This window comes from Parabacteroides sp. AF14-59, assembly GCF_003479515.1.
GTDB classification, from domain to species: Bacteria; Bacteroidota; Bacteroidia; order Bacteroidales; family Tannerellaceae; genus Parabacteroides; species Parabacteroides faecis.
Window position 1 is genome coordinate 1 of record NZ_QUHH01000038.1, and the last position, 41,679, is coordinate 41,679.

General features: G+C 44.6%; 30 protein-coding genes and 2 pseudogenes. 16 read left to right on the forward strand and 16 right to left on the reverse strand.

What is annotated here, in order from left to right; genetic code table 11:
* The 7 genes and pseudogenes from DWW23_RS25185 to DWW23_RS25215 form a co-directional block, all read left to right on the forward strand.
* Window positions 1–914: pseudogene (locus tag DWW23_RS25185) on the forward strand (capsule assembly Wzi family protein); the annotation flags it as partial.
* Entirely contained in the window at window positions 914–1,303 is a 390-nt protein-coding gene (locus tag DWW23_RS25190; protein ID WP_122357244.1) for a lipocalin-like domain-containing protein, read from the forward strand. The pseudogene DWW23_RS25185 and the gene DWW23_RS25190, both read left to right, overlap by 1 nt.
* A 71-nt stretch (window positions 1,304–1,374) precedes the next feature.
* Window positions 1,375–2,160: a polysaccharide biosynthesis/export family protein gene (locus DWW23_RS25195; protein WP_122357245.1), complete on the forward strand. Its 786-nt coding sequence runs from the start codon at window positions 1,375–1,377 to the stop codon at window positions 2,158–2,160.
* An 18-nt stretch (window positions 2,161–2,178) separates the two neighbouring features.
* Window positions 2,179–4,572 (forward strand): polysaccharide biosynthesis tyrosine autokinase, encoded by a 2,394-nt coding sequence (locus DWW23_RS25200; protein ID WP_122357220.1) that lies wholly within the window; start codon window positions 2,179–2,181, stop codon window positions 4,570–4,572.
* Window positions 4,569–5,225 (forward strand): hypothetical protein, encoded by a 657-nt coding sequence (locus tag DWW23_RS25205; protein WP_233564455.1) that lies wholly within the window; start codon window positions 4,569–4,571, stop codon window positions 5,223–5,225. Before DWW23_RS25200 ends, DWW23_RS25205 begins: the two co-directional genes overlap by 4 nt.
* A 27-nt stretch (window positions 5,226–5,252) precedes the next feature.
* Window positions 5,253–7,049: a hypothetical protein gene (locus tag DWW23_RS25210; RefSeq protein ID WP_122357246.1), complete on the forward strand. Its 1,797-nt coding sequence runs from the start codon at window positions 5,253–5,255 to the stop codon at window positions 7,047–7,049.
* A gap of 26 nt (window positions 7,050–7,075) precedes the next feature.
* Window positions 7,076–9,328, forward strand: a complete 2,253-nt coding sequence (locus DWW23_RS25215; RefSeq protein ID WP_122357222.1) for a Helicase associated domain protein — start codon at window positions 7,076–7,078, stop codon at window positions 9,326–9,328.
* Here DWW23_RS25215 and creD read toward each other — a convergent pair.
* From creD to DWW23_RS25235, 4 genes are all read right to left on the reverse strand, one after another.
* Window positions 9,323–10,642, reverse strand: coding sequence for a cell envelope integrity protein CreD (gene creD / locus DWW23_RS25220; RefSeq protein WP_122357223.1), 1,320 nt, complete (start codon window positions 10,640–10,642; stop codon window positions 9,323–9,325). The two genes, DWW23_RS25215 and creD, sit on opposite strands and share 6 nt — an antisense overlap.
* A 64-nt stretch (window positions 10,643–10,706) precedes the next feature.
* The gene (locus tag DWW23_RS25225) at window positions 10,707–10,997 is read right to left on the reverse strand and encodes a transcriptional regulator (RefSeq protein ID WP_122357224.1); all 291 of its coding nucleotides are present in this window, start codon (window positions 10,995–10,997) and stop codon (window positions 10,707–10,709) included.
* Entirely contained in the window at window positions 10,994–11,617 is a 624-nt protein-coding gene (locus DWW23_RS25230) for a hypothetical protein (RefSeq protein ID WP_233564456.1), read from the reverse strand. Before DWW23_RS25230 ends, DWW23_RS25225 begins: the two co-directional genes overlap by 4 nt.
* 88 nt (window positions 11,618–11,705) lie before the next feature.
* Window positions 11,706–12,101, reverse strand: coding sequence for a phosphoribosylaminoimidazolesuccinocarboxamide synthase (locus DWW23_RS25235; RefSeq protein WP_122357226.1), 396 nt, complete (start codon window positions 12,099–12,101; stop codon window positions 11,706–11,708).
* A 284-nt stretch (window positions 12,102–12,385) separates the two neighbouring features.
* Between DWW23_RS25235 and DWW23_RS25240 the strand changes: the two genes are divergently transcribed.
* The 4 genes from DWW23_RS25240 to DWW23_RS25255 are packed head-to-tail and all read left to right on the forward strand — an operon-like array spanning window position 12,386 to window position 15,870.
* Complete coding sequence (locus DWW23_RS25240; protein WP_122357227.1) at window positions 12,386–13,414, forward strand: agmatine deiminase family protein; 1,029 nt, start codon at window positions 12,386–12,388, stop codon at window positions 13,412–13,414.
* A 21-nt stretch (window positions 13,415–13,435) separates the two neighbouring features.
* Window positions 13,436–14,311 carry a carbon-nitrogen hydrolase gene (locus DWW23_RS25245; RefSeq protein ID WP_122357228.1) on the forward strand — a complete coding sequence of 292 codons (876 nt, stop codon included), beginning with the start codon at window positions 13,436–13,438 and terminating at the stop codon, window positions 14,309–14,311.
* 1 nt (window position 14,312) lies between these two features.
* Window positions 14,313–15,299, forward strand: coding sequence for an aminodeoxychorismate synthase component I (locus tag DWW23_RS25250; protein WP_122357229.1), 987 nt, complete (start codon window positions 14,313–14,315; stop codon window positions 15,297–15,299).
* Window positions 15,283–15,870, forward strand: coding sequence for an aminotransferase class IV family protein (locus DWW23_RS25255; protein ID WP_122357230.1), 588 nt, complete (start codon window positions 15,283–15,285; stop codon window positions 15,868–15,870). Before DWW23_RS25250 ends, DWW23_RS25255 begins: the two co-directional genes overlap by 17 nt.
* A gap of 45 nt (window positions 15,871–15,915) precedes the next feature.
* Here the strand turns inward: DWW23_RS25255 and DWW23_RS25260 are convergent, their stop codons facing one another.
* On the reverse strand, window positions 15,916–16,122 hold the full coding sequence (locus DWW23_RS25260; protein ID WP_075556936.1) for a winged helix-turn-helix domain-containing protein: 207 nt from the start codon (window positions 16,120–16,122) through the stop codon (window positions 15,916–15,918).
* A gap of 182 nt (window positions 16,123–16,304) precedes the next feature.
* Window positions 16,305–18,137 (reverse strand): DNA helicase RecQ, encoded by a 1,833-nt coding sequence (recQ, locus tag DWW23_RS25265; protein WP_122357247.1) that lies wholly within the window; start codon window positions 18,135–18,137, stop codon window positions 16,305–16,307.
* A gap of 348 nt (window positions 18,138–18,485) precedes the next feature.
* On the opposite strand from recQ, the gene DWW23_RS25270 reads away from it, so the two are divergent.
* The 5 genes and pseudogenes from DWW23_RS25270 to DWW23_RS25290 all read left to right on the forward strand — a co-directional run bounded on the left by DWW23_RS25270 (window position 18,486) and on the right by DWW23_RS25290 (window position 23,785).
* Window positions 18,486–19,769: a DEAD/DEAH box helicase gene (locus DWW23_RS25270; RefSeq protein WP_122357231.1), complete on the forward strand. Its 1,284-nt coding sequence runs from the start codon at window positions 18,486–18,488 to the stop codon at window positions 19,767–19,769.
* Between the two features lie 121 nt (window positions 19,770–19,890).
* Window positions 19,891–21,411, forward strand: a complete 1,521-nt coding sequence (locus tag DWW23_RS25275; RefSeq protein ID WP_122357232.1) for a sulfatase-like hydrolase/transferase — start codon at window positions 19,891–19,893, stop codon at window positions 21,409–21,411.
* A gap of 98 nt (window positions 21,412–21,509) precedes the next feature.
* Window positions 21,510–22,913, forward strand: coding sequence for a Gfo/Idh/MocA family protein (locus DWW23_RS25280; protein WP_122357233.1), 1,404 nt, complete (start codon window positions 21,510–21,512; stop codon window positions 22,911–22,913).
* A 99-nt stretch (window positions 22,914–23,012) separates the two neighbouring features.
* A pseudogene (locus tag DWW23_RS25285) lies at window positions 23,013–23,459 on the forward strand (helix-turn-helix domain-containing protein); the annotation flags it as partial.
* Between the two features lie 65 nt (window positions 23,460–23,524).
* Window positions 23,525–23,785, forward strand: coding sequence for an alpha/beta hydrolase (locus tag DWW23_RS25290; protein ID WP_147382650.1), 261 nt, complete (start codon window positions 23,525–23,527; stop codon window positions 23,783–23,785).
* A gap of 108 nt (window positions 23,786–23,893) precedes the next feature.
* Here the strand turns inward: DWW23_RS25290 and DWW23_RS25295 are convergent, their stop codons facing one another.
* The 10 genes from DWW23_RS25295 to DWW23_RS25340 all read right to left on the reverse strand — a co-directional run bounded on the left by DWW23_RS25295 (window position 23,894) and on the right by DWW23_RS25340 (window position 41,391).
* Window positions 23,894–25,825: an NAD(+) synthase gene (locus tag DWW23_RS25295; protein ID WP_122357235.1), complete on the reverse strand. Its 1,932-nt coding sequence runs from the start codon at window positions 25,823–25,825 to the stop codon at window positions 23,894–23,896.
* A gap of 79 nt (window positions 25,826–25,904) precedes the next feature.
* Window positions 25,905–26,162 (reverse strand): hypothetical protein, encoded by a 258-nt coding sequence (locus DWW23_RS25300; RefSeq protein WP_122357236.1) that lies wholly within the window; start codon window positions 26,160–26,162, stop codon window positions 25,905–25,907.
* Between the two features lie 134 nt (window positions 26,163–26,296).
* The gene (locus tag DWW23_RS25305) at window positions 26,297–28,483 is read right to left on the reverse strand and encodes a glutamine synthetase III (RefSeq protein WP_122357237.1); all 2,187 of its coding nucleotides are present in this window, start codon (window positions 28,481–28,483) and stop codon (window positions 26,297–26,299) included.
* A 302-nt stretch (window positions 28,484–28,785) separates the two neighbouring features.
* Window positions 28,786–30,012: an LL-diaminopimelate aminotransferase gene (locus DWW23_RS25310; RefSeq protein WP_122357238.1), complete on the reverse strand. Its 1,227-nt coding sequence runs from the start codon at window positions 30,010–30,012 to the stop codon at window positions 28,786–28,788.
* A 58-nt stretch (window positions 30,013–30,070) separates the two neighbouring features.
* Complete coding sequence (gene dapF / locus DWW23_RS25315) at window positions 30,071–30,880, reverse strand: diaminopimelate epimerase (RefSeq protein WP_122357248.1); 810 nt, start codon at window positions 30,878–30,880, stop codon at window positions 30,071–30,073.
* Between the two features lie 387 nt (window positions 30,881–31,267).
* Entirely contained in the window at window positions 31,268–34,441 is a 3,174-nt protein-coding gene (locus DWW23_RS25320) for a glycosyl hydrolase (protein ID WP_158583244.1), read from the reverse strand.
* Between the two features lie 89 nt (window positions 34,442–34,530).
* A complete protein-coding gene (locus tag DWW23_RS25325) occupies window positions 34,531–36,066 on the reverse strand; it encodes a RagB/SusD family nutrient uptake outer membrane protein (protein WP_122357240.1) in 1,536 nt (511 codons plus the stop codon).
* A gap of 26 nt (window positions 36,067–36,092) precedes the next feature.
* Window positions 36,093–39,476 (reverse strand): TonB-dependent receptor, encoded by a 3,384-nt coding sequence (locus DWW23_RS25330; RefSeq protein ID WP_233564457.1) that lies wholly within the window; start codon window positions 39,474–39,476, stop codon window positions 36,093–36,095.
* A gap of 250 nt (window positions 39,477–39,726) precedes the next feature.
* Window positions 39,727–40,749, reverse strand: coding sequence for a FecR family protein (locus DWW23_RS25335; protein WP_122357241.1), 1,023 nt, complete (start codon window positions 40,747–40,749; stop codon window positions 39,727–39,729).
* Window positions 40,750–40,806: 57 nt separating this feature from the next.
* The gene (locus DWW23_RS25340) at window positions 40,807–41,391 is read right to left on the reverse strand and encodes an RNA polymerase sigma-70 factor (RefSeq protein WP_122357242.1); all 585 of its coding nucleotides are present in this window, start codon (window positions 41,389–41,391) and stop codon (window positions 40,807–40,809) included.
* Window positions 41,392–41,679 lie beyond the last annotated feature (288 nt).

Here is a 41,679-nt window from a genome sequence, read left to right on the forward strand (position 1 = left end):
TTGTAGCTCCGGGAAATAAATATACGGAACATGTGCTTTATCATTCCAAAGATTTATACGTGAAAATCGGTAATCAGGAAAAGTTTCCACTGATCTTTGAAGGAGGGCTGGAAATGGCTGCTCAGTTCGGAGGGAATGCATTTATTGGGAATGAAAAGATCGATATGCCGAATGGGATAAAGGATTTCTTTAAAGTGTTTATTCCGAGTGGAGGTGGTAGTGATACGCCAATGGGGGAACAACTTAATGTATATGGCAACCATTTAGGTAGCTGGAACTTTTCATTCACCTGGTATGCTCCGCAGGACTGGACGGTTCGCCCTTATTATGAACATTATTTTGAGGATCACTCACAAATGTTCGGGGAATATGGCTGGAAAGATTGTCTGGCAGGAATAGAAATAACGTTTCCTGAAAATCCTATCGTTAGCAGTTTTGTTTACGAATATATTTCAACAAAGGATCAGACAGGTCCTGTTTATTGGGATCATACGCCGGAGATACCGGAGCAAGTAAGTGGAGCTGATAATTATTATAATCATAGTATTTATACCGGTTGGCAGCATTGGGGAATGGGTATTGGAAATCCTTTAGTGATGTCTCCTGTTTATAATAAGGATGGAGACATCAGTTTTAAGAGTTCACGTATGCAAGGACATCATTTGGGGATCATGGGGAATCCAGCAAGCGATTTGCAGTATCGTATTCTATTGTCGTTTACCCGCAACTGGGGAACGTATGGTTTACCTTTTTATGAGATCAAAAAGAATGGAAATGCGTTGGTCGAATTAACTTATACGCCCCATCAGCTGAAAGGCTGGGACTTTACAGCATCTCTTGGTGTTGATAGAGGCGGAATGCTTGGTAAAAGTGCCGGAGGAATGCTGACAATCAGAAAAACGGGATGGATATGATGAATTCAATGAAAAGGTCTATAATAGCAGTACTGTTAGTTTTGATAGTCAGTGCTTGCGGAAAAACACCGATCAACGGAGACTTGGATGGCCGTTGGCAGATCCTAAAAATCGAATATGCTTCCGGAGAAGAAGAAACACCGGAACGAGCATATTATAGTGTGGCTTTACATACGATCAACTTGATGCAAGTAGGTGTTACGAGCCAGACAGGGAATATGGAATATACCGGGGATTCATTGTTTGTCGAAATGCCCATCAGTAAAATTGAAGATCTATTGCCTTTCGGCATGAATGGGACAGAGCAACGTTTCGGTGTAAAAGGATTAACGTCGAAACACCTGATCTTACAATCGGACTTTGCTCGGTTGGAGTTCAGAAAGTTCTGATTTGAAATTTGTCAGAAATGTCCCACCTTTTTCTGAATCGAAATATCAATAAAAACAAATAAAATATGAAAATGAACTTGTACAAACAGTCCTTCTGGGCTTTGCTTGTGGTGATACTGAGCTCTTGTGCGTCACCTAAAAACATTATTTACATGCAGGATGTGGAACCTTTTCGTCAGGGAAATATCGAACAGATATACGAACCGATCATCCATGAGGATGATTTGCTGGCAATCATGGTGAACAGTCGTGACCCGGAACTGGCATTACCCTTTAATATGCCGATGGTAACTTATCAGTTAGGGACAAATAATGGTACGACCGGTCAGCAGCGTGTGCTGGGATATCTGGTGGACCGCTATGGGGATGTCGATTTCCCGATCCTGGGCAAGATACATGCTTCGGGTCTTAGCCGTATGCAGCTGACAGAATTGATCAAGAAACGATTGATAGACGAGGACTTGATCAAGGACCCGATTGTAACGGTGCAGTTCCTGAACTTTAAAGTCTCTGTAATCGGAGAAGTAAGTCGTCCGGGGAGTTTTACCGTATCGGGTGACCGTATCACGCTACTGGAGGCTTTGAGTATGGCTGGCGACCTTACGATTTACGGTCGTCGCGATCGTGTGGCTGTGATCCGTGAGAATAACGGCAAACGTACAATCCTGTTTCATGACCTCCGTTCGGCGGATATCTTCGATTCGCCTTGCTATTATCTCCAGCAGAACGACATCGTGTATGTGGAACCGAACAAGGCAAAAGCGGGGCAAAGCGGCATCAACCAGAACAATACGGTAGGTGTGTGGGTATCGGTTGTATCCCTGCTGACTACAGTTGCAGTATTAATATTCAAATAACAAAGGAGTATAAGAACGATGAATCCCGAACAAGAAACAAATATGCTTCGTGCAGAGGAAAATGAGTTGAATCTGATTGATATCTACCGGGTTGTACGTGCGAACTGGTATTGGTATCTATTGTCGGTAGTGGTCTGTTGTGCGATAGCGGTACTTTACCTGGGGTGGGCACCGAAAATTTATCAGCGTACGGCAACGGTACTGATCAAGGACGATACGAAGGGAGGAGGCGCAGCCAGTGAGGCCGCCGTCTTTGAAGATTTGAATATGTTCAATATGAAAAGAAGTGTGGATAATGAACTGCTGGTCTTCAAGTCGAAACAGCTGATGAAATCAGTTGTTAAACGTTTGGATCTGGATATCAGTTACAGTATCCGTGAAGGGTTGCGTACAGTGGAGTTGTACAGCCATTCACCGGTGGTGGTTCGTTTTCCGGAGATAAATGAAAATCTGGAAATCGGATTGACGGTAGTACCTGTATCGGATAAGGAGGTAAGCTTGTCTGGTTTTACCTCCGAAGAACTGGAGGAAGAGGGGCAAACCCTGGAAGACCAGACGCAGACAGTGGCGTTGAACGATACGGTATCGACACCTATCGGGAAAGTGGTGGTAACTCCGAGCTTGTATTACACAGATCTTTATTACGGAAGTGAGATAACGGTCACCAAAAGTAGTCGGGACCGGGTTGCACTAAATTATAATGAAGCCTTGCAGGTAGCGTTGGCCAGTAAGACCGCTACTATCTTGAATCTTTCTCTGCAGGATGCCTCCGTTTCCCGTGCGGAAGATGTTCTTAATACTCTGATCGCAATTTATAACGAGGATGCGATAAGCGATAAGAACCAGGTGATGGTCAACACATCGAATTTTATTAACGACCGCTTGATCATCATCGAAAAAGAACTGGGAAGTGTGGATGCAGAGATCGAAGTCTTCAAAAGGGAGAACCAGTTGACCGATATTCATTCGGAAGCAGGGCTGTACCTGCAGGAAGGTAGCCAGTACAGCCAGGAAGGACTAGGTTTGGAGAACCAACTAACGTTGGCAAAATATATCCGGGAATATCTGACAGACCCACATAAAGGGGCTGATCTGATCCCTGCTAATACGGGTATCTCGGATGCAAATGTAGAAAGTCAGATATCGGAATATAACGCCTTACTTCTGAAACGGGATAAGCTGATCGGTAATAGCAGTAATAAGAATCCGGTTGTGATGGACCTGAACAATTCGCTGGGGGCGATGAAACAGACAATTATCAGGGCGGTAGATAACCTGATCGTGGGGTTGAATATAAAAATAAAGAATATACGTGAACGTGAAGCACAGACGACCCGTCGTATTGCCGCTGTCCCGACTCAGCAAAAGTATGTGCTATCGGTGGAACGCCAGCAGAAGATCAAGGAGGAACTTTACCTTTACCTATTGAATAAGCGGGAGGAAAATGCATTGTCGCAGGCGATTACGGAGAGTAATGCCCGCATCATTGACCCGGCACAGGGAAGTGAGAAGCCGGTGGCTCCCAAATCGATGCTGGTTCTTTTAGCCGCTTGTGTGTTGGGCATGGCGATTCCTTCCGGTATTCTTTGGATACAGTTGACGATGAACACTACAGTATGTTCAAGGAAAGATGTGGAAGATAACCTCTCCATCCCCTTCCTTGGTGAGATACCTTCGCGTAGCAGGAAAGACAAGAGTGAGATATTAGTGCATGAAAATGGTCGCGACGGTGTCTCTGAGGCATTCCGTATTGTCCGGACGAACATGGAATTTATGCGTGTAAAAGCAAAGGATCTGAAAGTAGTGATGTTTACCTCTTCGAATCCGGGTGCAGGAAAGACATTCGTGTCGATGAATCTGGCTATGAGTCTCGTTCTTACGAATAAGAAGGTAATCTTGGTCGATACCGATATTCGTAAGGGTACCCTTAGCGCCCGCATTAGTCACGCTAATGCGGGACTGACGCATTATTTGTCGGGAAGGGTGGAAGATGTGGATAAAATTATCGCTTCTTCGGGTCTCAACGATCGTTTGGATGTGATTCATGCAGGACCTGTACCGCCTAACCCTTCGGAGTTACTTTTAAGCAACCGTCTGGAAGAGTTGGTAAAGGCTTTGCGTGACCGTTATGATTATGTGATCCTGGACAATGTGCCTGCCGGTATGGTAGCGGATGCTACGATTGTGAATCGTGTGGCCGATCTGACGATCTATGTGATTCGTGCCGGCCTGATGGACCGTCGCCAGCTGCCTGAAGTAGAAAAACTGTATAAACAGGAAAAATTCCACAATATGGCGGTAATCCTGAACGGTATCAATATGAAACGTGCCGGTTATGGTTACGGCTATGGTTATGGCTACGGGTACGGTTATGGTTACGGAAACGAAAAATCTCAAAAAGGTAAAAAATGAAGAAAATAATTCGACAAATGTTGATCTGCCTGTTGTGGGTGGCCTGTGTGTCTGCAGCTTACGGACAGCATGCGGAGAATGTGTCCGCCGATACATTACAACAGTTTTCCCGGGAGCAACAGATGCAGGCACGTCTGGAAAACTATGTGCAGTTATTGTCCACGCACAAAAAGCCAGACAGACCTCGCGTGATGGTGATGCCTGTGATGGGATTCCGCTCTTCTCAGATGTCATATGGTTTGATGGTTGCGGCGATGAAGCGTACGGGCGGATATATAAAGGCTAAATATAGTTTCAGCAACACTCATTCAGGAGATTTCGACTGCGATGACGGAGGTGTGTCGGATGAGGATGGGCAGGTTCAGTGGTACACAGGAAAGACGGAGAAAAGCCGCTGGGCTGTTACGGGGGGGATCGTGCAACGCCTTTGGAAACCATTTTACCTGTATGCCGGAGTTGGATATGGAAGCCGTACGCTGGTTTGGGAAACTGTTGGAGGCAAGTGGGGGAAGAACAAGGATCATTCGGTTGAAGGTATGGAAGCAGAAGCCGGGTGTATTCTGTCAGTCGGTCCGATGGTGTTTTCACTCGGTTTACAGACGAACAGTTTTAAGTACCTGGAAGGGAATCTGGGAATAGGAGTTATTTTTTAATCGATGAACGGAAAAACAGAAGAATCCATGAATCTATTGAAGTATATATTGTTTTTTCTTCCTGTCGTATTGATGTTGGGAAGTTGTGAAAAGGATGCTGAGCCTGCAGCTGTATCGATAGGGATGCAGCTGGAAGAACCACTGCATATAGGACGAACGTATGTCCGCTTGAAAGGTCGTGTGACGAGTCAGGCTGCGTTGAAAGAGACGGGGTTCCTGTGGTGGAAGACTGGTGACCGGGAGCATGCTTCGGAGGTTGCTTGCCAGGATTCTTTGTCGTATGGTTTGCAGGTATTGTTGGAGGGGCTCGAGCCGGATGCGTCGTACGAATATTGTTTGTATGCAGGTAATGGGACAGACCGTCTAATGGGTGAGCCGGGTAGTTTTAATACGTTGTTGTATGGTGATCCGTTGCTTTCAGATTTGCAGGCAGACGGGGAGGTGGCTAATCTTTTCACTTTCAGGGTGAAAGATGATGGAATAGATGGAACGGGTCATAACTTACTCTCGAAAGGTGTTTGCTGGAATACGGAAGGCAGTCCGACGATAGATGACCGGAAGCAGGAAGCGGAAGGGGAGGCGACTGCGTTTACAGTTTCCATCCCGGACCTGCAGGAGAACACAACCTATTATCTTCGTGCTTTTGCATTGAACGACAGCTCATATTTAGCTTACAGCCCAGAGATAACGATTCACACGGGTAAAACGCTACCCAGAATCAGCGGTATTCAGTTATTGGATTCGTTGAAGAAGGAATTCTGTGCTACGCTGGAGGATATCGGAGGTGCTGAAATTATTTCGAGGGGGTTTTGTTGGAATACAACCGGCATGCCGACAGTGGAGGATGAAAAGGAAATAGCGAGCGATGATTTTACGGGCATGCTGACGAATTTGAATTCCAATACGCTTTATTATGTGCGTGCATTTGCAGAGAATGCGTATGGGATAGGTTATAGTGAGGAACTGGCGGTCAGTATCGTATCGCTGCCGATTGTGGGTACCGTAGAACGTATCGATCCGGAGAACAATGTCTTCCGTTCTGTACTGGTGACCGACGGTGGAAGTGAGATAACGGAAAAAGGTTTCTGTTGGAACATGACAGGAAATCCATCGGTCGGAGATCATGTTGTAGTGGCTGACGAAGATTTTACGGCCATGATATCTGAAATGGAATCGGGTACCTATTATATCCGTGCCTATGCCGTTAATAAGGCGGGGGTTGGTTATGGTGAAGAGTTGAGCGTTTCGATTCATGTCCTGACGATTCCTGTTCTGGATAGAGTCCGTATCATTGATTGGGAAACCAACCGGATACAATGTTCGATACTTAATGTGGGTGGCAGTAAAATAACAGCCAATGGTTTTTGCTGGAGTACACATGACTATCCGGATGTTTCGGATTACCTGCTGGATGCAGATGAAGATTTTACGGCCGTTATGGGGACAATGTATCCAGGGGTTTATTACATAAGGGCTTATGCGAGTAATAAAGTCGGTACGGGATATAGTCGTACGCTGGTACTGGATACACGTAAGGTTCCGGAAGTAGGGGAGATCGAAGTCTTGAATGCTGCAACATATACATATCGTTCGAGGTTATTGGATAACGGCGGAGGGAATATAAGCAAGTGGGGATTTTGTTGGAATACAGTCGGTGAACCAGATATCTGGGATGATAGTGTGCAGGCGGATAATGACTTTACGGCAACGCTCGGAGAATTGTCTCCGGGGATATATTATATCCGTGCCTATGCGATCAATGAAAAGGGTGCTGGTTACGGTCCTGAATATTCAATCGTTGTATCTCCATCGGAAAGTTACTGATTTGGAAATAAAGTATAGGGAAACCGATGTCCCTTCGCGATCTTTACCTTTCTTATAATTATTTTGTAACCGAAGAATCCGGCTGTCTGCTGGTTGGGTTCAGGGAGGATTCTGTAACTTTCATTGTAAAAGAGTTATGGAATAAAGATGCTCTTTGCCTGGCGGAGGTGGATGATCTGTATACAGAATTACAGAGGATCGGGGAGATGTGTAACTGTAAGCAATACCGTATCCTGGCACATGGCGGATATCTGCCGGAGGCTCTTTCTTTTGAGTTGCATGGTTTGACAGTATCCGACGAAAGCTATCTGAAAAGCCTGGAAAGCGGAAAACACATCGAACTCTTTTCCCATAATGAAGCCGCTTACCGCGCTATTGAGGAAGGCTTCCAAAAGAACCGTATCGGGGCTGTCGTACAGGCTACCGGAACGGGTAAATCATATCTTATAGCCCGTTATATTGTGAACCACCGGAAAGAACGAATTTTGGTTGTGGCCCCGAATGTTACCATTATAGCAGAGATAAAGAAAGCGGTAGGATGGAAAATGCGGCATGTTACTTTTATGACTTTCCAGGCACTATCACGCCAACGTGACAAGATTCCTCCCATGCAGGCAGACCATATCATTATCGATGAGTTCCACCATTTCGGTGCGGAGGTATGGGGAAAAGCCGTACAGGATGTGATCGATGCCAATCCGGAAGCCCGCGTATTGGGTATGTCGGCTACCCCGATCCGTCCGGAAGAGATGATGGATACGGTAGAGGTCTATTTCAAAGGGAACCTGTTTTATGAACTCTCCCTTTCGATGGCCTGGTATTATAAGATTCTGCCGGTACCGGTGTTGGTGCAGAGCGTATTCGATTTGAATAACCAGCTGAATAAGGTTCAACACCTGCTGAACAGAAGTGGCTGTACGGATGAACGACGGCAGCGTATTCAGGAGAAGATTGATTTTGCCCGGTTGGATTTCCGGGGTTCATGGAGTGCTTCGGAACTGATACGGCGTTACCTGCCGAAGGATGTGAAGAAGATTCTCGTTTTCTGTAAAGATAAGGAAGACCTTCAACATATGATGCCGGAAGTATCGCGCTGGTTGATACATGGCGGATTTGTATTTGAAATGTTTGAAATACATAATGGGTATAGTAACCGTGTAAATGAACGGACCCTCCGTGATTTTTGTACTGATACAGGTAAATTGCATGTGCTGTTCTCTATCAATATGCTGATCGAAGGATTGCATGTGGAAGGGGTGGATGCAGCCATGTTTCTGCGCCGGACAGAGTCGTATGTGGTTGCTTTGCAGCAGCTTGGGCGTTGCCTGAAAGCCGGTTCAGATGCCCGTCCTGTTGTGTTGGATTTTGTGAATAATCTTTCCGGACGTTCTGTTTATGAAGCGATGTCATATGACTTGTCTTACCATCCAGCTATCCGTGCGCCGAAGACATTCAAAGGATTCACCGAGTTTCAGGTAACAGGTTTCTTGTCGGATATCCGTGCCCGGGTGGATGATATGCTGGCAGAACTGGATGCGTGGCCGGTGATGTATGAACGGCTGATAGAATATAAAGAACGGGAGGGATGTTGGCCATGTGCAGCCGAGGGCCGATTGGGTAGTTGGTGTAACACCCAGCGGATCGCACGGAAAAAAGGGACATTGTCTGACGAATATATCTCTCGCCTGGAAGATATCGGTTTTGAGTGGGAGGTACAGGATAGCCGCTGGATGCAATATTATGAAGAGTTGAAATGTTTTATAGACCGGATGCACCGTCTTCCTAAAAAAGGAGAGAACAGTCTGAGTACATGGTGTAATACACAGCGGCAGAGCCGTAAAAAAGGTCTGTTGTCCGAAGAACGGGTGCGATTGCTGGATCACATCGGCTTTGTTTGGGAGCAGGACTTGGATGTCCAGTGGATGAAGAACTGGAAACAAGTGGTGCTCTTTTATCAGCAAAAGGGATATTGGCCCAAAAGTAACGATGGAAAACTGGGTGCCTGGTGTAGTACCCAGCGTAAGTACCGTAAGCAAGGAGTACTTGTATCCGACCGCGTCAGGATGATGGACGAAGCCGGTTTTATCTGGAATACCGATGATATCTGGCTGGAAAACTATGAAAAATTGAAACTGTTTTACCAGGAGAAACGCCGCTGGCCCACTGTCCGTGAAAATAAGCTCGGTAGTTGGTGCTTCGTTCAACGGCGTTTATCCAAAAACGGAAAACTTCTCTCCTGGCGAAAACAGATGTTGGAGTCGATCTCTTTTCCTTTATAATGTATGTGGCTTATACCAGTTTATTTTCCGGGAGAAATACATAATAGTTCCCAGTATAACGAATAAACCGATACTTCCTATAAGCAAGGCAACATCTTCGAGTTGCAGGACGACATACAGGAAAATATACAATAAACATAACATGCCGGTGAGTGCCCCGGTCTGTATCCTGTTCCTGAAAATACTATAGGTATAGGAGGTGATCAGTCCGATGGTGGCTATACTGGCAATCAGGTAGGCGATGCCGAAGTTGATTTGTTCGGATATGGACAGGAGCAGGCTGTAGAACAGTATCAGAGCCAGGCCGACCAGGAGATACTGGATCGGGTGGATCCGTTTTCCGGTCAGTATTTCGACAAAGAAAAAGACAACGAATGTCAGGGCAATGAACATGATAGCGTATTTGGCGGAACGCATGTTCTGCTGGTAATGGTTTACCGGATCGACCAGGTTTACACCGAAAGAGGAGTCTTCGAACGAGTAGGTTTGTCCGTCGGTCCACATTTCCGGGATACTCCGGTTAAAGCTGAGGATACTCCAGTTGGCTTCAAAGCCATTTTCAGTGATGGTATGGTCGGGGGTAAAGTTGCCGATGAAGCCGGGAGATTTCCAGTTGCCTGCCACGTGGACTTTAGTCGTTTTGCCGATTGGGATGAAATTTATGTTGCTGCTTCCGTTCAGTTTTAACTGGCATTTGAAGGTAAGCGGCTGTTCGGATTGAAGCACTTCGGGATCGTTTAACGGGATGGCGAGCATTTTGCCTATCTGTGTATCCAGATTGCCGGTGGTTTCTACTGTGTATTGTTTGTTCTCCAGCTTGAAATCGATGTTGTCGGTGATGCCCCGGAGGTCGGAAACACCGACTGCCATATAAGCCTGGTCCCAGTGGATAGTGCCGTTTTCTATCTTGGGGAAATTGATTTTGTCGAAGTTTCCGGAAATGTCTGTTTCACTTTTGTAAAGGATCGTTTTGTATATCCCGTAATATCTTTCTTCCGGGAATAGCCGGGTATCGATTGTCAGGTTTCCGGGAGTGATGGTCAGGACATGTTCCTGAAAATAGGTTTTATTGTTCGAATCGACATGCGTTGTTGTATAGGGGATGGAGAGGACCGGGCCGCAGAAGGTCTGGGCGTTGCTCCATTTGGCATTGATCTTTTCGATCGTTTCGATACTTCTGTCCTGTCTTTCCCGGATCAGATCCTGAATCATTAACCCCGGTATCAGTAAAATGAGGGTCAGAACTCCGATAACCATAGCCTTGAATGTAATGGACTGGTTGATTTTGCTTGCTTTTCTGATTGTTGTTTCCATAAATTTAACTTGTTTGTATGGGTTGAAAAGTACTTTGTGTTTCAAAGTGAATAGGTAAAAAAAATTATTTGATAAGCTCTTCCAATGCATCCAGGTGTTCCCGAAAGCATTTTCTTCCTTCTTCGGTGATTGTATACTGGGTATTAGGTTTCCGGCCGATGAACTGCTTGGTGGACCGGATATATCCGATGGTCTCCAGGGCTTTCAGATGGCTTGCCAGGTTTCCGTCGGTCAACTCCATCAACTGCTTCATGGTATTGAAGTCGGCTGATTCGTTTACCGACAGGATAGACATGATACCCAGTCGTATCCGGCTTTCGAAGGCTTTATTTAATTTGGACAGTATGTTTTTCATTCTTTCTTCAAATCATATTTGATGTACATAGCTGTGCCGTAAATGATATGGCAGACTCCGAATCCGATAGTCCAGAGCAAGAGGCTCCAGTCGGGGAACAAAGCGGAGATGATACCCAAAACGACTTCTGTCAGGCCCAGGTAATGGACTTCGTCGAGGGTATATTTGGATACATTGATCAAGGCGAGGCCATAAAAAGTAAGTGTCATGGTGATTGCCATTGCCAGGTCGCCGCGCAACAGAAAAATAAGCGCAAAGACACCTCCGGCAACCAATGGAATACCGAGGTGATAAAGTGTCCTTTTTATCAGGCTTTTGGAGGGCATCAGGTTCTTCTTCACTGACTTTTTCCAGGAAAAATAGATACCGAAGCAAATAGAGAAGAGCAGGACGGCAGCAGCATCCGTGATCAGCAGAGTGATTTCGCGGAACATCGCTTCGTGTGTCGTATTGAAGTCTGTGTTTGCCGGTTCCCTCAGAATATGGAAGTAGGCGAGTGCTGCCCCGATAATCGCTATAACTCCGGCTGATATGCCGGATAAACCGCTTAACGAAAGGAATTTGGATGATCTTTCCATCATCTCGCGAATGGCTTTTATGTCTTCTACTTGCTTGTTCATATACTTGCGATAAAAAGTACTTTGTGGCGCAAAGTTAAGAAGGATTCTGAAGAATCCAAATAAATGGGGTAAAGTTTTTAGGGTAATGTTATGGATCTAAATTAAAATTTAGTAGATTATTGTCGTTAAAGCTATCAAAATCAGATTTAAACAGTTGATCTTGTATAATTCTATATTTTTTGAATTCAGTTTCAGCAAAAGCTTTCGCAACTTGTGCTGAAATTGTACTTGAATTTTTTCCATCGGAAGCAGTTACCGAGAATTCCTCGGTAACTGAGTCGGGGTCCAATTCTCCATCATTAAATATATTTTTGAGGTGAAGTGAAATATTATCGGTCGAACAGTTAAATAAAACGGCCATTAGTTTTTGACTTAACCAAATGGTCTCATTTTGTACTCTGACTTCTATGCCATTTTCTTTAGCTTGATTTGTAAATATCAGAAATTCAGCTGTACTATTCTTAATTTGGAATTTTTTGCTCATTTTTTTATAGTCATTTGATTGGCTTTTAATTAATTCAGTTACATGTTTACTGATTAACGAATATTTATTTACAAAGATAGTGTCTTTATGTGTATAATTGATGAATTAGGCTTTAAAAGTGAGTACAAATTTATTACTTAAATCTCGGACTTACTCCTCTTACGTAACTCTTTGCTGGATTGAGAGGTTCGTTTTGTGGTAATGGGAAGCACAAGTTTACTGGATGTGATAGCTTTCATATAATAAATATTTATCTTTGTCTTCTGAAAATAAAGCTAGCAAATATGGAAAATAAAACGATATTACCGGCGGAGTGGTATCCGCAAAGTGCGGTTCAGCTTACCTGGCCGCATGAAGGGACGGATTGGGCGCCGATACTCGACGAGGTGGTACCTTGCTTTGTGGAGATTGCCAGAGAGGTGATCAAGCGGGAGAAGTTACTGATTGTTTGTCCGGATGAATCGGTGGTACGCTCTCAGTTGGGAGAAGTGGATTATAGCCGTATTATTTTCCGGGAGATGGAGACAAACGATACCTGGGCACGCGATCACGGCGGTATTTCCGTGTTCGAAGAAGGTGCTCCGGTCGTATATGATTTTGTATTCAACGGCTGGGGAATGAAGTACGCAGCCAACCATGATAATCTGATCACACGGAAACTGTTCCATGGCAAAACATTTGCAGAGGTGGTGATCCCTGTCAATATGCAGCCGTTCGTGTTGGAAGGCGGAAGTATCGAGTCGGATGGAAAAGGCACTTTACTGACTACGGTCGAATGTCTTTCTTCCGTGAACAGGAACGAATATCTTCAGCAGGAGGAACTGGAAAATTATCTGAAACAGGTATTCGGCCTGAACCGTATTTTGTGGTTGGAGAGCGGTTACCTGGCTGGTGACGATACCGATAGCCATGTCGATACGCTGGCCCGTTTTTGTAGTGAGGATACGATTGCTTATGTGCAGTGCACGGATGAAGAAGATGAGCATTATGCCGAATTGCAGGAGATGGAAGAAGAGCTGAGAGAGTTTACGCAGGAGAATGGCGAACCTTACCGTTTGATCGCTTTGCCTATGGCTGATAAAGTGGAATGGGAGGGCGAGCGTTTACCGGCTACTTATGCGAATTTCCTTATTATAAATGGGGCGGTGCTTCTGCCGTTCTACGATTCACCGAAAGATGAGATTGCGAAAGAGGCTTTGCAGACAGCATTTCCGGACAGAGAAATTGTAGGTATTAATTGCTTACCATTAATTAAACAACATGGTTCACTGCATTGCGTGACGATGCAGTACCCGGAAGAATTTGTTAATTGAGAATTGAAAATTGAAAATCAGATGAAGATAGGATTGATCCAACAGGCGAACACCTGTGACCGGTTAGATAATATAAAGAAACTGAAAAATAATATCCGGTTTTGCGCTGAAGAAGGGGCGGAGCTGGTTGTTTTGCAGGAATTACATAATGGCTTGTATTTCTGCCAGACGGAAGATACTGGGCTATTCGATCTGGCAGAAACGATTCCGGGCCCCTCCACGGAAGAGTTCGGTGCGTTGGCTAAAGAACTGGGAATCGTGCTGGTGCTTTCCCTCTTTGAGAAACGTGCTCCGGGATTGTATCATAACACGGCTGTCGTGCTTGAGAAAGACGGAACGATTGCCGGAAAGTACCGGAAGATGCATATACCGGATGATCCGGCTTATTATGAGAAGTTTTATTTTACTCCCGGCGACCTGGGATTCGAGCCTGTCGAAACTTCCGTCGGCAAACTGGGCGTATTGGTTTGCTGGGACCAGTGGTATCCGGAGGCAGCCCGCCTGATGGCGATGAAAGGAGCCGAACTGTTGATCTATCCGACAGCTATCGGCTGGGAGAGCAGCGATACGGAAGAAGAAAAGAAACGTCAGTTGGATGCCTGGGTAACGATACAGCGCGGACATGCAGTGGCAAACGGTCTTCCGGTGATCACTGTGAACCGTACGGGGCATGAGACGGACCCTTCGGGACAGACAAACGGTATTCAGTTTTGGGGCAACAGCTTTGTTGCCGGTCCGCAGGGAGAACTGTTGGCTGAGTTCCCGAACGATCACGAGGAGGTGCGTGTTGTGGAGATCGATAAAGCACGGAGTGAGAATGTGCGCCGTTGGTGGCCGTTCTTCCGTGATCGCCGTATCGATGCTTTCGGCGGATTGACGGAGCGATTTTTGATCTGATATGAAATTTTGTAGTAAAGATGAAGCCGTCCGGTATATGAATCGATCAGGATTATCCGGACGGCCTTTTATATTTATCGTCGATTATAAGCAGGAGCATGTTTGGGTGGAGGAGCCGGATGCAGTTGATCCGGAAGAGTTGCTGTATGACCTGAACGGTTTTTCCAATGTGACAGGTAATGAGAAGCAGTATCCAAAGAAGCAGGTCGAGTGGGAAACCGAGCCTGTCTCTTTTGAAACGTATTCCCGTTCTTTTCAGACAGTATCCGGTCATATCCGTGCCGGTAATTCTTATCTAGTCAACCTGACTTGCGCTACTCCGGTGCGGACGAACCTGACACTGAAAGAGATCTTTTATTCTTCGCAGGCTCCTTACAGGTTGTGGCTGAGAGACCGTTTTGTTATTTTTTCTCCTGAAATATTCGTACGTATGGAGGATGGTTTCATCTATTCGTATCCGATGAAGGGGACGATCGATGCATCTCGGCCTGATGCGCGGGAACGGATTCTGGCAGATAAAAAGGAAGAAGCCGAACATGCCACGATTGTCGATCTGATCCGTAATGATTTGAGTCAGGTGGCATCGGATGTAACGGTATCGAGATATCGGTATATAGATGAACTGGAAACGAACAAAGGCCGGTTATTACAGGTGAGTTCAGAGATCAGGGGAAAGTTACCCGATGACTGGAAAGCTGTTTTAGGGACTGTTTTGTTCAGCCTGTTGCCTGCCGGTTCCATTACCGGTGCACCAAAGAAAAAGACGATGGAGATCATCGATGAGGCTGAAACATACCGGCGGGGATTCTATACGGGAGTAATGGGATATTTCGACGGTAACCGTCTGGACAGTGCCGTTATGATCCGTTTCCTGGAGCAGGAAGGAGAACGGCTGCTGTTTAAGAGTGGGGGTGGCATTACCTCCCAAAGTGATTTGCAAAGTGAGTATAATGAAATGAAACAGAAAGTATATGTGCCCATTTATTGAAACAATCAGAATCGAGAATGGAAAGGCTGTGAATATGGCTTTCCATAATTACCGCTTCAACCGGACGCGGAGAGATATTTTTGAATGTAATTTACCTGTAAATCTGGCTGATTTTATCCAGCCGGGAGAATATACCGAACGGACCCGCTGCCGGGTGGAGTATCAGGAAGAGGTGGAGAAGGTTGAATATCTGCCGTATACCATCCGTCCGGTAAATAGTTTGAAAATAGTCACCTCCGACGGGTTAGATTATACTTATAAAAGTACTGACCGTCAGAAATTGGACGAACTGTTCGGGCAACGGGGAGAGGCCGACGATATCCTGATCGTGCGCGATGGTCTCCTGACGGATACTTCGATCGCTAATATTGCCTTGTGGGATGGTTCCAAATGGGAGACACCCGAAGTCCCTTTGTTGGAAGGAACGATGCGGGCATCTCTATTGGGGAAGGAAATGATTGTTCCGGCTGCAATCCGTCCGCAGGATCTGTCCCGTTATTCGCTGATCCGTTTGTTCAATGCGCTGATCGGGTTCGGTGAGATTGAATTTCCTGTGGCGAATGTCCGTTAGATTATTACGTATGTGATACGCGGAATGAATCTATTTCAGGCCCGGTTATTTAAGAATGTAATAAATGGTATTACTGATACGGGCCTGATATACTTTATTTTCATGCATAAGAGAGCATAGAGCCAGACAAAGTTCGGTGTCCTGAAAATTTGTCGCTCTTTGTAATTCAGCAAATGTACTTCTTCCAACCTGGCACAAAGTCTCATACAATTGGGATATGCTCTGAGACATCTTTAAACTTAGTGTATTCATAAGCTGTTATTTTATAAGTTAATACTATGTTGATCGGGTAGAGTAGGGTGTACTGTCCCCGTATCTTTGTTTCGAAAGCTAAAGTACAAGGAATATTTGTAGGAATCTGCCCTTTTTTGCTGTAACGGTAATTTTTACTCCTAAAACGGAATATTCGGAAACTGAAATAAAATGAGGTGAATTTACCCCTCTTTCGGCAACCGCAACACGAACCGGATCAGTGCCACGAATACCTTTCCGTATTTATCCAGTTTGATTTCACCGACACCCCGTATATCGCTGAATTCATCCAGTGTGACCGGTTTCTTCTGTACCATATCTTCCAGTGAATCATCGGAAAAGATGATATAAGCCGGTGTCTGTTCTTTCTCGGCGATCTGTTTGCGAAGTTGCTGGAGTGAGTCGAGCAACGTCTCTTCGACCGACGCGGATTTGAGTGGTTTGATCGGGCGGTATTTGAATTTGGAATCTTTTCTTCTGAAATAAGTTTTCTCTTCCGGCTCCTTGTAAATAGACATCATCGCCTTCTGCTCTCCGAACAGTATTTTTCGTCCTAACGGAGTAACTTTCAAAATACCGGCGTTGACGTAGTCGATTTCGATATACCCCAGCTGAAGCATCTGGTACAGATATTCTTTCCATTCTTTATAAGAAAGGTCTTTTCCGGCACCGTATGTTTTCAGTTTATCGTATCCTTTCTCGGTAATATCCGCTTTTTCCGATCCGCGGAGAATGTTGATCAGCATATTCATGCCGACAAACTGGCCTGTACGGAAGATGGCGCTGAGTGCTTTTTGTACCAGTATGCTGCCGTCGAACCGTTCGGGAGGGTTCTTGCATACGTCGCAGTTCCCACAATCCTGGTCCGCCTCTTCCCCGAAATAACTCAACAGGATACGGCGGCGGCAGATATCCGCTTCGCAATACCGTCTCATCCGGTTTAGTTTCTGTAGGTTGACGTCTTTCTGCCCACTTCCTTCGGCAAAACGGCGGAGGACGAGTATGTCGCCTACCGAATAGAACAGCAGCGTATCGCTTTTCATTCCGTCGCGTCCGGCACGTCCTATCTCCTGATAATAGTTTTCAATGCTGCCCGGCATATTATAATGGATCACCCAACGCACATTACTCTTATCGATCCCCATCCCGAAAGCTACGGTTGCACAGACCACATTTACCCGGTCATTGATAAAATCATCCTGCGCCTTTTCGCGTTGAGCGGGAGGAAGTCCGGCATGATAGGCGGTAGCTTTGATCCCGTAAGAGGAAAGTTCTTCCGCCAGGAACTCGGTATTATTCCGGCTCATACAATAGACGATGCCGCTTTGCCGACGGTGGGCATTGATGAAGTGGACGATAGCTGCCGTCTTTTCCTTTTTATTCAGTCCTCTCCGGATGGTGAGAGACAGGTTGGGACGGTCGAAGGAAGAAATGAAGATTTCCGGATCACGCAGGTTCAGTTGGTTGACGATATCGGTACGGGTTACTTTATCGGCTGTCGCTGTCAATGCCACGATCGGTATCTTTGGAAAATGTTCTTTCAGGACGGACAACTGGGTATATTCAGGACGGAAATCATGTCCCCAATGCGAGATACAGTGAGCTTCATCGATGGCTATCAGGGAGATATCCATACGGGGAAGCAGCCAATGCAGTTCGCCTACCAATCCTTCGGGGGAGATGTAAAGCAACTTTATTTTTCCCTGGATGCAGAGTTGTTTGATCTGGTGGCGTTCTTCTTCCGGCATCATGCTGTTGAGCGCGGCTGCCGGAATACCGTTGGCTACCAATCCGCCTACCTGGTCTTTCATCAGGGCGATCAATGGGGAGATGACAACTGCTGTTCCGGGCAGGTAAATAGCCGGAAGTTGATAGCAAATAGATTTTCCTCCACCGGTAGGCATCAGCACCAGCGAATCCTCTTTCCTCAAAATGCGTTGTATGATCTCCGCCTGCAACGGGCGGAAAGAAGTATACCCAAAAAACTTCTTTAACAGCAACAGTAACTCTTTCATCATCCAAAAATCAATTTACAAAGATAGTATAATTTCTAAATAACTGCTTGGTCTGCCTGATTATTAGGAATGCTTCGGAATTAACCCTTGGGATATAGTCAGTTACCTGGCAGGCCTATCGGACAAGCTTTGAGACGGATATATTTTATACCGTTTTTCTTTTCATATCACAGCTGTGAAACAAAAGAAATTCAACTGTGAGACAAACGGAATCCATCTGTGATATGAAAGGTGTACGGTTGTGATATGCAATAATCTTCCTATGAAATGAGGAAGTGTGGCTATATTTGACTATCTTTGCGTCCATTATTTATTTAACGAGCCGTGATGGCTCAACATTTTTATTAGATGACATTTGAACAATTACAACTGATCGAGCCGATACGTAAGGCTCTCAGAGAAGAAGGTTATACCATTCCAACCCCTATACAAGCAGAAGCGATTCCCTATGTGTTAGATGGATACGATTTATTAGGTTGCGCACAGACCGGAACGGGTAAAACTGCCGCATTTTCAATCCCTATTTTACAAAATCTGTATAATGAACGTCAGAATGGGTTTGCACGTGGTATCAAGGCTTTGATACTGACACCGACCCGTGAACTGGCTATCCAGATCGGGGAAAGTTTTGCCGCTTATGGGAAATATACCAAACTGAAACATACGGTTATATTCGGTGGAGTAGGACAGAAGCCCCAGACGGATGCGTTGCAGTGGGGCGTGGATATACTGATCGCGACACCGGGACGTTTGCTGGATTTGATCAACCAGGGTTTTATCAATCTGAAGACATTGGATTATTTCGTGTTGGATGAGGCCGACCGTATGCTGGATATGGGATTTATCCATGATATCAAGCGAATCCTGCCTTTATTGCCTAAGAAACGCCAGTCGTTGTTTTTCTCGGCTACCATGCCACCGGAGATAGAACGTCTTGCCGGAACGATCCTGGTGGAACCGAAGAAGGTGGAGGTTACTCCGGCTTCGTCGACGGTCGATAAGATCGACCAGTGGGTTTATTTTGTAGAAAAGGCGGAGAAGGTAAGTCTGCTAACTCATTTGCTGAAAGATTCCGCTTTGGAGTCGGTTCTGGTATTTACTCGTACGAAACATGGAGCGGACAAAGTGGCGCGTGTCCTGGCAAAAGCAAATATCGGAGCGGAGGCTATTCATGGCAATAAGAGCCAGACGGCCCGCCAGCGTGCATTGACCAATTTTAAAGATCATACGACCCGTGTACTGATCGCAACGGATATTGCTGCCCGGGGTATCGACGTGGATCATCTTACGCATGTGATTAATTACGAATTGCCAAATGTGCCGGAAACGTATGTACACCGTATCGGACGTACAGGACGTGCCGGACGTAGCGGAGTGGCTTATTCTTTCTGTGATGCGGAAGAAGTACCGTACTTGAAAGATATACAGAAACTGATCGGCAAGCAGATTCCTGTTGCCGGTGGGAATGAGTTTGAAACGGCGGAAGTAAAAGCAGCCGTGGCCGATAAGAAAGAAGCCATCAAACAGGAGTCCAAACGCCGGAATATGTTCGGTAGCAAACGCGACGGCAGCTACTGGAGGAATAAGAAACGGGCGTCTAACGAAAATCAAAAAACAGCTAAAAAGAAATAATGGCATTGTGTTTGATGGAATAAAATTCGAGAACTACATGCTTTGAAATCCGTATGATTAATTATATTTGCAGGCGTTGGTTGTAATAATCAACGCCTTTTTATTCATGAAAAACATAAATATGAGAAATCTACTGTGTATAGCTGTCGGAATAGGAACTTTATCCGGAGCAAATGTTTATGCTCAAAGCGAAAAACAGCCTAATGTTGTAATTATTGTAGCCGATGATCTGGGGTACGGCGATCTGAGTTGTTATGGTGCGACCCGTATTCATACACCGGGTATGGACCGGATAGCCAATGAAGGACTGCGTTTTACACAGGGGTATTGTACGGCAGCAACTTCTACACCCAGCCGTTATTCCCTGCTGACAGGATTGTATCCCTGGACTAACAAAGACGCCAAAATACTTCCGGGGAATGCTGCTTTGATCATTAATACCCAGCAAATCACTTTGCCGAAAGTGATGAAGCAGGCGGGATATGTGACAGGTTCTGTCGGTAAATGGCATCTGGGATTGGGGGACGGTGCCGTCGATTGGAACGAAACTGTTTATCCCGGGGCGAAAGAAGTTGGATATGATTATTCTTTTATCCAGGCAGCGACCAACGACCGGGTTCCTTGTATCTTTATTGAAAACGGAAAGGGTGTCGGACTGGAACCGAATGATCCGTTATATGTCAGTTATAAGCATAATTTCCCGGGTGAACCTACCGGTAAGGATAACCCGGAATTGCTTCGGATGCATCCGAGTGTGGGGCATGCCGGATCGATCGTGAATGGTGTACCCCGTATCGGATTCCAGAAAGGCGGAAAGGCGGCCCAGTGGAAAGACGAGGATATGGCTGAATTGTTCCTGGAGAAGGCGAAAGGATTTCTTAAAGACAATAAGGATAAACCGTTCTTCCTGTATTACGGATTGCACCAGCCTCATGTGCCTCGTGTGCCGAATCAGAAATTTGTCGGAAAGTCGGGCATGGGACCTCGCGGGGATGTTATTCTGGAGGCTGACTGGTGTGTGACGGAGTTTTTGAACGAGTTGGATAAGTTGGGATTGACAGAGAATACATTGGTGATCTTTACCAGCGATAATGGTCCCGTGCTGGATGACGGTTATCAGGATCAGGCGGTGGAACTGGTTGGTGATCATAAAATGGCAGGTCCTTACCGCGGTGGAAAAACCAGTTTATACGATGGGGGTACTTGTATTCCGTTCCTGTTGCGCTGGCCGGCTGTCGTTAGCCCCGGAGTGTCGGATGCTTTGATTTGTCAAATGGATTTGCTGGCCTCTCTGGCGGCATTGACAGGGCAGACCTATTCGGATAAGACTGATAGCCAGAATACCTTGCCCGTGTTTTTGGGAAAAAGCGATCAGGGACGTAAAGAGCTGGTTACTGAAGGTTATTTCAATTATGCCCTGCATCAGGGTGATTGGGTGATGATCCCGCCTTACCCTGCTTATTATGACGATCCTGACGGCGTCGGTTTTTCAGGACTGGGAAACTGTTATCAATTGTATAATATAAAGGAAGATATCGGACAGGAACATAACCTGGCGGAAAAGGAACCAAGGCGTTTGAGGCAAATGATTATGACGTTTGAAAAGCTTAAAAGAGAGACCGGAAAGATTACAAATTATTAATTGGTGATTTTGATTGATTCTTTTTTTCTAAACATATTTGAGAAGTTGATTAAATATTATAAATTTGCCCACTTAACATAAAATACTAAATAAAGAACATGGAAAACACTCGTCGTTCCTTTCTTAAAAAAATGACTGCAGCCGGAGTTGGTGCAGCAGGTTTGGCTATGGCTGGTACCGCCTCTGCCACTACAGTAGCAGGTTCTCCGGAACCTCAGAAGAAGAAAACAGCCGGAAAAGATGATGGCAAACTGCGTTTCGGATTTATCGGAACAGGTTCACGTTGCCATGAACACATCAATAATGTGTTGGCTATTCCGGGAAACAAGATCGTTGCTATCTGTGATATTCAACAGGGGCCGATCGACAGAACTCTCAAACACATTGCTAAATTTAACGTAGATGCACCTAAAGTTTATAAGGGCGGTGAACGTGAATTTGAAAAGATGTTGAACAACGAAGAATTCGACTGTGTGATCATTGCCAGCCCTTGGGAATGGCACGTGCCGATGTCGTTAGCAGCTATGAAGGCTGGCGTTCCTTATGTTGGCGTGGAAGTTTCCGCAGCTAATACGGTTGAAGAATGCTGGGATCTGGTCAATGTATCGGAAGCAACAGGCAGCCATTTGAACATCATGGAAAATGTGTGCTATCGTCGTGACTGTATGGCTGCATTGAACATGGTTCGCGAAGGGTTGTTCGGTGAACTGCTGCACGGTGGTTGCGGTTACGAACATGATTTGCGTGATGTAAAATTCAATGACGGTAAGAATTATACTTACCAGAAGGGTGGTGAGTTGCGTATGGGACCGGAGGCTTTTGCTGAAGCTCAGTGGCGTACGAATCACTCCGTACATCGTAATGGTGATATTTACCCGACTCACGGTATCGGACCGGTTGCCAACTGTATGGACATCAACCGCGGTAACCGTTTCCTTTCTCTTTCTGCCATGGCAACTCAGTCTCGCGGATTGCATAAGTTTATCGTAGATAATGGTGGCGAAAACCATCCGTTGGCTAAAGTTCGCTTTAACCTGGGTGACATCGTGACATCTATGATCAAATGTGCGAACGGCCAGACAATCATCGTAACCCACGATACAAACTCTCCTCGTCCTTATTCTTTAGGATTCCGTATTCAGGGAACAGAAGGTTTGTGGATGAACGATGGCGATCATGTATATGTGGAAGGCCAGTCTAAACCTCACCGTTGGGATAATTCTGACGAATGGTTCAAGAAATACGACCACAAATTGTGGGCCCAGTTGGATGCTCAGGCAAAAGAAGCCGGTCACGGTGGTATGGACTTCATTATGATGTACGACCTGATCGACCGCATCAAAAACAAACGTCCGGCTCCTATGGACTGCTATGATGCTGCAGCTTGGAGTGCTATCTCAGGTTTGTCTGAAATGTCTATCGCGCGTGGCGGTGCATTAGTTGATTTCCCTGACTTCACTCGCGGACAGTGGATTCACCGTAAACCGGAATTCGGTTTATAATTAATAAATAAGCGATAAAAAAAGAAGGGGATGTGTCTTTGGATGCATCTCCTTTTCTTTTTATAAGAGCCGGATAGAATAGTGTATTTGAGCCGTTAAGAAAAATCTTATTTGTTTGCAATGGTCCCTTACTTTAATTCGGAGAACAAGCCGAATGATGAGTTGATGCAGTTGAAACTACGTGAGGGATTGATCTCCCTGCTGGCGATGAATAAAGATTTTTATCCTACACTTTTTGATTTTACGGAACCGTGGAAGATCGATATACTTGATTTCCTGAATAAGAATTATATGCACGATCTGTCTATGGAGGAGATCGCTTTATATACAGGGAGGAGCCTGGCGACTTTCAAGAGGGATTTCAGGAAAATAAGCAGTTTGTCGCCTCAGAAATGGATTATGCAGAAGAGGTTGGATGTCGCTTATGAAAAGATCAGGAGCGGGGGAGAGAAAATATCGGACGTGTGTTTTAGTGTCGGTTTTAAAAACAGGTCTCATTTTACTACGGCTTTCAAAAAACAATTTGGGTTTACACCTGCCCGGTAGATATGTATCACTTGACTCCGCGTGGACAACATACGAATTCAACAAATAAATTACGTTTTATAAGTATGGCTTCCGTAATCGCTTTCGATGCTTTTCATATGGTGGACAAACTGCTGACGCAACCTTTACAGATCATTGTCGGTGCTAAAGGCGGTGTGTTCAAGTCTTTCCAGGATGGAAAAGAACTTTACAAACGGGCTGCATCGAAAGAAAAGGATTTGCTTGTTTTTGAGAATGCTTCCCATTATGACCTGTATGATAATCCGGAGTATGTGAATCCGGCTGTTGAGAAACTGACAGGGTTCTATCGTAAATATCTGGGATAACGAAGCAAGATAGATCTCTTCTGATAGACAGGGATAAATAAAGAGCGTATCTGTGTCCCGTAAAGGATTATGGATATGCTCTTTATTTATTTATAAGTTCTGTCTTTTTCAATCTAAAGCTTCTATCTCTTTCAGCCATAACGTTGCCATCGCATCGCTCGGCATACGCCAGTCGCCGCGTGGGGAAAGACTGACGGAACCGACTTTCGGGCCGTCGGGTAAACAACTTCGTTTGAACTGTTGCTGGAAGAAACGGCGGAAGAACGTATAGAGCCATTTTTTGATTGTCTCTTTGTCGTAATTGTCCTTGAAAGCCTGTTGTGCCAGGAAGTAGATCTTGACAGGTGAGGAGCCGAAGCGGAGGAAATGATACAGGAAGAAATCGTGTAGTTCGTAAGGGCCTACCAGGTCTTCCGTTTTCTGTTTGATATTTCCGTTTTCATCTGCCGGGATCAATTCGGGGCTGATAGGGGTATCGACGATATCCAGCAAGGTAGCGCGGGAGGCTTCATCCACCCGGTTGTGGGCAACCCATTCCACCAGGTATTTGACCAATGTTTTAGGGATGCTTCCGTTAACCCCGTACATCGACATATGATCGCCGTTGTAGGTCGCCCAACCCAGTACCAGTTCCGACAGGTCGCCGGTTCCGATCACCATACCGTTTTCCTGATTGGCTACATCCATCAGGATTTGGGTACGTTCGCGTGCCTGGCTGTTCTCGTAAGTAACATCATGGACAGACGGATCGTGGTTGATGTCTTTGAAGTGTTGGAGGCAGGCATCTTTGATCGAAATTTCTTTCAGGGTGACACCCAATGAACGGATCAGGTCGCAAGCATTGGTATAGGTGCGGTCGGTGGTTCCGAAGCCGGGCATGGTGATACCGAGTATCTGGTTGCGGGGGATACCGAGCGCATCGAAGGTCATCACGGTTACCAACAGGGCTAATGTGGAATCCAGTCCACCCGAAATACCGACAACTGCCGTTTTAGAGTGGGTATGGACCATGCGTTTGGCTAGTCCGGCCACCTGAATCTGGAAGATTTCTTCGCAACGCTCTTTTAAAGCATCGTCGGAAGGAGTGAAAGGATGCGGGTCGATCGGGCGCGTCAGTACCGGATCTCCGGAAGTTTCGGACAGGGCGAACGGGACTACGATCGTTTCCTCCGGTAATAAAGTGGAGGCTCCGTGCATGAAGCTGGTGTTCACGCGACGGTCGTTTTGCAGGTTTTCAACGTCGATCTCACTGATGATGAGTTGTTCCTGCATGGTGAAGCGCGGCGATTCTTCCAGGAGATTTCCGTTTTCGGCAATGATGCCGTTACCCGCAAAAACAAGGTCTGTACTGGATTCTCCGAAACCGGCGGAGGTATAGACATATCCTGCCATACAACGGGCAGATTGCTGGCGGATCAGTGAACGGAGGTAATGATGTTTACCGATCAGTTCGTTACTGGCGGATATATTTACCAGGATATTGGCTCCTTCCATCGCCAGTAGGGAACTGGTGGGAACGGGAACCCACAGGTCTTCACATATCTCGATACCGACTTTTACCTGTCCGGAGGTGAATAATAGGTGACTATTCATCGGGTATGTGTTGTTTCCGATCGAGATGGTTTTATCCCATAGCTCGGTGGCGGAAGTAAACCAGCGCTGTTCCTGAAATTCTTTGTAGTTCGGCAGATATGTTTTGGGAACTACGCCTATTATCTTTCCGCTCTGGAAAGCGATAGCGGCATTGATCAATCGGTTGTCCGTTACGAGCGGGGCACCTACGATGGTGAGCAGGTTCAGGTCGGCGGTGTCGTTGACGAGTTTTAATAGGGTCTGTTCTGCATTCTTCAGTAAAGTTTGCTGGGCAAACAAGTCCAGGCAGGTATAGGCCGTCACCGACAATTCGGGAAAAGCGATCAGTTGGACTCCCTTTTCCGATGCCTGACGCATCAGGCTTTCTATCTGCCCTATATTATAAGAACAGTCTGCCACCTGTACGTGAGGGACGGCTGCTGCTACTTTTATAAATCCGTAGTTCATATTCTATTCTTCTTATAGTACTTCGCAATATTTTTCAAGTCGTTTTTGGCTTCGGTTGTCCAATAAAGAACATTTTTCTTTAGAACCATGTTTCTATTTCTTTTTCTAGTTCCTCATTAGATATGATACGTCCGTGTTTTATATCTTCTTCCGATTTTCTGATAGCCGCAATCATTTCTTCTTGCGAATGAACGACGCAAGGACGAGGGTTCTCTTTCTTGGGCATAACGCGTTTCACGTATTTCTTGATTTTTTCCAAAACTTCCAGATCATCTATTTCGTCCAGATAATCTTCAACGAAGTTCTTTTTCCATTGTTGTAATTCCATTGCCGTCATAACGTAAACTCCTTTCTTATATAATGATGCTCCAAAGGTATGTATTTCTCTGGGAATATGAAAGAAGGGAAGTTATACTTCGCAGCATGCTTCCCTTGTAAACACAAAACAATCAACAAAAAACTATTGTGTTTTTATCTGATAAATAATAATTCGCGATATTTTGGTAATGTCCACATCTGGTCGTCTACAACCAGTTCCAGTTTGTCGATGTGGTAGCGGATCTCTTCCAGCATCGGGACGATGGTATCGTGGTAGGCAATGGCCTTTTCGCGTTCGCTCTCGATCTTGTTGGCAACCTTACGGGCTTCGATCATTTCGTCGACCTTTTCCTTGATGAAGTTGGTGCGGCAAGCGATGTCTTCGATGATCTCCAGGTTGCGGGCGGAAAGGACGGATGCCTTGTCTGCCGGGAAAAGATCTTTCATTTTATAAACGTTATCGACCAGCGAAGTCTGATAGCGGGTGGCGATAGGGATGATATGGTTCATCGTCAGGTCGCCTAATACACGGGCTTCAATCTGTATCTTCTTTGTGTATGTTTCCCATTTCACTTCGTTACGGGCTTCCAGCTCTTTGCGGGTCATGACACCTGTCGACTCGAACATCTTGATGCTACTTTCTTTCAGGTAATTGTCGAAAATGACCGGAACACTGGTTTCACAATCCAGGCCGCGGCGTTTGGCCTCTTCTTTCCATTCATCGCTATAACCGTTGCCGTCGAAATGGATGGCTTTGCATTCTTTGATGTCTTTGCGGAGTACTTCCAGAATGGCTGCAAACTTGTCTTTGCCGGTTGCGATCTTTCCGTCTACCTCTGCTTTAAATAACTTCAATTGTTCGGCAACTGCGGCATTCAGAGCCAGCATCGCCGAGGCACAATTGGCTTCGGAACCTACGGCGCGAAATTCGAAACGGTTTCCGGTGAAAGCGAAAGGGGAGGTACGGTTACGGTCGGTGTTATCGATCAGTAATTCGGGGATACGGGCGATATCCAGTTTCATTCCTTGTTTACCGGCCAGCATGAGATCCTCCGGTTCACTCTTTTCCAGATGGTCTAAAACCTGTGATAACTGGGTCCCTAGGAAGCTGGAGATAATTGCGGGAGGTGCTTCGTTGGCTCCCAGGCGGTGGGCGTTGGTTGCACTGGAGATACTCGCTTTCAGTAATCCGTTGTGACGATAAACGGCCATCAAAACATTTACAACGAAAGTGATGAAGCGCAGGTTGTCCTCCGGAGTCTTCCCCGGGCCCATCAAGCCGATGCCTGTGTCGGTACCCAGCGACCAGTTGTTGTGCTTACCTGATCCGTTCACTCCTTTGAATGGCTTTTCATGCAACAGGACACGGAAACCATGCTTGCGGCTGATCTTACGCATCAATGCCATGACGAGCAGGTTATGGTCGTTTGCCAGGTTGCATTCTTCAAAGATAGGAGCCAGTTCGAATTGGTTAGGAGCTACTTCGTTGTGGCGGGTCTTCAATGGGATACCCAATTTGAGGGATTCAATTTCCAACTCTTTCATAAATTCCATGACGCGGGTAGGAATGGCACCGAAATAGTGATCTTCCAGTTGCTGGTTCTTGCTACTTTCGTGGCCCATCAGCGTACGACCGCTAAGCAACAGGTCAGGACGGGCGGCATACAGACCTTCGTCTACCAGGAAATATTCCTGTTCCCATCCTAGATAAGCGTATACTTTCTTTACATCCGGATTGAAATAGTGGCATACGTCGACGGCTGCTTTATTGACGGCTTCCAATGCTTTCAGCAAGGGAGCCTTATAGTCCAGCGATTCGCCGGTATAAGCAATGAAGATGGTCGGTATACACAAGGTATCGCCAACGATGAAAGCTGGGGATGAAGGATCCCAGGCCGAATAGCCGCGTGCCTCGAACGTATTTCGGATACCGCCGTTCGGAAAACTGGAAGCATCCGGTTCCTGTTGGATCAGGAGTTTTCCTGAAAATTCTTCAACCATTCCGCCTTTACCGTCGTGCTCTACGAAAGCATCATGTTTTTCGGCGGTTCCTTCGGTCAGAGGATGAAACCAGTGGGTATAATGGGTTGCTCCCATTTCGATCGCCCATTTTTTCATACCGGCGGCTACGGCATCGGCTGTTTCCCGGTCGAGAGGAGTGCCGTTGTCGATAGAATCGACTAATTTGGCATAAGCCTTTTCCGGAAGATATTTGAACATCTTCTCACGGTTGAATACGTTCTTTCCGAAATATTCCGACGGACGTTCTGCCGGGGTGGCTACTTCGGTGGCTCTTTTCTTGAAGGCCGATTCTACAACTCTGAATCTTAACTTTGACATACTATTTGATTTTAAAGTAAGTGTTTGTTATTATTTATCTTCCGGGAAGGTAGGAGGAACCTTCCTTTCCGTATCCTGATGCAGTAATCACATATGTGGAGGGATTGCTGCCCTATAAAAAGGAGTATAGAGTTACCCGCCATAGTTGGGGCTTGGCATTGCGGTATAACATTCTATAAAATCGAAAAGCAGCGGCCGGCTTCTCTATACGGTCCTTTTCATGAGATAACCTGAATTGATACGTTGTTTACTCTTTTGTTTCATCCTGCTTCCTGTATTTTCAATTCTCAATTTTCAATTATTCAGAGCCACTTCTTCAGCCTGGCCATTGCCTCCAAAGTGTCGTCCCGGTCGCCAAAGGCGGTGAGTCTCAGATAACCTTCGCCACTCGGGCCGAATCCTACGCCCGGTGTCCCAACGATATTGACTTCGTAAAGCAACTTATCAAAGAATTTCCAGGAGGAGAGACCTTTCGGAGCTTTTACCCAGAGATAAGGAGCATTTTCACCACCCCATACCTTCAGACCGCAACCCTGGAGACCTTCTTTCATAATACGTGCGTTAGTCATATAATAGTTGATCGTAGCCTTCACTTGTTCTTTTCCTTCCGGGGAGTAGACCGCTTCGGCACCCCGCTGGGTGATGTAGCTGGTCCCGTTGAATTTGGTCGTTTGACGGCGGTTCCACAGCTTGTTCAATTGTACCTTTTCGCCTCCCAACGTAAAGCCGTTCAGTTCTTTCGGCACAACCGTATATCCGCAACGTACTCCGGTGAAACCGGCGGTCTTCGAGAAGCTACGGAATTCGATGGCAACCTTTTTCGCCCCTTTGATTTCATAGATCGAGTGAGGGATGTTCGGGTCCTGTATGTAAGCTTCGTAAGCTGAATCGTACATGATCAGTACATCGTTTGCCAGCGCGTAGTTTACCCATTTCTTCAACTCGTCTTTTGTCAGGCTTGTGCCTGTCGGGTTGTTGGGGTAGCAGAGATAGAGGATATCTACCCGGCGGCTCGGAAGTTCGGGAATGAAATCGTTTTCTTCCGTGCAGGGAATATAAACGACATCGCTCCATTTTCCGTTTTCCAATACTCCGGTACGTCCGCTCATGACGTTGGAATCTATATAGACGGGGTAGACCGGATCGAGTACCCCGATACTATTATCGTGGCGGAGAATATCGCCTATATTTCCGCAATCGCTTTTGGCACCGTCACTGACGAAAACTTCGCCCGGCTCCAGAAATATCCCTCGGCTGGCATAATCATTCTTGATGATAGCGTCGATCAGGAAAGGATAACCCTGTTCGGGACCATAGCCGTGGAAATTCTCCTGGGTTGCCAGGTCGTCGACGGCTTTGTGCATCGCTTCGATAACGGCTGGTGCCAGCGGTTGTGTTACATCACCGATTCCCATGCGGATTATTTTGTCTTTAGGGTGCGTTATCTTGAAACTGTTTACTTTTTTCGCAATGTCTGAAAATAAGTAACTGTTCTGTAGTTTCAGGAAGTGTTCGTTAATCAGTGCCATATTCGTTCTGTTGTTTTATGTTGTTGTCTTGTGGAGACAGGGGGCGCCTGTCTTTTTGTTATACTTCTATTGTCCCTTCAAATACGGTGACTGCTCCTCCGGTCATATAGACTTTTCCATTGTCTTTATCCCAGTGGATGGTGAGCGGTCCACCGTCCATGATCACTTTTGTTTTACGTTGGGTCTTACCGCATACGACTCCTGCGACGGCGGTTGCACAAGCACCTGTTCCGCAAGCCTGGGTAATCCCTGATCCCCGTTCCCATACCCTCATCCGGACTTCATCGTCTTTCAAAACCTGTACAAACTCAACATTTGTCCGGTCGGGGAAGAGGGGATGACATTCCAGCTTAGGTCCGATAGCCGACAAGTCGATATCGTTTATATTAGTAACAAAAATAACCAGGTGAGGGTTTCCCATCGACAGGATAGTGCCGGTATACGTTTGTCCGTCGGCATCCAGTTCAATGGATGGTTCAATTATTTCCGGGGTTCCCATATCGACCGTTACTTCGGTTACGGTGCCGTTGGAAACTATTAGTTGCAGAATCTTGATGCCTGATAATGTTTCCAGTGTGACTGTCTCTTTGTCGGTTAGTCCTGCTTCGTAAACATATTTACCTATACAACGGGAAGCGTTTCCGCACATCATGGCTTCGGAGCCGTCGGCATTGAATATCCGCATGCTGAAATCGGCTTTTTCCGATGAACCGATTAAAACCAATCCATCTGATCCGATACCTGTATGCAGTGCACTCAACTTAATGGCCAGCTCTTCCGGATTTTCCAGCGGATAAGCCATCGAGTTTATGTATATGTAGTCGTTACCGGCCCCGTGCATCTTTGTGAATCTAATTGGATTTGTCATTTCGATTGTTTTACTCCTTTTGGTATTTCTTTTTGTTTTGTTATAATGCAAATATACGACGTTTTGATATTTTATATGCAGTAAGTGCATCTAAATGTTCTATAAAACTACGTGTGGTGATAAATTGTTTTAATAATCCCCTTTGTTTGTTATGAATTATAACTATATAACAGAAAATAGGAGTATATTGTAAGTTGGTGTAAGTGAAAACTTGCTGAAATATCGTTAAAAGGAGACTTGTTATTCCTGGCAAGTATGACTATTTGTCAATGAAAGGAGATAAAAGAGACGCCATTCTGAACGAAAAGTAAGTGAATCGTTCAAAATGGCGTCTTTTTGTAAAATGAGATTCGGCGATTTATCCGAATCTTTACTGGAAAAGTTTGCTTATTCCTTTTTTATAGTAACGGGACCTACCAATCCAGCCGGCAACAATTTACTTTCAGCATTCCATCTGCAGACTGTTGCAGAAGCATGTTGTTTGCTGTTGGGTTGCTTGTCACCGACAAGACGGTTCCACCATGTGTTTACGATATCCACTTCAATCCTGTTGGTGCCTTTCACAAGAAAATCGGAGATTTCTATGGAGTAAGGATATCTCCAGAGATAAGGCAGTTCATGTCCGTTGATCGTGACCTGTGCCATCGCTTCAACCTTTCCCAGATCAATCCATACAGGAGAAGTCGGCTCTTCGGCATATTCAAATTCATTTGAATAGGTTGCAACTCCCGTGAAATATTTGATGGAAGGATTATCGAAGGTTGTCAGGTCTTTTAATTCCGGCAGGATGATACTTTCGATGGTGTCATTTGCTGCTTCAAATTTGACTTTCCAATCCCCTTTTAGTGTTTGCATAGTCGTTTTTTCAGGGAAGTTCGGTCTGTCTTTCTTCTTTTCTATCCCTTTACGGAATACGATAAACCAGGAGTCTGACTGGTCGAACTCAAGAGGGATATAGGTAAAACCGTTCTCTTCCCTGAATTCGTATAGGTCGTGCTTTTCTCCGGTAACAGCATTCCATAGTTCAGGCTGTTTTCCTGTAACCCTGAAACCGAACTCACCCTTGTTCTTGTCATCTTTCTGATTGGTAATAAAGTAGGCATCCGAATTACCTGTACTTCTGTGCGTGAATAAGAAACCTTCCGGCATGACCATATCCGGTTTCATATCCAATAATTCTGCCGCTTCATTGATATCCATATTGGAAAGAACCATTCCTTTGCCATACTTGTGTGCCTGTTCGCCGTTCCCCCATAATTCGTTTGCCAGGGAAGCAACCCTGTTATCTGTGGAAGGATAATCTTTGCCGCTGGGAGAGGATAGGGGTTTGGGACCTAAGACAACCAATCCGTTTTTAACGAGTTCCGCTATCTTTTCCAACATTTCAGGACGCATGGTCTGTTGGTTGGGTAAAACAAGCAACCTGTAGGACATGCCGGATTTCAGTACCAGTTTGCCATCCTTAACATCCGCATATTTATGTAGAACTTCACTGTTAATGAAGTCATAGTCATAGCCACGAGGCAGAGACGGGTTTTTCTCACCTGTCATTTTGGGGGCATCTTCCCCGATAAAATACGCAACATCCGCCACATGCTTTCCGGTTTGTAAAATGGCAGTCGACCTGCGTACATAATCGAAATAGGAGCCGGAGTGCGGGAACCAGTTGCTGTGCCGGTTGAAGTCCATACCGAACCAGGCATTAATACCCGGCTTTTCTTCATAGGCCTGGTGGATATACACATGTAATACAAAATGGTTTATCCCTTCTGTCCAGGACCAGTCTCCCATCTTCTTCATATCCCGCGGAGTCAGGTTGAACGACCAGGAAGAGGTAAAGGCTTCGGCTGAGGTGAACGGTTTCCCGTATGTATTGGCAGCCGATGAGGCACAACGGCATTCAACGGCTCCCAGGCTTGGATCGCTTATCCAGAACTCTCCGCCGACGTCATGGCTTGCACCGCCATAATTCAGAAACTCGGCAGGGAATCCCCAGTGTCCGTAATTCTCCAGCCAAAGGCGTAATCCGTTCTCTTCACATTTATCATGGAGTCCTCCGACATAATCAATAGCTATGCGATCGGCAACCAACCGTCGCAGATCCCACAAAAAGCGGTCGGAACGTTCGGCGCTCTCTACGATACGCCCGGTTAATACGGGCATCCATGGATATGGACTGTATCCGTATTCTTTCTCAAACAGTTCGCCGAAACCTTCCGTCCATGTTTCTGAACCTTGTTCGTAGCTGTCCGCCACAACGTGCCTGAAACCTTTGCGCTGTTCAGCCGGAATGCGGCGTATGATCTCACCGACATAAGCATCGAAATGTTTGGCCGCTGCAGCTTTACTCATTTTATCTATTTCATAACCTGTACTTTCGGGAGAAGCCGGTGCGTTCTGTGTTCCGGTAAGTGCCATTCCCGTTCTTAAAACGATCCATTCCCCTTCCGGAGCCTCCCATCTTAAAACACCCTTTTCATCCACATTACCGGTGATATCGATGATTGCACCGGCACTTATTTTCAGCTCATCATTTTCCGGTTCGGCCGATTTGTTCCACATATAAGTATCGGCTTTCACCTGCGGGATATCGCTTAACCGCCCTAACTGCTTTTCTACAAAATGGGATAATCTGGCGGCTCCTGATATTTCAATTTCTCCGATATGTCCGCCATAATAGCCGTCTATGATTATCCGGAAATCGGAAGCCGTAACAGCGTCGAAACTTTCTGTAGCAGGTCCGAATGTCATACCGCCCATATTGGCATCCAACCTTGTGCGGGCAACATCGCGGCGGGCAATGGTTTTGTAATCGCCTTCGCCTTGTTTGATCTGCAATTTGAAGTTTGCTCCGATACCGCTTTCCACGGGAACGAATTCGATGCTTCGTGCCGTATAAGGTTCTTTGGTATGGATATCGATGATGACAGGATATTTATCGGCTTTGAATGCCGTTTTCCTGTTTCCGTCGAACATGGCTTTTACTCCTGGCTGGTCAGCATGTATCTCTGCCATGGCGGCAGTTATGTGCCCCTGATCATCCTTGGGAGCCGGAAAAGCCTGTACGGAAACCTGTTGGAAGAAGTCTGCCGGTTGTTCCAATTGAATCTCTATCTTCTTTCCGCCTGTAACCCTGGTTTCAGACGAAGTGAGATAACGCATCGCTTCTTCAGGTTGTACCCAGGGACCTCCGGACATGCTCCATCCGGGTCCGTTGAACATACCGACTTTGATACCGAGCCTGTCTGCTTCTTTGATGGCGTGCTCTACGCAACTCCACCATTCCTCGCTGAGAACTTTCACTTTCCCCCAGGGATTCCCCGGGTCGACAACGTTGCCGATAAGGGCTTCACCGATGCCGACTTTGGCCATCATTTCCAAATCGCGTGTAATGCCCTCTTTCGATATATTATCACTGATCCAGTACCAATAAACCCAGGGTTTCGTTGATTCGGGCGGATTGTCGAATGCTTCTTCAAAGACGGTATCGCTTTCCTCTTTACACGCATTGAACAGGATATTCGTCGATAATATCAGCAAAATAAAAAATACATTCTTCATTCTGATCATTTTAATGTTTGTGATTAAAAATAAATTCCGAAATATAAAGTAGATCTATATTCCGGAATTTAATTGTTTATTAGAAAGAACTACTTCAGATAGCCTTCATTTTGTGTCAGATTCTTATTACGTTCCATTTCCTGGAAAGGAATGGGGTATAACAGATACCCGGGTTTGATATTATAAGTGTTAGCTGGTAAACCAACGTCTTCTTTTTTGATGTATTCACCATACGCTTTCATAACTTCAAGCGCTTTGCCTGTTCTGATCAGGTCAAACCAACGGTGGTTTTCAAAAGCAAGCTCCATTCTTCTCTCATTAGCAACTATATCTGCTGTAACAACACCATTGTATGCTTCTAAACCTGCTCTTTCACGTACACGGTTTAAGTATTTATTGGCTTCATTCGGTTTCCCTTGTTCTACAGCGCATTCTGCTAACAGTAACAATACATCTGAATACCGGTATACTGGCCAGTTATCATCCATATTACGAAGTTTGGCATGTGCATGTTGATATTTCCGGATAAAAGGAAGGGCTAACTTATAGTTTGCTATCTCCGGATCTCCGACATAAAACCAATTATCGATTTTAGTGTACATGTCGTTATCGTTGCAGACAGCTATTCCTATAGACACATCACGACGCTTGTCTTTATCAGAGAAAAGATTGATCGTTTCAGATGTAGGAACATTCCAGCCGGAATTTTCTACTAAGTTACTTCCTTGCACTCCTGTTGCAACATCAGCATTAGCTGTTCTCGGTAAGAAAATGTACAGCCAACTACTTTGTTGTCCCTGATCTCCCTGCTGATATTGGATAGAGAAAATATGTTCTTTTCCGTTTTTCTTACCGGTATCGAATACATCTGCAAATTCAGTTTCAAGATCATATCCCATTTTTGTAACGTCCAGCAATTGTCTTTCTGCTTCAGCATAATCACGATCAGGTTTGGTCATCAAGACATAGGCGTATAACGTCTTGGCGGCTCCCTGAGTTGCAGACCCGTCCTGAGGAAAGCTTACAGGTTTTAAGTAGTCGATAGCCTCTTTGACATCTGTAATTATCTGTGCATATACATCCTCGACAGAAGAACGTGGCAAATCATTATTTTCAGCGCTCGTTACTTCATGTAATTGCAACGGCACACCTCCGAAGTACTGAACTAATTGGAAATAGACGAATGCTCTGATGAATTTAGCTTGCCCCAATGTTTTCTTTGTGAAATCTTCAGAGAAATTCTTTGTTTCAATTCTGTCTATCACTGTATTTGCTTTAGATATGCTTGTGTAGCAAGATTTCCACATGTCACGTACATACGTATTTTCTATAGCAACCAGGAAGTCGGCGATATTCTCTTTATCGGTTGTGGGATATCCTCTTCCTGCTTCATATCTGGTATAATGAGTATTATCGGATCTCATTTCCGACATAGACCAACCTTTATCATTATAAAGTTCACGCAAACTTGCGTAAGTATTATTTATGGCTTGTGTGAAATGATCCTCTGTTTTAAAGAAACTGCCTTCTGTCGAAGAGCTTTGTGGCGGAATATCTAAAAAACTACTGGAACATGCAGTATTTAACAGCGCTGCTGCAAAACATATTATAAATATTTTTTTCATGTCTGATACTTTTTATACGATACAACTTAAAATGTAATATTACAGCCAATAGTAAATGTTCTTGGTATCGGATAGTTTGTTCTGTCTATACCTAATCCTCTCCAACTTAGACTACTGCTACTACTTGCCTCTGGGTTGGTTCCCGGATAGGCTTTTATTATAGCCAGATTCTGTCCGGAAATATAAGGCCGTATTTTTGATATGTATGCATTCTTTTTAATAGGTATATTATATCCGAGTGTTACATTGCGGAGCGATATATAAGATGCGTCATAGACCATTCCCGTATGATAACTACGGAAAAGTTCTGTTGAAGGACCGTAAGTACGGGGGATTTTACCGTTACCCGGATTTTCTTCAGATCTCCAACGATCTTTTACATCTTTCGATACATTGAATACACCATCGAGATTCCAACAGTTTTCATATATACCGGCAACAACATCACCTCCGATTTGTCCTTGTAAGAAAATGCTTAAGTCAAAATCCTTCCATGAAAATTCGTTGGTAATACCAAATAATACACTCGGATTAGGATCTGCAATTTTAACACGGTCATAGATATCGATCACACCATCATTGTTTGTATCTTTCATGCGTGCCGATCCGACAACGGATGTTACGTGTTTGGGCTGCGAATTAAATTCTTCCTGTGTCATATAAACGCCGTCGAAAACATATCCCATGATTATACCGATAGGTTGGCCTACTTCCAGACGGTTCCAGTCTTCAGCAACATCGTATCCACCGATTGGCACGTTGTTGGGGCCGAGGGCTTTCACCTCATTTCTGGGAATGGTCAGATTCAGATTTGTTTTCCATTTGAAATTGCCGATAAGGTTTCTGGACTCGATAGATAGTTCATGACCCCATGCACGGAATTTACCGATATTTGCTTTGATATTGTCAAAGCCGGTAGACCAGGGCATATCTATTTGGTAAAGCATTCCGTCTGTGAATTTGTTATAGAAGTCGTATGTCATAAAGATACGGTCATTCAGGAAACCCAATTCCAAGCCAATATCCCATTGATCCGTTTCTTCCCAGGTCAAACCGCTGTTACCTATAGCTGTAATACCTTTACCGGGTACCAATGTATTTCCTAAAATATAGTTGCCGACTCCTACTGTAGACCAATGGTCATAGTTGCCGATATTGTAGTTACCAGTGACACCGTAGCTAGCTTTGACCTTCGCATAATTCATTACATTATTTACATGACTCATGAAAGATTCATCCGAGAAAACCCAACCTGCGGAAACAGAAGGGAATGTAGCCCACCGGTTGTTTACACCAAAACGGGAACAACCGTCACGACGGATATTGGCCTGTAAGAAATATCTGTCTTTAAAGCTGTAATTGACACGTCCGATTATTGAAGCCAGAGCCCATTCATCGATACCGGCACTTCCTCCTTTAGTAGCAGCGGCACTTATCCAGGGGATATCATCGTCTCCGAAATCAGTTCCGTTCAGATTACCGTACTCGGAAACAAATTTCTGAGCGGAATAACCAGCCATAAGGTCAAACTTATGATCTGCGATCTCTTTAGCATATGTCAGCAGGTTTTCAGCTGTCCATGTATAATATTGTTCCGAGTTATGCTGACTATAAGCTTTATTAGGCGGTGCCTGTACCCACGACCCTTGTGAAGTCGACGGGGTCCATTCTCTGAAGCGGCGGGAACCTAAGTCTGCACTGATCTGGAATTTATATTTTATTCCGGCGTAAATATCCACGTCAGCAAAAGCATTTGCCAGGATTGTATATATCCTGTAATTATTAAGTCTTTCATTTGCATAACGTTTCCAGTTCGGCTGTCCGAACATTCCCGGCGAGTTGATCGCGATAGTAAGGTCTCCGTTTTCATCATAAGGACTTACGCAAGGGTCAGCCGAAAGAGAGGCACTTAATATTTGTCGTTGACCGTCCGTATTCGCATTAGTATAATTCTGAACCATCGGAGATATATTCAATCCTAATCGGATCTTATCATTTACCTGATAGTCATTGTTCGCTCTGAAAGTGAAACGTTCAAAATTGGAATTAACAACCAAACCTTCCTGTTTGAAATAGCCGAGAGATATATTCGTATTGAATTTATCTTTGCTGCCACTTACGTTCAACGTGTAATTTTGTATTGTAGCTGCCGAGCGTGTCACTTCTTCATACCAGTTTGTGCCTTTTCCATATTGTTCGGGATGCTGGTACATTTCCGGAACTCCGTCGGTATAGCCTTCGTATTTGGCTTTATCTTCGTACCATTCTTTCTTATATTGTGCGAATTCTCTGGCATCCATCATATCGAAATTATCAAAATCACTCAGTCCTTTAAGTGTCTGAACTCCGAAATAGGTGTTTAAAGTAACTTCAGTACGTCCTTGTTTGGCTTTTTTGGTCGTAATAAGAACAACACCGTTAGCTGCCCTGGAGCCATAAAGAGAGGAAGCTGCCGCATCCTTCAGGACGGTGAAGCTTTCGATATCATCGGGGTTCAGATTATTCAGACCTGTTGATATAGGCATTCCGTCGACTACAATCAGCGGTTGGCTGGAGTTGTTGATGGATGCTGCACCACGGATTCTGAATGCCATTCCCTGACCAGGAATACCCGATTGCTGAACGACTTGTACGCCAGGGATCTGTCCCTGAACTTTCTGTGAGAGCTGTGCTACCGGTACATCGGCAAAATCATCTGCTTTCATCGTACTTACGGCTCCCGTCAATTCCCTTTTTTTCTGGGTACCATAACTTACGACAACGATTTCGTCCAGTTTCTGGCTGTCTTCTTTTAATGTCACTGAGTATTGATTGGCACTACTTACCTTTGTCTCATACGATAAATATCCGATAAAAGAAACCTCAAGGATATCTCCTTCCGAGACCTGTAAGGAGAATTTACCATCCGCATCGGTAACGGTTCCGTTGGTCGTACCTTTGATCACCACATTGGCTCCGATCACGGGGTAACCGGTGGCGTCGATAACCGTTCCTGTAATGATTTTTCCATGTTGGCCTGTAATAGTATTTGTTGTATCTTCTTTTCGGCTTAATATGATCTGTCTGTTACTTACCTTATAATCGACATCAGTCCCATCGAATAAATAATGTAGGATAGTTTCTATACTATTTCCGTTAACAGAAACAGATACTTTACGGTCAACGTTTACCAGTTTGCTATTGTATAAGAAATAGAAATCAGACTTTTCTTCAATCTTATTCAATACTTCTTCCACTGTTGCATTTTCCATTTTCAGGGATACAAGTGCAGATTGGGAATATAAAGCTTCAGCGTTGGCTTGAAATAAAAAGCCTGCGAGAAAAAGAGAAGCGATCCGCATACGCATTGGAATTTTTGGTAATAAGTCAAAATTAGACTTAAAACCTTTTTGTTTTGACAAATTCTTCATAATTTCACATTGTCTAAATTGATTAGGTTTATAAATAACTTAATTAAACGATTACCATTCGTCAGGTGAGATTTTCGGATAGGTAATGAATTTGGAATAAGCGGGGAAATGTAGTCAGCATTTTCCCGTTTTTGTCTTTACGTTTTCATGTCATAATTTATTTTTTAAGTTAACAAATAATTAATACCAGTTCGCTTTTGTATATTAGACGTACTACCTTTCAAACCCCCTATGAAAAAAGTGATTTTTTTTATTTTAATGATCGTATAATGACTGTTCGCCTTGAATATGAATAGTCATCACTTTGTTCAGGCTCTATGATCCGGCATTTGATAGGTGCTGTCTTTTCTAATAGTTGTAGTATATTGCTTAATGATTCAGTCGTGAAAGTTGCGGAATATTCATAATTGTATATTTCTTTTCCTTCCAGTTTTATATCAACGTTGAAATGGCGGGATAAACGCCGGATGATTTCAGCCATACTAGCCCGGCGGAAAATCATTTTTCCGTCTTTCCATGAAGTGGTGACCAATAGGTTGGCATCAGCAACATCCATCTTGTTGGTTTCTTTATTAAAGGTTACCTGTTGCCCCGGATGCAATGTCCTGAAGGAGGGTTGATCGATTTCCGATACATCGACATGGCCCTTGGCTAAAGTTGTTTCAATATTTTTGTCTTCTTCGTATGCGTTGATATTGAACTCTGTACCGTAGGCACTGACTACCAGGTTGCCCGGGATAGTAACGTTAAACCGGTTTTCTTTATCGGAGGAAACTTTAAAATAGGCTTCTCCGGATAATGAAACATTTCTCTCTTTTCCGGTAAATCTTTCCGGGAAGGAGAGGCGGGAACCGGAGTTCAACCAGACTTCAGATCCGTCAGATAATGTTACTTTTGATACTAATCCGTAGGCAGATGTGACCTCTAATTGTTCTATAGGCTTGTTATTCCATTCATTTAATGTGTTATATAGGATATAACTCGTAATCAATGCAGGGATTAATAAAACAGCAGCACTGGAACGGAGTAGTCTCCAGGCTTTATTTTTATAACTTTCAAAAGCGATCCGTCTGGATACTTTTTTCCAGTGTGCGGTCGGATCGATTTGTCTTTGGAGATTCAGATCATCAGCCCTTTGAAGGATAAAACGTAAATCATCGACTTCTTTTTTTAATTCAGGGGAATCCTGTATTAAATGATCGAAAATCTCCTTTTCTTCTGCTGATAAACGATTTTCCAGATACGCTATAATATGTTCTGTGTTTATTTCCACTTTTATGATTTTTGTATTAGACGTATAGGTCCATCAATTACCCTATATTAAAATGTGTTAATGGATAAAGAGTAGTAGCAATGGCAGATAATCCTTCAGTTCCACCCTCAGGTGTTTTAGAGCTTTCGTCATATGAGCTTCTACTGTTTTTATGGAAATATTGTGTTCGATAGCGATTTCGTTGTATGTTTTTCCTCCGAATCTATTCTTTTCAAAAACGCTCCGGATATTTTCCGGGAGTTTGGACAATGCGGCATTTAGCATTTGCTCCAGCTCAATGGTTGTGTATATATCTTCGGATGAATAGCTTTGGACAGAGATCGACTCTTTTTGTTGCCAGTCCAGTTCCGATTCTTTTTTTCTTAGATTGTCTATACAGCCATTTCTGACACTGGTAATAAGAAAGTTTCGACTAGAGGTGTTTATTTCTATGTTTTTCCTGTTTTTCCATATTTTAAAAAAAGTATCCTGTACAATATCTTCACAGGTTTCCCAATTATCTATGTATCGGTGGGCAAAGACACACAAAGGGGAGAAAAATTGAAAAAAAAGAGTACGGAATGCAGTTTCGTCATCTTTAATAGCAATTTTCCAAAATAAATTATCAATTATATTAATCTCCTTTTCCTTTGTATTGTCCATCGCAATAGAACTCTTTCTCCTTTACTATTGTGTGTAGTTCTTGAAGAACTTATGCATTTCAAGGGTACAAATATAATTTATTTTACTATTCGTGGTTGTTAATTGTGTAATAATCAGAGTTCATTTTTTGTGTGTTAATAATAACATATACATCCATAATAGTGGTTAATAAACTTTTGACTATATCTAACAGGCATATTATAAGCAAATTACCGTATTCGTTTATTCATAGTTCTTCAAGAACTAGGGTGTGAATTCTTTTTTCTTATCTTACTATATTCCTGTTTT

What these genes read in the sequence shown, in the direction of transcription:
- DWW23_RS25255 (WP_122357230.1), top strand. Translation starts at nt 15,283, where the DNA reads ATGTGCCCATTTATTGAAACAATCAGAATCGAGAATGGAAAGGCTGTG.
- DWW23_RS25320 (WP_158583244.1), bottom strand. Translation starts at nt 34,441, where the DNA reads ATGAAGAATGTATTTTTTATTTTGCTGATATTATCGACGAATATCCTG.
- DWW23_RS25240 (WP_122357227.1), top strand. Translation starts at nt 12,386, where the DNA reads ATGGAAAATAAAACGATATTACCGGCGGAGTGGTATCCGCAAAGTGCG.
- DWW23_RS25250 (WP_122357229.1), top strand. Translation starts at nt 14,313, where the DNA reads ATGAAATTTTGTAGTAAAGATGAAGCCGTCCGGTATATGAATCGATCA.
- DWW23_RS25225 (WP_122357224.1), bottom strand. Translation starts at nt 10,997, where the DNA reads ATGAAAAACATACTGTCCAAATTAAATAAAGCCTTCGAAAGCCGGATA.
- DWW23_RS25340 (WP_122357242.1), bottom strand. Translation starts at nt 41,391, where the DNA reads ATGGACAATACAAAGGAAAAGGAGATTAATATAATTGATAATTTATTT.
- DWW23_RS25330 (WP_233564457.1), bottom strand. Translation starts at nt 39,476, where the DNA reads ATGAAGAATTTGTCAAAACAAAAAGGTTTTAAGTCTAATTTTGACTTA.
- dapF (WP_122357248.1), bottom strand. Translation starts at nt 30,880, where the DNA reads ATGACAAATCCAATTAGATTCACAAAGATGCACGGGGCCGGTAACGAC.
- DWW23_RS25235 (WP_122357226.1), bottom strand. Translation starts at nt 12,101, where the DNA reads ATGAGCAAAAAATTCCAAATTAAGAATAGTACAGCTGAATTTCTGATA.
- DWW23_RS25275 (WP_122357232.1), top strand. Translation starts at nt 19,891, where the DNA reads ATGAGAAATCTACTGTGTATAGCTGTCGGAATAGGAACTTTATCCGGA.
- DWW23_RS25310 (WP_122357238.1), bottom strand. Translation starts at nt 30,012, where the DNA reads ATGGCACTGATTAACGAACACTTCCTGAAACTACAGAACAGTTACTTA.
- DWW23_RS25210 (WP_122357246.1), top strand. Translation starts at nt 5,253, where the DNA reads ATGAATCTATTGAAGTATATATTGTTTTTTCTTCCTGTCGTATTGATG.
- DWW23_RS25305 (WP_122357237.1), bottom strand. Translation starts at nt 28,483, where the DNA reads ATGTCAAAGTTAAGATTCAGAGTTGTAGAATCGGCCTTCAAGAAAAGA.
- DWW23_RS25295 (WP_122357235.1), bottom strand. Translation starts at nt 25,825, where the DNA reads ATGAACTACGGATTTATAAAAGTAGCAGCAGCCGTCCCTCACGTACAG.
- DWW23_RS25260 (WP_075556936.1), bottom strand. Translation starts at nt 16,122, where the DNA reads ATGAATACACTAAGTTTAAAGATGTCTCAGAGCATATCCCAATTGTAT.
- DWW23_RS25190 (WP_122357244.1), top strand. Translation starts at nt 914, where the DNA reads ATGAATTCAATGAAAAGGTCTATAATAGCAGTACTGTTAGTTTTGATA.
- DWW23_RS25205 (WP_233564455.1), top strand. Translation starts at nt 4,569, where the DNA reads ATGAAGAAAATAATTCGACAAATGTTGATCTGCCTGTTGTGGGTGGCC.
- DWW23_RS25290 (WP_147382650.1), top strand. Translation starts at nt 23,525, where the DNA reads ATGGCTTCCGTAATCGCTTTCGATGCTTTTCATATGGTGGACAAACTG.
- DWW23_RS25300 (WP_122357236.1), bottom strand. Translation starts at nt 26,162, where the DNA reads ATGACGGCAATGGAATTACAACAATGGAAAAAGAACTTCGTTGAAGAT.
- DWW23_RS25195 (WP_122357245.1), top strand. Translation starts at nt 1,375, where the DNA reads ATGAACTTGTACAAACAGTCCTTCTGGGCTTTGCTTGTGGTGATACTG.
- creD (WP_122357223.1), bottom strand. Translation starts at nt 10,642, where the DNA reads ATGGAAACAACAATCAGAAAAGCAAGCAAAATCAACCAGTCCATTACA.
- DWW23_RS25215 (WP_122357222.1), top strand. Translation starts at nt 7,076, where the DNA reads ATGTCCCTTCGCGATCTTTACCTTTCTTATAATTATTTTGTAACCGAA.
- DWW23_RS25270 (WP_122357231.1), top strand. Translation starts at nt 18,486, where the DNA reads ATGACATTTGAACAATTACAACTGATCGAGCCGATACGTAAGGCTCTC.
- DWW23_RS25200 (WP_122357220.1), top strand. Translation starts at nt 2,179, where the DNA reads ATGAATCCCGAACAAGAAACAAATATGCTTCGTGCAGAGGAAAATGAG.
- DWW23_RS25325 (WP_122357240.1), bottom strand. Translation starts at nt 36,066, where the DNA reads ATGAAAAAAATATTTATAATATGTTTTGCAGCAGCGCTGTTAAATACT.
- recQ (WP_122357247.1), bottom strand. Translation starts at nt 18,137, where the DNA reads ATGAAAGAGTTACTGTTGCTGTTAAAGAAGTTTTTTGGGTATACTTCT.
- DWW23_RS25245 (WP_122357228.1), top strand. Translation starts at nt 13,436, where the DNA reads ATGAAGATAGGATTGATCCAACAGGCGAACACCTGTGACCGGTTAGAT.
- DWW23_RS25230 (WP_233564456.1), bottom strand. Translation starts at nt 11,617, where the DNA reads ATGAACAAGCAAGTAGAAGACATAAAAGCCATTCGCGAGATGATGGAA.
- DWW23_RS25280 (WP_122357233.1), top strand. Translation starts at nt 21,510, where the DNA reads ATGGAAAACACTCGTCGTTCCTTTCTTAAAAAAATGACTGCAGCCGGA.